General features: G+C 58.7%; 44 protein-coding genes and 1 tRNA gene. 34 read left to right on the top strand and 11 right to left on the bottom strand.

Features of this window, described 5'->3' with window-relative positions; translation table 11 throughout:
- Positions 1–105: 105 nt before the first annotated feature.
- Together JJ869_RS01915 and JJ869_RS01920 are read right to left on the bottom strand one after the other, a co-directional pair.
- A complete protein-coding gene (locus JJ869_RS01915) occupies positions 106–831 on the bottom strand; it encodes an EI24 domain-containing protein (protein WP_292264327.1) in 726 nt (241 codons plus the stop codon).
- A complete protein-coding gene (locus JJ869_RS01920; RefSeq protein WP_292264283.1) occupies positions 828–1,406 on the bottom strand; it encodes a nitroreductase in 579 nt (192 codons plus the stop codon). Before JJ869_RS01920 ends, JJ869_RS01915 begins: the two co-directional genes overlap by 4 nt.
- A gap of 80 nt (positions 1,407–1,486) precedes the next feature.
- Here JJ869_RS01920 and JJ869_RS01925 point away from each other — a divergent pair, with 80 nt between their 5' ends.
- Complete coding sequence (locus tag JJ869_RS01925) at positions 1,487–1,741, top strand: DUF167 domain-containing protein (RefSeq protein ID WP_292264284.1); 255 nt, start codon at positions 1,487–1,489, stop codon at positions 1,739–1,741.
- Here JJ869_RS01925 and JJ869_RS01930 read toward each other — a convergent pair.
- Positions 1,738–1,977, bottom strand: a complete 240-nt coding sequence (locus tag JJ869_RS01930) for a hypothetical protein (protein ID WP_292264285.1) — start codon at positions 1,975–1,977, stop codon at positions 1,738–1,740. The two genes, JJ869_RS01925 and JJ869_RS01930, sit on opposite strands and share 4 nt — an antisense overlap.
- Positions 1,978–2,108: 131 nt before the next feature.
- Here JJ869_RS01930 and JJ869_RS01935 point away from each other — a divergent pair, with 131 nt between their 5' ends.
- The 4 genes from JJ869_RS01935 (at position 2,109) to JJ869_RS01950 (ending at position 3,717) form a co-directional block, all read left to right on the top strand.
- Complete coding sequence (locus JJ869_RS01935; protein ID WP_292264286.1) at positions 2,109–2,828, top strand: M48 family metallopeptidase; 720 nt, start codon at positions 2,109–2,111, stop codon at positions 2,826–2,828.
- Positions 2,829–2,906: 78 nt separating this feature from the next.
- Entirely contained in the window at positions 2,907–3,161 is a 255-nt protein-coding gene (locus JJ869_RS01940) for a DUF6455 family protein (protein ID WP_292264287.1), read from the top strand.
- Entirely contained in the window at positions 3,158–3,445 is a 288-nt protein-coding gene (locus JJ869_RS01945) for a DUF6455 family protein (protein WP_292264288.1), read from the top strand. The genes JJ869_RS01940 and JJ869_RS01945 overlap by 4 nt, the downstream gene beginning before the upstream one ends.
- Before the next feature lie 5 nt (positions 3,446–3,450).
- Positions 3,451–3,717 carry a DUF6455 family protein gene (locus JJ869_RS01950; protein ID WP_292264289.1) on the top strand — a complete coding sequence of 89 codons (267 nt, stop codon included), beginning with the start codon at positions 3,451–3,453 and terminating at the stop codon, positions 3,715–3,717.
- Positions 3,718–3,749: 32 nt separating this feature from the next.
- On the opposite strand, the gene JJ869_RS01955 is transcribed toward JJ869_RS01950, so the two are convergent.
- Positions 3,750–4,730, bottom strand: coding sequence for a complex I NDUFA9 subunit family protein (locus tag JJ869_RS01955; protein ID WP_292264290.1), 981 nt, complete (start codon positions 4,728–4,730; stop codon positions 3,750–3,752).
- Positions 4,731–4,881: 151 nt separating this feature from the next.
- Between JJ869_RS01955 and JJ869_RS01960 the strand changes: the two genes are divergently transcribed.
- From JJ869_RS01960 to JJ869_RS01990, 7 genes are all read left to right on the top strand, one after another.
- Positions 4,882–4,967, top strand: a tRNA-Leu gene (locus JJ869_RS01960).
- 203 nt (positions 4,968–5,170) lie between these two features.
- Complete coding sequence (locus JJ869_RS01965; RefSeq protein ID WP_292264291.1) at positions 5,171–6,751, top strand: ABC transporter substrate-binding protein; 1,581 nt, start codon at positions 5,171–5,173, stop codon at positions 6,749–6,751.
- Between the two features lie 118 nt (positions 6,752–6,869).
- A complete protein-coding gene (locus JJ869_RS01970) occupies positions 6,870–8,435 on the top strand; it encodes an ABC transporter substrate-binding protein (protein ID WP_292264292.1) in 1,566 nt (521 codons plus the stop codon).
- Between the two features lie 50 nt (positions 8,436–8,485).
- Positions 8,486–9,466 carry an ABC transporter permease gene (locus tag JJ869_RS01975; protein ID WP_292264293.1) on the top strand — a complete coding sequence of 327 codons (981 nt, stop codon included), beginning with the start codon at positions 8,486–8,488 and terminating at the stop codon, positions 9,464–9,466.
- On the top strand, positions 9,466–10,410 hold the full coding sequence (locus JJ869_RS01980) for an ABC transporter permease (protein WP_292264294.1): 945 nt from the start codon (positions 9,466–9,468) through the stop codon (positions 10,408–10,410). Before JJ869_RS01975 ends, JJ869_RS01980 begins: the two co-directional genes overlap by 1 nt.
- Positions 10,410–11,384, top strand: coding sequence for an ABC transporter ATP-binding protein (locus JJ869_RS01985; protein WP_292264295.1), 975 nt, complete (start codon positions 10,410–10,412; stop codon positions 11,382–11,384). Before JJ869_RS01980 ends, JJ869_RS01985 begins: the two co-directional genes overlap by 1 nt.
- Entirely contained in the window at positions 11,384–12,346 is a 963-nt protein-coding gene (locus tag JJ869_RS01990) for an oligopeptide/dipeptide ABC transporter ATP-binding protein (protein WP_292264296.1), read from the top strand. Before JJ869_RS01985 ends, JJ869_RS01990 begins: the two co-directional genes overlap by 1 nt.
- Positions 12,347–12,377: 31 nt before the next feature.
- Here the strand turns inward: JJ869_RS01990 and ggpS are convergent, their stop codons facing one another.
- The 3 genes from ggpS to JJ869_RS02005 are packed head-to-tail and all read right to left on the bottom strand — an operon-like array spanning position 12,378 to position 15,789.
- Positions 12,378–13,868 (bottom strand): glucosylglycerol-phosphate synthase, encoded by a 1,491-nt coding sequence (ggpS, locus tag JJ869_RS01995; RefSeq protein WP_292264297.1) that lies wholly within the window; start codon positions 13,866–13,868, stop codon positions 12,378–12,380.
- A complete protein-coding gene (locus tag JJ869_RS02000; RefSeq protein WP_292264298.1) occupies positions 13,868–14,650 on the bottom strand; it encodes an HAD family hydrolase in 783 nt (260 codons plus the stop codon). Before JJ869_RS02000 ends, ggpS begins: the two co-directional genes overlap by 1 nt.
- On the bottom strand, positions 14,647–15,789 hold the full coding sequence (locus JJ869_RS02005; RefSeq protein WP_292264299.1) for an NAD(P)H-dependent glycerol-3-phosphate dehydrogenase: 1,143 nt from the start codon (positions 15,787–15,789) through the stop codon (positions 14,647–14,649). The genes JJ869_RS02000 and JJ869_RS02005 overlap by 4 nt, the downstream gene beginning before the upstream one ends.
- 152 nt (positions 15,790–15,941) lie before the next feature.
- Between JJ869_RS02005 and JJ869_RS02010 the strand changes: the two genes are divergently transcribed.
- Both JJ869_RS02010 and JJ869_RS02015 read left to right on the top strand, forming a co-directional pair.
- A complete protein-coding gene (locus JJ869_RS02010; protein WP_292264300.1) occupies positions 15,942–16,835 on the top strand; it encodes a UTP--glucose-1-phosphate uridylyltransferase in 894 nt (297 codons plus the stop codon).
- A gap of 90 nt (positions 16,836–16,925) precedes the next feature.
- Positions 16,926–17,918 carry an aldo/keto reductase gene (locus tag JJ869_RS02015; RefSeq protein WP_292264301.1) on the top strand — a complete coding sequence of 331 codons (993 nt, stop codon included), beginning with the start codon at positions 16,926–16,928 and terminating at the stop codon, positions 17,916–17,918.
- A gap of 67 nt (positions 17,919–17,985) precedes the next feature.
- Here JJ869_RS02015 and JJ869_RS02020 read toward each other — a convergent pair whose 3' ends face one another.
- The 3 genes from JJ869_RS02020 to JJ869_RS02030 form a co-directional block, all read right to left on the bottom strand.
- A complete protein-coding gene (locus JJ869_RS02020; protein ID WP_292264302.1) occupies positions 17,986–20,271 on the bottom strand; it encodes a TRAP transporter fused permease subunit in 2,286 nt (761 codons plus the stop codon).
- 149 nt (positions 20,272–20,420) lie between these two features.
- The gene (locus JJ869_RS02025) at positions 20,421–21,404 is read right to left on the bottom strand and encodes a TAXI family TRAP transporter solute-binding subunit (RefSeq protein WP_292264303.1); all 984 of its coding nucleotides are present in this window, start codon (positions 21,402–21,404) and stop codon (positions 20,421–20,423) included.
- 181 nt (positions 21,405–21,585) lie between these two features.
- Positions 21,586–22,497 carry a LysR family transcriptional regulator gene (locus JJ869_RS02030; RefSeq protein WP_292264304.1) on the bottom strand — a complete coding sequence of 304 codons (912 nt, stop codon included), beginning with the start codon at positions 22,495–22,497 and terminating at the stop codon, positions 21,586–21,588.
- A gap of 126 nt (positions 22,498–22,623) precedes the next feature.
- Here JJ869_RS02030 and JJ869_RS02035 point away from each other — a divergent pair, with 126 nt between their 5' ends.
- From JJ869_RS02035 to JJ869_RS02075, 9 genes are all read left to right on the top strand, one after another.
- Entirely contained in the window at positions 22,624–23,700 is a 1,077-nt protein-coding gene (locus JJ869_RS02035; protein ID WP_292264305.1) for a tartrate dehydrogenase, read from the top strand.
- 110 nt (positions 23,701–23,810) lie between these two features.
- Positions 23,811–24,890, top strand: coding sequence for a tartrate dehydrogenase (locus tag JJ869_RS02040; protein WP_292264306.1), 1,080 nt, complete (start codon positions 23,811–23,813; stop codon positions 24,888–24,890).
- 2 nt (positions 24,891–24,892) lie between these two features.
- Entirely contained in the window at positions 24,893–25,783 is an 891-nt protein-coding gene (locus tag JJ869_RS02045; protein WP_292264307.1) for an alpha/beta hydrolase, read from the top strand.
- 139 nt (positions 25,784–25,922) lie between these two features.
- Positions 25,923–27,059 carry an efflux RND transporter periplasmic adaptor subunit gene (locus JJ869_RS02050; RefSeq protein ID WP_292264308.1) on the top strand — a complete coding sequence of 379 codons (1,137 nt, stop codon included), beginning with the start codon at positions 25,923–25,925 and terminating at the stop codon, positions 27,057–27,059.
- Between the two features lie 3 nt (positions 27,060–27,062).
- Positions 27,063–30,233, top strand: a complete 3,171-nt coding sequence (locus JJ869_RS02055; RefSeq protein ID WP_292264309.1) for an efflux RND transporter permease subunit — start codon at positions 27,063–27,065, stop codon at positions 30,231–30,233.
- Between the two features lie 52 nt (positions 30,234–30,285).
- Positions 30,286–32,040 (top strand): ATP-binding protein, encoded by a 1,755-nt coding sequence (locus JJ869_RS02060; protein WP_292264310.1) that lies wholly within the window; start codon positions 30,286–30,288, stop codon positions 32,038–32,040.
- Complete coding sequence (locus JJ869_RS02065) at positions 32,033–33,370, top strand: sigma-54 dependent transcriptional regulator (protein ID WP_292264311.1); 1,338 nt, start codon at positions 32,033–32,035, stop codon at positions 33,368–33,370. Before JJ869_RS02060 ends, JJ869_RS02065 begins: the two co-directional genes overlap by 8 nt.
- Positions 33,371–33,491: 121 nt before the next feature.
- Entirely contained in the window at positions 33,492–34,502 is a 1,011-nt protein-coding gene (locus tag JJ869_RS02070) for a TAXI family TRAP transporter solute-binding subunit (protein ID WP_292264312.1), read from the top strand.
- Between the two features lie 63 nt (positions 34,503–34,565).
- A complete protein-coding gene (locus tag JJ869_RS02075) occupies positions 34,566–36,683 on the top strand; it encodes a TRAP transporter fused permease subunit (protein WP_292264313.1) in 2,118 nt (705 codons plus the stop codon).
- 27 nt (positions 36,684–36,710) lie between these two features.
- On the opposite strand, the gene JJ869_RS02080 is transcribed toward JJ869_RS02075, so the two are convergent.
- Positions 36,711–37,484 (bottom strand): hypothetical protein, encoded by a 774-nt coding sequence (locus tag JJ869_RS02080; RefSeq protein ID WP_292264314.1) that lies wholly within the window; start codon positions 37,482–37,484, stop codon positions 36,711–36,713.
- 153 nt (positions 37,485–37,637) lie between these two features.
- Here JJ869_RS02080 and JJ869_RS02085 point away from each other — a divergent pair, with 153 nt between their 5' ends.
- From JJ869_RS02085 to JJ869_RS02135, 11 genes are all read left to right on the top strand, one after another.
- Positions 37,638–38,888, top strand: a complete 1,251-nt coding sequence (locus JJ869_RS02085; RefSeq protein ID WP_366510394.1) for an FAD-binding oxidoreductase — start codon at positions 37,638–37,640, stop codon at positions 38,886–38,888.
- Between the two features lie 93 nt (positions 38,889–38,981).
- Positions 38,982–39,794 carry a flagellar motor protein MotB gene (locus JJ869_RS02090; RefSeq protein ID WP_292264316.1) on the top strand — a complete coding sequence of 271 codons (813 nt, stop codon included), beginning with the start codon at positions 38,982–38,984 and terminating at the stop codon, positions 39,792–39,794.
- Positions 39,795–39,899: 105 nt separating this feature from the next.
- Positions 39,900–41,201, top strand: coding sequence for a flagellar hook protein FlgE (locus JJ869_RS02095; RefSeq protein ID WP_292264317.1), 1,302 nt, complete (start codon positions 39,900–39,902; stop codon positions 41,199–41,201).
- Between the two features lie 26 nt (positions 41,202–41,227).
- Entirely contained in the window at positions 41,228–42,676 is a 1,449-nt protein-coding gene (flgK, locus tag JJ869_RS02100; protein ID WP_292264318.1) for a flagellar hook-associated protein FlgK, read from the top strand.
- A gap of 11 nt (positions 42,677–42,687) precedes the next feature.
- Positions 42,688–43,692 carry a hypothetical protein gene (locus JJ869_RS02105; protein WP_292264319.1) on the top strand — a complete coding sequence of 335 codons (1,005 nt, stop codon included), beginning with the start codon at positions 42,688–42,690 and terminating at the stop codon, positions 43,690–43,692.
- Positions 43,689–44,789, top strand: a complete 1,101-nt coding sequence (locus tag JJ869_RS02110) for a flagellar basal body P-ring protein FlgI (RefSeq protein ID WP_292264320.1) — start codon at positions 43,689–43,691, stop codon at positions 44,787–44,789. The genes JJ869_RS02105 and JJ869_RS02110 overlap by 4 nt, the downstream gene beginning before the upstream one ends.
- Before the next feature lie 34 nt (positions 44,790–44,823).
- On the top strand, positions 44,824–45,687 hold the full coding sequence (gene motA, locus JJ869_RS02115) for a flagellar motor stator protein MotA (protein WP_292264321.1): 864 nt from the start codon (positions 44,824–44,826) through the stop codon (positions 45,685–45,687).
- Positions 45,680–47,395, top strand: a complete 1,716-nt coding sequence (locus JJ869_RS02120) for a hypothetical protein (RefSeq protein WP_292264322.1) — start codon at positions 45,680–45,682, stop codon at positions 47,393–47,395. The genes motA and JJ869_RS02120 overlap by 8 nt, the downstream gene beginning before the upstream one ends.
- Positions 47,396–47,465: 70 nt before the next feature.
- Positions 47,466–49,145, top strand: coding sequence for a hypothetical protein (locus tag JJ869_RS02125; RefSeq protein WP_292264323.1), 1,680 nt, complete (start codon positions 47,466–47,468; stop codon positions 49,143–49,145).
- Positions 49,146–49,237: 92 nt separating this feature from the next.
- A complete protein-coding gene (locus tag JJ869_RS02130; RefSeq protein ID WP_292264324.1) occupies positions 49,238–50,110 on the top strand; it encodes a glycosyltransferase in 873 nt (290 codons plus the stop codon).
- Positions 50,111–50,160: 50 nt separating this feature from the next.
- Complete coding sequence (locus tag JJ869_RS02135; protein WP_292264325.1) at positions 50,161–51,321, top strand: oligosaccharide flippase family protein; 1,161 nt, start codon at positions 50,161–50,163, stop codon at positions 51,319–51,321.
- Positions 51,322–51,392 lie beyond the last annotated feature (71 nt).

Genomic DNA, 51,392 nt, shown 5'->3' on the forward strand with positions numbered 1-51,392 from the left:
CCGGGTCCCCCGAGGTACACAACCTCAAGAAAAAGGCGTGGATCACCACCTTTGTCAGTATCGGCCTCTGGATCGTGATCGCGGGAATCATCCTGTCCGGATGGATCACCGTGCGCGATCTGGACTTCTTTGGCCGGATGGGGCCTGCGCCTGAATTTGGTGGTACAGGTGGGTAAAGGTCGCCGCTCCGAGGATCGGGATCACAAGGTTCACCAGCGGTAGCGATAGCGGCATGGCCATCAGCGTGCCTGCGATCCAAATCTTGCCCACATGGCGTTTGCGCAACGCTTTCGCACCTGCGCGTCCCTCTCGGCGCATTGCGGCCAGAGTGAAGTATTCCCGCCCCAGCAGAAAGCCGTTCAGTCCCCAGAAAATGAACAAAGCGAAGGGCGGGAACATCACGTAAAGGATCAGCGCGAACACGTTCGCCGCGATCAGAACGCCGAGAAAATTCACCGTGTCACGCAGCGCGTCCCCAAAGGGCACCCGGTCGGCTTTCGGCAGATGCGGATAATGCCGGTCCTCGACCGCATCCGCGACATCGTCGAGAAACATCGACGTGATGGCCGAGGCGACCGGGATCATCAGGAAGACCGACAAAACGATCATCGAAATAAAGGCGGTCCAGCTCAGCAGGTCGTCCAGCCAGGTCACTTCGCCGATGAAGGGCAAGGTTGCCTCGGGGCCAAGCCAGGCATTGAGCAACCACATGAGTGCCGCGAAAAACGCGACAAGCAGCGCAAATCCAAGGCCGACGCCCAGAAACAGAACCTTGCGGAACCGGGGATCGCCCAGTTGCCCCAACGTGAGAAAAAAGCTGCGCAGGATCATCTGTCGAGCCATGTCGTGATTGAGTCGAGGTCCGGGCGTGGGCGTTCCGGGGGAATTGCCGAAGCCGTGCCGATATGAATGAACCCAGCAACCCGCTCATTGTCTGTCAAACCCAGTGTTTTCTGACAAAACGCGCAGTCATGGGATGGCCAACCGCTCAGCCAATTCGCACCCCATCCCGATGCAAGAGCCGCATTCAGCAAAGAAAGACACACAGCACCCGCCGAATAGGTCTGTTCGATCGCCGGGATTTTCTCGGACGGTTTCTGCACTTCGATCACGGCGACGCAAAGAGGGCTGTCCAAGAATTGCTGCCGGGCCTTGGCGATATCTTCCTCAGTGCGCCCGGTCTCTGCGCCACATTGCTCAACGGCATCGGCAAGACGGTTCAGAGCCGGTTTCTCAAGGACGATAAAGCGCCATGGTTCCAGTTTCCCATGATCCGGCGTTCGCGCAGCTGCTGTGAGGATCGGCATGAGTGCATCCCGGTCTGGCGCCGGGTCCTGCAGCAGTTTCGCCGGGCGAGAGCGGCGCGTGTGCAAAAATTCCATCACGGCTGTATTCGCTTCGGGCATCGTCTTTCCTTCATCGTCAAGTGAGACCATGCAAGACTGCAGGTCCGGAGGCGTGTCTTCTGGCGTGATAGGACGAAAGCGTGTCGAAGAACAGTCTTGCCGATCTTGCCATTCCCGGAACGACGATCACTGTTCGCGTGACGCCCAATGCGCGTGCCAACAAGGTGGTGATGGACGACGGCGTGATCAAGATCGGGGTGACCGCACCGCCAGAGGATGGCAAGGCCAATGCGGCGGTTACGGTGCTTTTGTCAAAGGCGCTCGGCGTGCCGAAATCCAAGCTGACATTGGTGCAGGGGCACAAATCGCGGCACAAGATATTTCGGCTGGACTAGCCCGTTTTTTCCTCGCGGGAATAGACGCCTTCCGGCAACGAGAGGGACGCTGCCAGGTCGCGCATCTGGGACATCGAAAAGGTGATCTTGTTCATTTGGTCCGTGCGCGGATCGTACTGTTCCACGGGGATGCATTCTTCGAAACCGATGACGATCACATCCTCCTGCAAGGGCCCTTTGCCCTCATCAACAAGGGTCACAACTGTCGAGTCAAATCCGTGTTCGATGCTAAACATGGGTCAACCCTAGCGTGCCGTCCGGGCAAATGCCAATGACGATCTGCGAAAAACCACTCGGGGGAATTCGGGACTGGCAGGTCATCCCTGATGCCCCTATTTTGAAGGTCTCAGATCCTGGGAGTGTCTTGATGCGCTGGCTCGTTCTCTTTGCTTTTGTCGCTCTTGCAGCGTGCGATGTTCCGGCACCGACGTCGCAGGTGCAGCCGCGCCCGCAGGGTGGATCAACGCAAGTCTCGCAACAGGACGCCCGCACCCGAGCAGGGGTGGCTGCACGTCAATTCGTGACCGTCGTTGAATCGGTCGAACCAGTCGCAGAGCGCGAATGCCGGCGTCTTGCGCCGGGGGCGAACTGCGATTTTCAGATCGTCGTCGATGATCGTCCAGGCCAACCTCCGAACGCGTTTCAAACAGTGGATCGCAACGGACGACCAATCCTTGCTTTCAACCTTGCCCTTATCGCATCCGTCGGTAATGCCGATGAACTGGCCTTCGTGATGGGACACGAGGCAGCACACCATGTTCTGGGCCATCTTGGCCGCACGCAGCAGAACGCCGCGGTTGGAGCAGTTATCCTCTCTGGTCTTGCCGCGCTCGGTGGTGCGGATGCAGCGACTGTCCAGTCGGCGGAACAGATTGGTGCGTCCCTCGGGGCACGGACCTATTCCAAGGATTTTGAACTGGAAGCTGATCGATTGGGTACGGTCATCACAGCCCGCGCGGGCTACGATCCCGTACGCGGTGCCCAGTTCTTCAACCGGATTCCGGACCCCGGAAATCGGTTCCTTGGCACCCATCCACCCAATGCCGCGCGAATGGAGATTGTGCGTCGAACGGCAGCGGGCCTCTGACAACGAGGCTTGACCTGCATCAAGGTTTGCGGTGATCGCCTCGCTTACCCTTGGGACAGAACAATGGGGAGCATTGTGATGTCCTACGATTCAAAACGTGATGCGCACACGCAGTTGGTTCTCGGCATGGCCGACCGACAGGGCCTTGATCTGCAGGAGATGATTCTCCGCGCCGAACTCTCGGAAGACCAATTCGATCAGGCCGTCGACCGGTGTCTGGGCTGCACCCAGCCGGACGCATGCAAATGCCTTCTGGACAGCGCCGGGCCACAGTTGAACTTGCCGGATTACTGCCGGAACGGTGATCTGTTCGATCAACTGGGGGCGAAATGACCCGCGACGCCGGATCGGTGGCATGGCGGCCTCTTGGCGACGCGACCGAGCATTACTGGCTGGTTCAACGCATGGCCAAAGCCTGTGACATTGACCCAGCGGCTGCTGCGGCACGTGGTGATCTAAGCGCCGAATGCTGGGCTGACATGGTGAGCACATGCCGGTCTTGCGACTGGGTCGAAGGGTGTCAGCGGTGGCTTGACCGACAAGACAGCGAGGGTGATGCAACCCCTCCTGTCGCGTGCATCAACGCCGAAAGGCTGAGAGCACTTGCAGAAAGGTAGACAGGATGACCGTCCAACATGTCGGTGACGCCGAATTGCACTTCTGGCTGACACGCAGCGTGGGCAAGGTCATGGGCATCAGCTTTTCCGAAGCCATGGCGCAAGGTCGATTAAGCGCGCAGGACTATGCATCCCTGGTGACGGCGTGCCGGGCCTGTGCTCTTGTCGAGAGCTGTCAAAGTTGGCTTGGATCGCAAAAATCCCGGGCCAAATCACCACCGCCGGGATGTGCAAATGCCAAAGCCCTTGGGAGCTTGGCACGCAGTCACTAATCGGCGGATCGCCGTGATCCTGAATGGGAAGATCAGGCCCGAAGGTTCTTAGCGCTTTCCTTGATCCCGGAGTATTGCCCGGACGGGCGGAACCGCCACAGATAGTCGGGCAAAACGGCTTCCAAGGCTGTCGGTTTGATACCAAGATCCGCAAATGTTTTTGCACCGTCGGATACGACGTTGTCGTTCTTCAGGTTCTTGACCTGATCGCTCGTCACCATCGCCGGGATCAGACCGCCGCTGATGGCGCTGGCAAAGTCGAACAAACCGCCCATGATCGACGCAGCGAAGAACGGAATGTTGAGGATCAGACGACGTCGACGGATGACCTTGAGCATCTCCTGCATCAGCTCGCGGAATGTGTTCACATCCGGCCCGCCCAGCTCGTAAATGCCCGGCGCGGCATGACCTGTGACAGCGAGGCACGCTGCCTGGGCCACGTCATCGACATAGACCGGCTGGAACTTGGTATCTGCGCCGACGACCGGAAGAATCGGGCCAAGCCGGGTCATACCAGCAAAGCGATTGAAGAACCCGTCTTCTGGGCCAAACACGATCGACGGGCGCAGGATCACGGCATTGGGCATGTGTTCAAGAACGGCTGCTTCGCCCTCACCTTTGGTGCGTTGGTAATCGCTTTCGCTATTGGCATCGGCACCGATGGCCGAAACATGCACCATCGTTTCGATGCCGGCCTCGGCCGCAAGCCGCGCAACCCGCCCGGCGCCTTCGGCCTGAACCGCGTCAAAGGTATTCTTGCCATTTTTCGCAAGGATACCCACGCAATTGACAACCGCATCCGCGCCCTGCATCGCGGCGCGCACGCTGGCATCGTCGCGGATGTTGCACAGGATCGGTTCAACCTGACCGACCACGCCATAAGGCTTTACGAAAATCGCTTCGTTCGGACGCCGCACGGCAACGCGCACCCGCCATCCCTGCTTGGCCATCCGCCGCGCGATATAGCGCCCGACAAACCCCGAGCCGCCGTAGATCGTGACGAGTTTGGACATGTGAATGCTCCCAATCATAGCTTGACTGACCTCTACCGTTGTCGCCTCTCGCGGGCAAGGTGCAGGATTGCCGCAAAGCAACGCACAAAAGCCGCGAAAAGCCCGTTGACACCCTTTCGGGACCGGATTAAACGCCAGCGTCACGACACCTGCCCAGGTGGCGGAATGGTAGACGCGCTGGCTTCAGGTGCCAGTGGCCGCAAGGCCGTGGAGGTTCGAGTCCTCTCCTGGGCACCACTCTTCCCGAAAACATAAAGAAGTTTACCAATCGCTTGTTTCTGGCGAAACGCGGTTGAATGTCATCGTCCTGACCTGTGCTTCGTCCGAGGCGAAATTGACGTCGCGCCTGTGTTTTGCCTCGGGGCTTGCCAATTGGGCCCGCTTGGCGAACAGTGTCGGCACATCAAATCATCATCTATAACAAAAAACAGGGAAGTCTCATGAAGACGACATTTGCTATTTCCATGGCTGCTGCACTCTTGGCCACGACAGCCCCAGTCAGTGCGGAAACCTTGCGCTGGGCTCGTTCCGGCGACGCTTTGACGCTTGATCCGCATGCGCAGAACGAAGGTCCGACCCACACCATCCGCCACCAGATGTACGAACCGCTCATCATCCGCGACGTGACGGGCGCGTTTGAGCCCGCTCTGGCAACCGATTGGGCACCCAGCGCCGACGATCCCAATGTGTGGGTTTTCAACCTCCGTCAGGGCGTCAAATTCCATGACGGGTCGGATTTCACCGCCGAGGACGTCGTCTTCAGCTTTGAACGAGCCAAGCAGCCCAACTCGGATATGAAAGAACTCATCGGGTCGATCACCGAAGTTCGTGCTGTGGACGATTACACCATCGAAATGGTCACCGACGGTCCGAACCCGATTCTGCCGTCGAACCTCACCAACCTGTTCATCATGGACAAAGGCTGGACCGAGGCGAACAACACGGTCAATGTTCAGGACTTTGAAGGTGGCGAGATCACCTTTGCCACCACCAATGCAAACGGCACCGGGCCTTACGTGCTGCAAAGCCGGGAACCGGACGTGAAGACCGTCATGGTCAAGAATGACAATTACTGGGGCATTGACCAGTTCCCGATGGAAGTGACGGAAATTGTCTACACGCCGATCCAGAACGCGGCGACCCGTGTTGCGGCGCTCCTGTCGGGCGAGGTTGATTTCCTTCAGGATATGCCGGTGCAGGATCTTGAACGCGTGAGCAATGCCGATGGTCTTGTCGTGAAACAGGCTCCGCAGAACCGCGTGATTTTCTTTGGTATGAACATGGGCGCCGATGACATCGAAGCGGATAACATCGACGGCAAGAACCCGTTGGCCGATGTGCGTGTGCGCAAGGCAATGTCGATGGCGATCAACCGCGATGCCATCCAACAGGTCGTCATGCGTGGCCAGAGCCAGCCAGCAGGCATGATCGCACCGCCCTTCGTCAACGGTTGGACCGCTGAGATGGATGCCGAATCGTCAACTGATATCGAAGCCGCCAAAGCGCTTATGGCCGAAGCCGGTTATGGCAACGGTTTTTCGATCCGTCTGGATTGCCCGAACGATCGGTACGTCAACGATGAAGCGATCTGTCAGGCCGCCGTGGGCATGCTGGGTCAGATCGGAATCACAGTGAACCTGGACGCCAAAACCAAGGCGCAGCACTTCCCGCTGATCACAGACGGGAACACCGATTTCTACATGCTGGGCTGGGGTGTTCCGACCTACGATTCCGAATACATCTTCAACTTCCTGGTGCACGGCCGTGAATCCGACATCGGCACATGGAATGGCACCGGCTATGACAATGACGAGCTGGATGCGAAGATCAAATCGCTTGCCTCGAACACCGATCTAGACGCGCGGAACGCAGACATCGCCTCGATCTGGCGGGTTATTCAGGATGAACAGCTGTACATCCCGATCCACCACCAGGTTCTGAACTGGGGTATGTCCGAAAAGGTTGGCATCGAGGTCGATCCCGAGGATCAGCCGAAGATCAAGTACTTCACAATGAACTGATCGCGCGGCTGCGCCCTTGAGGCGGGCCTGTCGATCATGGTCATGTGAGTCACGCCAAAAATGTCGCGGCCTTGTTCTTTGGCCGCGACATCACTGATTTCATCCAAAGGGAAATGCCATGCGACGTTCACTAAGACTGGCGGCCATTCTTGCCGTATTTGCCCCTGCCGTGCAGGCAGAAGAGTTCACTTGGGCGGTGAACACCGATCCACAGACGATGGATCCTCATGCTGTAAACTCTGCACCTGTTCTCGGTTTTCTGAACAACGTATACGAAGGTTTGGTTCGTCGCGGAAAAGACATGACTGTCGAACCCGCGCTCGCCACCGCGTGGGAGCCCATAGGCAACGGCGAAGGCTGGCGCTTTACGCTGCGCCAAGGTGTGACCTTTCATGATGGTGCCGAGTTTACAGCACAGGACGTGCTGTTTTCCTACCAACGGGCTTCGAATGAAGTGTCCGATACACGCAGCTGGTTCGCCCCCGTTTCCGATGTCGTGGTCGTTGATGACTACACGGTCGATTTCATGACCTCCGCGCCGAACCCGATTTTCCCAGGATCCATCGCCAACTGGATGATCATGGACAGTGGTTGGGCCGAAGCGAACAATGCCGCGCTGCCGGATAAGGAAAATGGCAACTATGCCACTCTGAACACCAACGGCACCGGTGCATTCCGCGTCACGGCGCGCGAACCCGGCTTGCGCACGGTTCTTGAACCCTTCGAAGGTTGGTGGGGCGAGACAGAGCATAACATCACGCGCGCGGAACTGACACCGATCCAGAATCCCGCAACTGCGCTGGCGGCCCTCCTGTCGGGGGATGTGGATTTCATCAACCCGGTACCGATTCAGGATGTGGCCCGGCTGAAAGAGAATCCCGATGTCGATGTCATTCAGGGCATCGAAGCCCGGGTCATCATGCTCGGCTTCCCGCATGAGGCCGAAACACTCAAGTTTTCGGCCGAAACAACCGACGCCAACCCGTTCGCCGATGTGCGTGTCCGTCAGGCGGTCGCCCATGCGATCAATGTACCTGCGATCCTGCAAACCATCATGCGCGGCAATGCCGAAGAGGTCAGTCAATTGGTCAGCGAAGCGATGCAGGGATATGTCCCGGAACTTGCCGAACGCCCCGCTTATGACCCAGATCGCGCCCGCGCCTTGCTGGCCGAAGCCGGATATCCGGACGGATTCTCGTTTGGTTTCAAATGCACGAATGACCGCTATCTGAACGACGAGTCGGTCTGTCAGGCGATCACCGGGATGATGGCGCAGGTTGGTTTGAAGGCAACTCTGGATGCGATGCCTGTCCAGAATTACTGGCCGGAACTCCGCGCTGACAACTACGACATGTTCCTCCTGGGCTGGTCTCCGGGAACGTTTGATGCGGAACACCCGATCCGCTTTCTGGCCGCAACCCCGAACGAGGAAAAGCGCGTTGGAAGCTGGAATTTCGGAGGCTATTCCAATGCGCGCGTGGATGAACTTTTGCCGATGATCCAGTCCGAGATCGATCCGGTTGCACGTCAGGCCATGATCGACGAAACCACCAAGATCCTGCAGGACGAGATGGCTTATCTGCCGATGTATGTGCAGCCTTTGGTGTGGGGCATCCGCAGCAACATTGAAGTGACACAGCGTCCCGATGACTTCTTCATCCTACGCTGGGTGACAGTAAACTAAAGCGTTACAGGGGCGCGCCGGCGCCCCTGATACCAACCACCGGGGGCGACATGCTCGCATATATCATTCAGCGTGTTGGGCAATCGGCGCTTGTGCTGCTGATCGTCGGGCTAGTCGCCTTTTCGATGTTCCGCTTTGTCGGAGATCCTATCGACAACATGCTGGGTCAGGAACGCACGGCCGAAGATATCGACCGCTTGCGTGCGCAGCTTGGTCTCGATCAGCCCTTTGTCGTGCAGTACTACAAGTTCCTCGAAGGCGCTGTGCAGGGCAATTTCGGCGTGAGCTATAGGCAGGGACGACCGGTTGCAGAGATCCTGTTGGAACGCGCACCAGCCACGCTGGAACTTGCCATGGTGTCTGGTGTTCTGGCGATCCTGTTCGGTATCGCTTTGGGTGTGTTCACGGCTATTCGACGGGACGGACTGCTGGCGAATGTGATCATGTCGGGGTCGTTGATTGGGGTGTCGTTGCCCACATTCCTGATCGGCATTCTTCTGATTTATCTGTTCTCGGTGGAATTGGGCTGGCTCCCTAGTTTCGGACGAGGCGAGACCGTGGACCTTGGAGGGTGGTCGACGGGGTTCCTGACGGAAAGCGGGCTCAAAGCACTCATCCTGCCGTCGATCACGCTGGGGCTCTATCAGATGACCCTGATCATGCGGCTTGTCCGCTCCGAGATGCTCGAGGTGCTGAGGCAGGATTACATCCGCTTTGCGCGCGCGCGCGGTCTGCGTGATCGGGCGGTGAATTTCCGTCATGCTCTCAAGAACACGATGGTGCCTGTCATCACGGTGATTGGACTTCAGCTTGGCGCGATCATCGCCTTCGCGATCATCACCGAAACCGTGTTCCAATGGCCGGGGGTTGGCCTGCTGTTCATCAACGCGATTCAGTTCGTCGATATTCCCGTGATGGCCGCGTATCTGATGCTGATCTCCGTGATGTTCGTCGGGATCAATCTTCTCGTCGACATCCTCTACTTCTTCATTGACCCGCGCTTGCGGGCAGACCGGTCAGGAGGCCACTGATGTCGGATGTCCCAATTCCGGTGAAGCCGAAGTCGCGCCTGCGGATCGCGCTCGACAGCGACCTATATTACACATTCCGCCGGTCGCCCGTTGCGATGGTCTCTGCGGCGGTTGTTCTGCTGCTTGTGCTGTCGGCTGTCTTTGCCCCGCTCATCGCACCGACCAATCCGTTTAACCCTGCCTCGCTCAACCTGATGAACGGGTTTACCGCGCCAATGACGCCCAATGCATTCACTGGGGAAACGTTCCTCTTGGGGACGGATGACCAGGGGCGCGATGTGTTTTCGACCATCCTTTACGGCATGCGGATTTCGCTGTTCGTCGGCGTGGCAGCCGTATTCTTCGCGATGGTTCTGGGCATCACACTTGGTCTGATCTCGGGGTATGTCGGCGGCTGGACCGGAACCATCATCATGCGGACCGCGGATGTGCAGTTGACCTTCCCGTCGATCCTTGTTGCCATGCTGATCTTCGGGATCGCCAAGGGTGTGACACCGGTCGAATATCGCGACCAGATGGCGATCTGGGTTCTGATCCTTGCCATTGGCCTGTCAGATTGGGTGCAGTTCGCGCGTGTGGTCCGTGGTGCGACGCTGGTGGAAAAGAACAAGGAATACGTACAGGCGGCCCGGCTGATCGGTCGGACACCGGGCGCAATCATGCTGCGGCACATCCTGCCCAACGTGCTGTCACCGGTTCTTGTGATCGCGACGATCTCGCTTGCCTTGGCCATCATCGCCGAAGCGACGCTCAGCTTCCTTGGTGTCGGCGCACCACCCACTCAACCATCCCTCGGAACCCTGATCCGCATCGGGCAGGGGTTCCTTTTCTCGGGCGAATGGTGGATTCTGCTGTTCCCGGCGGTCACACTTCTTGCGCTGGCCCTGTCGGTCAACCTGCTGGGTGACTGGCTGCGCGACGCCCTGAACCCGAGGCTACGCTGATGGCTGATCCAGTTCTGTCGATCCGCGACCTGTCGGTCGAAATTCCCACGCGGCACGGCATCGTGCGCCCGGTGGATGGCGTCAGCTACGACATCGCAGCCGGAGAAATCCTTGGCGTCGTCGGCGAAAGTGGCGCGGGCAAGTCGATGGCGGGCAATGCTGTGATCGGCCTTCTCAATCCCCCAGCGCATATCTCCAAGGGGGAGATTTGGCTGAATGGAAAACGCATCGACCACCTGACAGGCGACGCGATGCGACGGCTGCGAGGCAAGGAAATCGGCATGGTCTTTCAGGATCCGCTGACCTCGCTCAATCCGCTTTTGCGGATCGGGGATCAGCTCACCGAAACCATGCTGACCCACCTGCCGATCAGCCGTTCCGAGGCCGAGAAACGTGCAGTTGCTGCTTTGGAAGAAGTCGGCATCCCCGGCGCGGCAGAGCGCGTGAACAGTTATCCGCACGAATTCAGCGGTGGGATGCGGCAACGCGTGGTCATCGCCTTGGCGCTCTGTGCCGAGCCCTCTCTGATCATCGCGGATGAGCCGACCACCGCGCTCGACGTCTCGGTCCAGGCCCAGATCATCGCGCTGTTGCGTCGCCTGTGCCGGGATCGCGGAACGGCGGTGATGCTGATCACACACGACATGGGGGTGATTGCCGAAGCCACCGACCGTGTCGCGGTGATGTATGCCGGGCGTTTGGCCGAACTGGGTCCGGTCCGCGACGTGCTGACCCATCCACAGCATCCCTACACGCATGGGCTGATGGCCTCGACCCCCCTTGCTTCGCAGGGCAAAAGCCGTTTGCACCAGATCCCCGGCGCGATGCCGCGTCTGGATGCAGTGCCGGATGGCTGTGCTTTCAACCCCCGCTGTCCCCATGCAACAGACAAATGCCGGCAGGCGCCCGTGCCCCGTGTGAGTAACGGTCAAGCGGCCTGCTGGTACCCCCTGGTCGAGGAAAAGGTCATCTGATGGCGCTTGTACGGGTCAAAAACCTCAGTCGCGTGTTTGACGTGTCGAAGCCCTGGCTGAACCGGATGATCGAACGTCGTTCCAAAGCGTTCCTGACCGCGGTGTCCGAGGTGGATTTCGATGTGGAGCCGCGCAGCACCTATGCGCTTGTGGGGGAAAGCGGGTCTGGAAAATCCACCATCGGCAAGATGCTGGTTGGTCTGTTGAAAGCAACCTCTGGCGTTGTGGAAATCCAAGGCGTCGATCTGGCCAGCGAAACTGATGCGGCCAAAATCGACGCGATCCGGTCAGACATCCAGATGATCTTTCAGGATCCTTACGCCTCACTCAATCCGCGCTGGCGGGTGAAGGATATTATCGCGGAGCCTGTTGCCTCGCGTGGAGGGAACACCGAAGGTCTAGCGGAAAAGCTGCTCGAACAGGTGGGTCTTGCGGTGCAGGATGCAGGCAAATTCCCGCATGAGTTCTCCGGAGGTCAGCGACAGCGGATCTGCATCGCCCGTGCATTGGCGTCAGAGCCGAACTTGATTGTCTGCGATGAACCGACTTCGGCACTGGATGTGTCGGTGCAGGCACAAGTTCTGAACCTGATGAGCGATCTGAAGGACGATTTCGGTCTGACCTACGTGCTGATCAGTCATGACCTGACGGTTGTACGGCATATGGCGGATCGGATTGGGGTTCTCTACCTTGGGCGTTTGGTGGAAGAGGCGACGCCAGACGACCTGTTTGAGACACCAAAACATCCCTATACCCAAATGTTACTGGCAGCTGCACCGCAGATGGATGGCTTCGGCCGCGAAGTGCAACCGCCCGAGGGGGAAATCCCCGATCCGATCAATCCGCCGTCCGGCTGTGCGTTTCACCCGCGCTGTCCCATCGCGCAGGATATCTGCAAGCAAAAGCGCCCCGAAATGCGAAACCTGAAGGGGATACGTGTGGCCTGTCATATGACTGAATGACGAACGGGGCCCAAAGGCCCCGTTTTTGATATCACGCTGCCGACTTTTGTCGCGCTGGCAACAGGTCTTCGATAGAGGTTCGCCCCCAACTGGCCAAATCGTATCGGCGTATGGCCTCTTGCATCGAGGCCATGCGGTCACGGCGTTCGGGCTCTGACATGTCGAGTGCCTGCATGATCGCCACATCCATCGACCGATTGGAAAACGGGTTGGTCGCAACCGCAGCACCTAGCTCAACAGCCGCCCCCGCAAATTCGGACAACACCAGAGCACCATCGCCGTCAACGCGCGAGGCGATGAATTCTTTTGCGACAAGGTTCATGCCGTCCGCCAGAGGCGTGATCCATGCAACCGATGCAGCCCGATAGTACGCCACAAGATCATTGAAGGGTATCGCGCGCGATACCAGAGTGATGGGTTGCCAGTCGAGCGACCCGAACCGTCCATTGATTCGACCTGCGGCTTCTTCGATGGCGGATTGAATCTCGCCGTACGCAGCCATCCCGCGGTTCGCGCTGACGGACACATGCATCAGCTGCACCGTCCCTCGCAATTCGGGGCGTTCGTCCAGAATGCGTTCGAAGGACTGAAGCTGTTCGATCCCGCCCTTGGTGTAGTCAGTGCGACCGACCGACAGGATCAACTTGCGATCCCCAAGGTCCTCCAGCAGGTCTTTAGCGCGTGTTTGCGTTGCTCGTTCGTTTGCTCTGCTTTGTATGTAGTCCACATCTACGCCGACCGCCGCGACATTCAGATGCACATCCCGGTCGGGTCCGCGCAGGACAGTCGGCACATGACGCTCTGTCAGTGCCGTGCCTTCGGCAATCAGGTCGTCAGACACTTTTTTGCGCTCGGTGATTTCGACATCCATCAGGCTTTGGACTACGGCGGCGAAGTTGGTGGCATAGCGTGGGATGTGGAACCCGACACTGTCGCATTGCATCAGGCTTTCCACGATCTCTTTGCGCCAAGGCAAGACATTGAACATATCCGGTGCTGGGAACGGAGTGTGGTGGAAGAAGGCGATTTTGACGTCTGGCCGCATCTGGCGCAGATACCCCGGCACAAGCCACAGATTGTAGTCATGCACCCATACCAAAGCGCCTTGCGCGGCTTCCGCCGCTGCCGCTTCGGCAAACCGCCAATTCACTTCGCGGAAATTGGGCCAATCAACCGGGTCGTAATTGTAGCGATCCTTGAAGCTGTGCAGGATCGGCCAGAACGCCTCTTTTGAGGTGACGTGGTAAAACTCGTGCACCTGTTTCTGCGTTAGCGGAAGACGTGAGACCGAGTAGCTACCAAAGCTGTCTTCAACCTCGATCTGCCTGTCCCAGCCGGGATCATTGGCGTCCTCGGCGAGTTTCCAAGCGACCCAAGCCCCGTGATCGACCTTGCCGAAAAAGCTTTTCAGCGTTGGAACGATCCCGTTCGGGCTCTTGTTTTCACGCAGAACGGTTTTGCCGTTCTCTTCGACTTCTTCGTAGGGTTGGCGGTGGTAGACGATCACAAGATCGGAGGACATCAAAAGCTCCCTGAAGTTGGATGAAGATCAAAGGCCGCAATGGCCTCAAGAATGCCCGCAGCGCCTTCGCCGCGCGCGCGGTGGATTTTTGGAGAGGTCGGAAGTTGGTCGTAAAGTGCCTGTTCAGAGCCCCCGACCGCGACCGCATGCAGATCAGCCGTCAGCATCGAAATATCGTTGAGCGTGTCGCCCGCCGTAAGTACGCGTTCTGCTGAGATGCCGAGAACATTGATCAATCGACGAAGGGTCGGGCCCTTTGACACGCCTTTGGGAAGAACGTCGACAAACCGGTTGTCCGAGATAAGAACATCGACATCCAGCTCGCGAACCGGCGCAAGGTCTGTCGCATCAAACCCGTTTGGCGAGATGTCATAGCTCAGACGATGCCGGAACGGCGTATCCTGCAGCGTCAGACCGTCCACGTTTGACATCAGCGCTTGGACCTGATCCGCCTTGCCAGCCCAGGCGTGGGCTATCGGCGCTTCTAGCGCGGGCACAGGCAGCACGATGCCGGGCGACAAAACCTGCGCGATGGTCGTGCCCACATCCGCGATCACGTAATCCGGCAAGGGGATGCCGTAGGTGTCGGTATGATCTTGAATGAATTCGGGATGTCGGCCTGTGACGAAGATCAGACCGATTGTGTCACGGTTCTCTTCGATGAAATTGTAAAGCGCCTCGCGTGCCTCTGCCGATCCTCCAAGGAATGTCCCGTCAAGATCGGTCGCAAGAACGAAGTCTTTGTCAGAAATGGCTTTGTGAATCGCGGAATGAACGGTCATAGAGGCCTCTTGTCAAATGCAGGGGCGGTGGACAGCGAGGTCGGATGCGCAAAGGTAAGCGACATCGCACGTGGTTCGGATTCGATGGGTTCAGACCAGAACCGCGCAAAGGTTTCCGCGATCGGCTGACCGTCTTTCAGGATGCTGCGAACCGTTTCGCAAATCGGCATAGGGACGGACAATTTACGCGCGAGGTCGGTGACGGATGTCGCGTTGGCCTCGCCTTCGACGATGATCGGTTTGCCGTCGAAACACGCTGCGCGGTCCAAGCCTTGTCCCAATTGAACGCCAAGCGACATGTTCCGCGATGTTGTGCTGGAACAGGTCAGGGTCAGATCACCGATACCGGACAAGTCCGTGACGGTTTCGCGGCGTCCGCCCAAAGCCTCGGCTAGCGCCTTCATCTCGTCCAGACCGCGGGTGATCAGGGCCGCACGGGTGTTTTCCGCAAACCCGGCACCCCGCATCATCCCGCAAGCGATGGCGATCACATTCTTGACCGCGCCACCGATTTCCACCCCCACCAGATCGTCGGATAGGTACGTGCGAAACGCCGGTGTCGCCAGCGTAACAGCCATCCGGGCCGCCGCGCTGTTTTCAGGGTCGAGCCGATCCGCCTGATCGAATGAAAACGCCAATGTCGCGGCAGAGGGATGCCCGGCGGCCAACTCGGTGGCAAAGGTAGGACCTGATAATGCTCCAACACTGTGGCCGGGCAGTTCATCCTCCACGATCTGGGACATCAGAAGCCCGGTCTCTGCCTCGATCCCCTTGGCACAGACCACAATCGGAATTCCTGCCGGGGTGACGGGCCGCATCGCACGTGCCGTGGACCTGATCGCGTGGGAAGGGACGACCAGCAATACCGCGTCCGCATCGCGCAGAACGGTCATCAGATCGTCCGACGCGGTTATCGACGGAGCGATATCAATCTCTCCGAGATAGCCGGGATTCTGCGCAGTCCGGTTGATGGTCTCGGCAATTTCCGCCCGGCGGCTCCACAGCGAAACCTGCGTGCTGTCCTGCGCAGCCACATGCGCAAGCGCGGTGCCGTACGCGCCTGCTCCCATGACGGCGAGGCGACGATAGGGATAGGCCGACCGCAGGAGGGGGTCGCCCGACAACCGGTCAATTTTCATTCGAATGCACCGTTCAAACAGGATTTCATACAAGGACAACACCAACAAACGCCGATGGGTTCCTTGCAAACGCAGAAAAATGCTGCATCTGCGAAACGATTTCGGCCGCAGCGCGTTCACCTGAATATTGCAACCATTCAAGGAGTCTGCCAATGACCCGTCATGTGCGTACTGCGATCTTTCCCGTTGCAGGTCTTGGAACACGCTTCCTGCCCGCGACAAAAGCGACCCCAAAAGAACTGCTGCCGGTGCTGGATACGCCGCTGATTCAATACGCAGTCGATGAAGCGCGCGAAGCGGGGATCGAACGCATGATCTTCGTCAGCCATCCGTCGAAAAAAGCCATCGAGCGTCACGTGATGGAAGACGCCCGTCTCACCCGAGAACTTAAAGCACGCGGGAAAGCGGACATTGCAGAAGCGCTTTCGGATGCCGCGCTTTGTCCGGTGGAGGATGATGCGCGATTTGTCATGCAGCCCGAACCCAAAGGTCTTGGGCACGCAGTGCTTTGCGCCAGGGATCATGTCCTTGATGGCCCGGTTGCGGTGATCCTGCCGGACGATCTGATCCTTGGGCAGGTCGGATGCCTCAGCGAAATGGCGGCGGCCTATGCTTCGGGTGAAATTGGCCACTTGGTTGCGACCATGGAAGTGCCGGAAGATCGCGTTCACAAATACGGCGTTCTCTCGGTGACAGGTAAGAACGGAGCGATCATCAAGGCTGATGGAATGGTCGAGAAGCCCAAAGCACAAAACGCGCCGTCCCGGCAAGCCGTGGTCGGGCGCTACATCCTCGATGCGTCCATTTTTGACGCGCTGGAAACGCAGAAACCCGGTGCCGGTGGCGAAATACAATTGACCGACGCGATTGCGTGCGGCGCAGCGGATTTGGGGCTGGGTGGCTTCCAGTTCTCGGGGACACGGTTTGATTGCGGCTCCAAGGCCGGTATGCTCGAGGCGACCTTGGAACTGGCGGCACAGGATCCGGAATGTCTGGAAGTGCTCAGGGCGCGTGGCCTTCTACAAACACGCCCCGTCGCAGCCTGAACCACGCCACCGGGGGTTCCCCTTTCTGCACAGCCGTGATGTTATCCGCGCAATTCGCACTGCGGCGGGCATCACGGTGGAGAGAGAACCTTGAAGAAAAGACGTTTGCTTCAGTCCGGCAAGATGGTTTCCGAAATCGGGCTCGGTTGCATGAGCTTTGGTGGTTTTTACGGTGCCACCGACGAAACCGAGTCGCACGCGACGCTGGCCGCCGCGCTTGACCTTGGAATTGACCTTCTGGACACCGCGAATGTCTACGGGCTTGGCATCTCGGAAACGGTGATCGGGACGTTCCTCAAGGGCGACACGTCGAAGTTCACCATCGCGACCAAGGCCGGCATCTGGCGCGACAAAGAACACGGCAATCGCGGCTTCAACAACAAGCCGGATTACTTGCGGTCCGAGCTTGAAGGGTCTCTCAGGCGGATGGGTATTGATCACGTCGATCTGTTCTACGTGCACCGGCGTGACCGCGAACTGCAGATCGAAAATGTCATGGAAACTCTCTTGGCGCTGAAGGCCGAGGGAAAGATCGGCGGTATCGGGTTCTCCGAAATCTCACCCGCGTCGCTGCGCCGGGCCTCTGCGGTTGGCCCCGTTGATGTCGTCCAAAGCGAGTACTCTCTGTGGTCACGTCAGCCTGATCTTGGCATGCTGCAGACCTGTCGCGACCTTGGAGTTGCGCTGGTGGCCTATTCCCCTTTGGCGCGCGGGATGGTGTCCAGCGTAACACCAAACCCGGCCACATTCCTCGAAAAGGATTTTCGCAAGAACAATCCCCGTTTCCTCGAACCGAATTTCAGCTTCAACCTCCCATACGCCAAGGCGTTTCAGGCTTATGCACAAGATCACGGAACAACGGCGACAGCGCTTGCGTTGGCGTGGTGCCTTGCCCGCGGGGAAAACATCATCCCGATCCCGGGCACACGCACGCCAGATCATCTGGCTGAATGTGCGGCCGCGTCTGCATTAACCGTCACACCCGACATGATGGCCGAAATCGAGCACATCCTTCCCGTTGGTTGGGCGCATGGCGACCGGTATTCGCAGGCGCAGTGGAACGGTCCTGAAGGCTATTGCTGATCCGTTTTCGGATCAAAGACAAAAGGCCGGGCGCATGCCCGGCCTTTTTTGTTGATAAGCGATGCAATCAGTCCGCGCCACGCACCGGGATCGTCGCATCGGGGCGCGGGTGCAGGACTTTTTGCACAAAGTAGGTTGCTGCCGCGATACCCACCCCGATCAGGTCGGTGATCAGCCCGCCTTCAATCATGAAGAGCGCGGCAAGGATCAGCGCGATCCGCAGGAACCAGACCGACCGTCCGCCAAGGAACCAACCTTGCACACCCGAGCTAAGAAGGAACACCCCGATCGTCGCGGTCACTCCGGCGCGGATGACTTCGAACCAGGTTCCATCCATCAGGATCGCGCTGTTGTAGAAGAACATGTAGGGCACGATGAAAGCCGCGATGCCGATCTTGAACGACGCGACCGATGTTTCCATCGGGTTCGCACCCGAGATCCCCGCTGCCGCATAGCTTGCCAGTGCGACCGGAGGTGTGATCGCTGACAGAACCGCGAAGTAGAAGACGAAGAAGTGTGCCGTCAGCGTCGGGATGCCCAACTGCACGAGGCCGGGCGCAACGACCGACGCGGCAACCGCGTAGGCGGCGGTGGTCGGCATGCCCATCCCAAGCAGGATCGCGATACACATCGCAAAGAACAGCGCCAGAAGCTGGCTCACGCCTGCAAGGTCCAGAAGCACAGCCGAGAAGCGTGCCCCGACTCCGGTCAGGCTGATCACACCCACGATGATGCCCGCGCAGGCACAGACCGCGATGATCTGGATCGACATGATCCCGGCCAGCTCAAATGCTTTGAGGATCGACCGCAGGCCCATTCGATGCGGCGTAAACCACGACACGACCGCTGCTGCGACGGTCGCCAAGGTGCCCGCGCGGATCACGGAATAGCCCATGAACAGGGCAACGATCAGGATGATGATCGGGATGAACAGGTAGACCTGACGCACAAGCTTGTTGAACTTGGGAAGTTCGTCTTCCCGCATCCCGCGCATGCCAAGCTTGGCGGCCTCGAAATCGACCATGAAGTAGACCGACACGAAATAGAGGATCGCGGGGAGGATCGCGGCAATCGCGATGTCGGTATAGGGAATACCGGTGATCTCGGCCATGATGAAAGCGCCGGCACCCATGATCGGCGGCATGATTTGCCCACCGGTCGAGGCCGCTGCTTCAACCGCGCCAGCGGTTTTCTTGTGGTAGCCCACGCGTTTCATTAACGGGATGGTCAGCGATCCGGTCGCCACCACGTTGCCTGCCGACGTACCGTTGATCATGCCCATCAGACCTGATGCAAAGATGGCCACTTTGGCGGGGCCACCCCGCGCACGACCCGCAGTCGCAAACGCAAAGTTGACAAAGTAGTCGCCCACTTTTGACGCCTGAAGAAAGGCCGCGAAGATGATGAACAGGATGATGTAGGTCGACGACACCGCCGTAGTCGGTCCCAGAATGCCCGCGTCGGAATAGACATGGCCGAAGAAGCGTTGCCAAGAATAGGCGCTTTGCACCGCGAGGATGCCGGGCAGCAAGTGCGCCACAAAGGTATATAGCAGGAACACACCGGTGATGATCACCAGTGCCAGACCCGCGACGCGGCGTGTGAGTTCGAGGATCATTGCAGAGCCTGCGGTCGCCGCAAAGGCGACCCCGATGGGCACAAACGGCGTACCGACGGCGTTGCGCGCGGCGGTGCCGTAGATGGCAATGAGATATATTGCGATGACGATCCCGCACAGGGCCAGAACCACGTCTGAGGCGGCGAAAAGCTCTCGCCCCCGTCTTTCGAACCAGCCAGTGACGATGGCTCCAAACGTGGCGATCAGAAGTGGCGTTCCGAACCACCAGACCTCACTGGCATAGATTTCGGTTCCTGGAAAAGCGGCCCATGTGGTCAGACCGCCCATCTGCGGCAGCGTGCCCGAATTGATGAGTGTATGATAGCCTGATGCGGTGATCCCGGCGACCAGTGCAGGAATGACCAAGATCAAAGCAAGAATCGAGATCAGCTTCGTTTCCTTGTGGGGTGCGTCATCTTCCGAAAAGGTGTGCGCTGAAAACAGCAGGAACCCCAGGGCCAGAGCGCCCGAAATGTGCACGATCCGGAAGTTCCAGGTTTCCAGAGGGAATTGCGGCAAAAACGGTATTTCGATCCCGGTCCAATCGGAAATGGACACCCCGTTCAATGCGATCATGTGGAACGCGGCATAGATGGTCGAAAGTGCGGCCATCACGAAATAGGCGCGCCCTGAAAACAGACGGCGGTTGCTCTCGATCGGTTCCTCGTCAACGCCTTCGGCGAGAATGGGTTCGTCCAGCGGCTCGTCGGCATGCAGGTTTTTGGAATCGGTCATCGTGTCCTCCCGGGTGATGGCCTGTGTAGCCTGAACGCTATCTTGAACCGGCCATCATTGAAACAAAACCGCGCCCGCATGTGGGGCGCGGTTCCGATTCTTCAGCACTTGCAAACAATAGAAACGCATTGTTCGCAAATCATGCATAATCATCCGCCGTGGATCATATCCGCCGCAATGCTTGCACTTGCGTTTTCTGTGAACCAGCGCGCTGCGCCGGGGTGCCACTTCATGACGGTGTTGCGATCCCAGAATTCCGGCAGTGTGGAGCGCGCTGCGCGGTGCGTGTTCACCATCCGCTCATTGTCTGACATGACCGCGTTGACGACTTCGTACACGAAGGTCTCGGGCAGGTCGCAGTTTGCGATGGCGAAGTTCCACATCGAGACCGACCGTGCCGGCGCTTCGAGTGTGGTGTAGGCATCGGCAGAGATGTCGAAATTCGCCACAGGGAAGGCTGCCGTGATCTTGGCCTGTTCTTCTTCGGTGAATTCGATGATGTTGATCGCGGTCTGAACCTCAAGCTGCGACACCGCAGGAACCGGAACACCCGCTGCGAAGGCGATCACGTCCAGCAGACCATCCTGAAGCTGACCGCCAAGGTCGGACCAGCCGCCATTGCGACGTTCGAAATTGACGCCCAGTTCTTCCATCATGCGCGGGAAATAGGTGTCGGATGTCGAGCCTGCCGGGCCAAAGCCGATACGCGCACCTGCCGGGATATCAGAGATGGACGCGATCCCCGACGATGCGAGAGCGGTGACCGAGAACGGTGTCTGGTACATCGGGAACATCGCACAGGCGTTGGTCATCGGCAGACCCGGTGCAATCGGGTTCGAACCGGCGATCGATTCCGCCGCAGGGCCCATGGTTGTCATGCCAAAGGGCAGATCGCCGGTGTGGACCAGCGCCATGTTCTGCATCGGGCCGCCGGTGACTTCGGCGCCGCCAGAGACACCCAGAACCTCGGACACGATCCCGGCCCAGCCAGAGCCATAGCCGAAATACGTCCCACCCTGCGATCCGGTGCCGACGGTAAAGCTCTCTGGCCAGCCTGTCCGATCCTGAGCGACGGACATGGTTGCCGAAAAGGCAGCGACCACAACGGCCCCTGTCAAAGCAGTAAATTTCATTGTTTTCCTCCACTGTGTGCGTTCCTCGGGCGCAGGTTTGCTTTTTGCTGCCCTAGCGGATTGATCCGCGACGCATGAAGTAAAGCTACAGGCAAGGAAATCACGAGTTCAAGGCAAAAGACTGTAACTTCAGTCTCATTGATTATTCAATTATTTTGAATAATTCCGATCCCGACATGCGTCATGCCGTTGCCGCGAGTGCGGAAAGACGGTCTTCGAGCACCTCCAGAAACGCATCCCGCGCTGGATGCCGTGCGTCCCGAACCCAAACCGCTGATACCGCAAGGCGGTTGCGGGCGCTGTCCGGCAGGTCAAGCGACACAAAGGAAACGCCACCCACCGCTAGCCGTGATGCCCACCGTGGCACGATCGCTAATCCCACGCCTGTGCTGACAAGACTGACAATCGTCTGCTTCTCCTCGGCGATCTGTGCAACACGTGCAGTGAGCCCTGCCTCGAGAAACAGTTTCATCGTCAGGTCGTGGCTGTGAGGCCGGGAATTTCGTTCCGGCACGATCAGCGGGGCGTCTGCCATGTCTTCGACCGAAACCTTAGTTCGTTTGGCAAGCGGATGGCTTTCCGGAACCGCGACGACCGCAGTTTCATAAAACAGATGCTGGTAGACAAGCCGCGCGTCGCGCACCTCTGGAGGCCTGACAATGGCGATGTCCAGACGCCCAGACACCAATCTTGGCAAAAGCCGGATTGTTTTCTGCTCAAGCAGTTCGACGTCAATCTCGGCATGCCTTTCACGAAAATGGGGCAAGAGCTGCGGAATAAGACCCGCAGCCGCGCTGTCGATGGCACCGATCCGAAGGATCGACGCCTGATCCTGTCGGCTGTCCCGGAATGTCGCCTCAAGCCGGTCCGCCTGCTCGATCAGGTCGCGCGCTGCTTCGACAAAATTGCGTCCCGGCTCCGTCAGAGAGACACTGCGCGTTGTTCTGACAAGCAGACGCGCACCCAGGCTTTCTTCCAGAAGCTTGATATGCCGTCCCAACGATGCAGGCAGCATATTCAGGCTTTGCGCCGCTTTTCCAAAATGCAGCGTGTCCGCGACGGCGACGAGGCACCTGAGTTGACGGAGTTCCATGCGACCAATATTATTTCATTTTTTTATATGATCTCTGATGCGTTGTGTTGGCTTGGTCAAGTTGCGATTGTCACGCGTAACGGTCGGAGCGCGCATGTCCCGCGCCCGGAAAGCCATCAGGAGACCATGATGCGGACCTATAAAATTGCTGCCATTCCCGCGGATGGCATCGGGCCAGAAGTGATCGACGCTGGAACGGAAGTACTGTCCGTTCTCGCTCAACGCGCAGGAGACGTGCGCTTTGACGTGACGACTTTCGATTGGGGTTCGGACTATTACAAGAAGACGGGCGTCATGATGCCTGAAGACGGTCTTGAACAGCTCAAACCCTTCGACGCGATCTATTTTGGCGCCGTGGGTGCGCCCGATGTGCCGGACCATGTCACGCTCTGGGGTCTGCGGCTGCCCATCTGCCAGGGCTTCGACCAATATGCCAACGTACGCCCGACCAAGATCATTCCCGGTGTAACCTCGCCCCTGCGCGGCGTGGGTGTCGGCGATCTGGATTGGGTGATCGTCCGCGAGAATTCCGAGGGGGAATACTCCGGACATGGGGGCCGTGCGCACCGCGGCATGCCCGAAGAGGTGGGCACAGAAGTGTCCATCTTCACCCGTGTCGGTGTGACCCGCATTATGCGCTATGCCTTCCAACTGGCCCAATCGCGTCCGCGCAAGTTTCTCACCGTTGTCACCAAGTCCAACGCGCAGCGCTTCGGTATGGTCATGTGGGACGAGATCGCAGCAGAGGTCGCGCAGGAATTCCCGGATGTCACGTGGGACAAGATGCTGGTCGATGCGATGACGGTGCGAATGGTGAAGAACCCGCAATCGCTCGACACCATCGTCGCAACCAACCTGCATGCCGACATCCTGTCTGATCTGGCTGGCGCTTTGGCAGGATCGCTTGGGGTTGCGCCGACCGCGAATATCGACCCTGAACGCCGATTCCCGTCGATGTTCGAACCGATCCACGGCTCGGCCTTTGACATCACCGGCAAGGGCATCGCGAACCCCGTGGCGACGTTCTGGACCGCCAGCCAGATGCTCGACCATCTGGGTGAGGCCGAGGCGTCTGCCCGTCTGATGCGCGCCGTGGAAAAGGTGTGCGCCGAAGGTATCATCACGCCCGATGTTGGCGGAACGGCCACCACGAAAGAAGTGACCGAAGCGGTGTGCGAAGCGATCCGCGGAGAGAACATCTGATTTTTGATCTTCGAAGGCGATGGCCTTGAAGAGGCCCTTGCCCCGATTGTAGTCTTTGATGAAGCGGTGTCTTCGGCGCCGCTTCTTTATTTGGAAAGGCCGCTTCTCGCATGTCCCAGAACAGCTACAAGATCGCAGTCATTCCGGGCGACGGGATCGGCAAGGAAACCACCCCGGAAGGCGTCCGCGTGTTGCAGGCCGCACAAAAGCGGTTCGATCTTGGCTTCGATTTCGAAGACCACGATTTTTCCAGCGCGGATTACTACGTCAAGACCGGCGAAATGCTCCCTCCCGACTGGAAGGACAGGCTGTCGGGCAGCGATGCGATTTTCTTTGGAGCGGTTGGCTGGCCCGAAATCGTACCGGATCATGTGTCGCTTTGGGGGTCCTTGATCCAGTTCCGGCGCGAGTTCGATCAATATGTCAGCCTGCGTCCCGCCCGCGCAATGCCGGGCGTTCCGCTGCCATTGGCCGGTCGCAAACCCGGTGATATCGACATGATGATCGTGCGAGAAAACACCGAAGGCGAGTATTCGTCCATCGGTGGGCGCATGTTCCCGGGCACGGACCGCGAGATTGTCATGCAGGAAACGGTGATGAGCCGGATCGGTGTGGACCGTATCCTGAAATACGCGTTCGATCTGGCCCGTTCGCGCGGTGGCCATCTGACCTCTGCGACCAAGTCGAACGGCATCTCGATCACCATGCCCTATTGGGATGAGCGGGTGCAGGAGATGTCGGCGCAATATCCCGATGTGAAGGTCGACAAGTACCATATCGACATCCTGACCGCGCAGTTCGTCCTTCACCCCGACTGGTTCGACGTGGTTGTCGCATCGAACCTCTTTGGCGACATCCTGTCCGACCTCGGCCCCGCCTGTACGGGCACCATCGGGATCGCGCCTTCGGGCAACATCAACCCCGAAGGTCGGTTCCCGTCGCTCTTTGAACCGGTCCACGGTTCTGCCCCTGACATCGCCGGCAAAGGCATCGCGAACCCGGTCGGTCAGATTTGGGCGGCGTCGATGATGCTCGACCATCTGGGTCAGCCAGAGGCGGCAGCGGCCATCGTGCGCGCCATTGAGACCGTGCTGACTGAAGATGCGCTGCGCACTGCCGACTTGGGCGGCATGGCCGATACGGTGACCTGCGGAAGCGCAATTGCCGACGCCCTTCTGGACGGTGTCTGAGTGTGACCGCCTCGCGTTTTCTGGATGGCTTCACACTGCGGGACGAGACCGTCAACGGCGTGCGCATCCACTTCGCAAGCGCGGGAGAAGGCCCACCCGTCCTGTTACTCCATGGGCATCCGCAGTCGCATGTCGTCTGGCGCAAGGTCGCGCCTGCTTTGGTCAAAGCGGGTTACTCTGTCGTGGCATCGGATTTGCGCGGCTATGGCGACAGCGAAAAGGTCGAGAGCCACGCACCACATCTGCTCTATTCCAAGCGCGAGATGGCCAAGGATCAGGTGGCTTTGATGCAGGCGCTGGGTCATAAGCGGTTCGCCGTTGTCGGACATGATCGCGGCGGTCGCGTGGCCCATCGCATGGCGCTTGATCATCCGGAGGCGGTGGACCGTCTGGTGGTTCTCGACATCGCGCCGACCCTGACGATGTACGAACAAACCAACCAAGAGTTTGCCACGCGCTATTTCTGGTGGTTTTTCCTGATCCAGCCCGAGGATTTACCCGAACGTATGATCGGGCAGGACCCGGAATATTTCCTGCGCCGCCACATCGGTGGCCAGGTCAAGACACCCGGCGCGGTCACCGAAGAGGTCATGGCCGAATATCTGCGCACCTACCGCGATCCGGCGACGATCCACGCGATCTGCGAAGATTACCGCGCGGCATCCAAGATCGACCTCGAGCACGACCGCGCCGATCAAGATCGCCGTATCGAAGCGCCTGTCCTCGCAATCTGGGGGGACACGGGCGTGGTCGGCGATCTCTATGATGTGCCGCAGACTTGGCGGGACAAGGCCCGAACGGTGCGGGGTGTTGCGCTTGCATGCGGGCATGCCATTCCCGAAGAAGCGCCCGATGCGTTGCTGGCGGAAGTCATTCCCTTTCTTGCAACCTGACAAAACGCCCGTTTTTGCGCCAAACCGTTTGGATTCTTGCAGCAGTTGTGTCCTTTGGGTCCTGAGAGCCTGTTTTTGCAGGATTATGCGCTACCTACTGCGTTGCGGCATGCCGCCGATTCAAAAAAGGAGAGGTTCGATGCAACTTCTTGCCCGTTGTGCCCTGGTAGGTCTGATGCTTGGACTTCCTGCCCTTGCGACGGCTCAAGGCCGTCCGGCGGGTGTGACCACCGCGATCGTGACGACCAGCAATATGGCGGAAACCGTGTCTGTGTTCGGCGAAGTCGTTGCCGGACGGGAAAGTGCGGTTGCCGCAAGGGTTGGCGGTGTTGCTCAGGATGTCCCGATCCGGATCGGCGATCTTGTCGAAGAAGGCGACGTGCTGGCACGGTTGGATACCGAACTTCTCGAAATCGAACTGGCGCAAGCCGAGGCGCAGATTGCGATTGCTCAGGCGGGGATATCAGTCTCGGAGGCGCGGCTGGATCGCGCTGAAAAGGCGTTCCGTCGTGCCGAAACACTAAGACAGAACTCGACCATTGCCGAAGCGCAATTGGAAGAACGCGCCAGCGACTTTGCCGAGGCGCGCGGTGCGCAGCAGGAAGCCTTGGCACGGATTCAGGCATCAAGGAACGCGCTGGAACAGGCACGCTATCGTCTCGACAACGCCGTGGTCCGGGCGCCCTTTGACGCAGTCGTCCTCGATGTTGCGACCGAGGTTGGTCAGTTCATCACGGCAGGCAGCCAAGTGGCGACGCTGATCGACACAAGCGCGCTTGAAATCGAAGCGAATGTCCCCGCGCGCTACGTGTCCGCGCTAAGGAAAGATCAACCGGTTACGGCCACGACCGATATCGGCGATACCGTGACGCTTACTCTCCGGGCCATCCTGCCAACGGAATTTGCTGCAACGCGCACCCGCCCCGTGCGTTTCGAATTGCAGGACACGGCGGCGACGATTGCGGTTGGGCAGACCGTCACACTTGATGTTCCGGTGAGTGCCCCGCGCGAGGTTCTCGTGGTTCCGAAAGACGCGTTGGTGCAGGCTCAAGGCGGGTGGAGTGTGTTCGTCCATGAAGACGGGAAGGCGATGCCGCGTACCATCGAAATCGGCGCTGCCCTCAACAGCTCATTCGAGGTTCTGTCGGGTTTGAACGAGGGCGACGAAGTTGTCGTACGCGGCAATGAAAGATTGCGTCCGGGACAGGACATTGCGCCATCCGGTCCGCCTCAAGGGGCACCAACCGGTGCGCCGTCCACCGGAAGCAACGGGTAGGCCATGGACCTGATCCGTTCATCCATCGAACGTCCTATTGCCGTGATGGCTGTGGTCATCATGGCCGTCCTGTTTGGCGCATTGGCGCTCAGCCGCATTCCGGTGCAATTGGCCCCAGATGTTCGCAAGCCTGTGGTTGTCGTTGAAACCTCATGGCCCGGCGCGGCCCCTGCCGAGATTGAACGTGAGATCATCAATCCGCAGGAAGACGCGTTCCGGGGTCTTGAGGGGCTCGAGATCATGACCAGCCGTGCCCGCACGGGGCAGGCGTCGGTCACGCTGGAATTTGCCATCGGGTCGGATATGGGTGACATCCTTCTGCTCGTGTCGAACCGTCTGGACCGTGTCGGGGGCTATCCAAGCGAAGCCGGAGAGCCGACGCTGAACACCTCCGGGTCCGACGACAGCCCAATCGCGTGGGTGATGGTCAAGGCGAGGGAGGGCAACACGCGACCTCTGCCCACCTATGGCGACTTCGTCGAAGACGTGGTGAAGGAAAGGCTTGAGCGTGTGAACGGTGTTTCGACCGTCAACGTGTTTGGTGGCGTGTCCCGCGAATTGCAGATCGTGATCCGCCCGGAAGAACTGGCGCGATTGGGTCTGACGATCCCTGCTGTGGTTCAGCGGCTGCGCGCCGAGAACATCAGCATTTCTGCCGGTGATGTGGAAGAAGGCAAACGCCGCTACACGGTGCGTGCCGATGGCAACCTGAACACGATTGAGGCGATCAACAGCGTTGTGCTGCGCAGCCAAAGCCTTGGCACCAATGGCGCGCTGGGTCGTGTCCGCATTGGCGATGTGGCGGATGTGAGCTTTGCCTACAAGGAAAACACCGCACGTCTTCGGTTCCGGGGCGAACCTGCTTTGGCCTTCAACATCGTGCGCGAACAGGGGGCCAACGTCATCTCGACCATGGAAGAGGTGAAGGCCGTCATCGCCGAACTTGAGGCCGGGCCGGTCGCCACAAACGGTCTGACGCTTGAACAGGTTTATGACGAGACGATCTATATCGAAGGCGCGATTGATCTGGTCACTCAGAATATCTGGATCGGTGGTCTGCTTGCCGCCGCGGTCCTGCTGATCTTCCTGCGCAGTCCGCGTGCCACGCTGGTCATCAGCATGGCGATCCCGGTGTCCATCGTGGCCACATTCGTGGCGATGGCGGTCACTGGGCGGACGCTGAACGTGATTTCTCTGGCTGGTATCGCCTTTGCGGTCGGCATGATCGTGGATGCGGCCATCGTGGTTCTGGAGAACATTTTCCGATTGCGGGAAGAGGGCAAATCCCGGCGCGACGCGGCCTATATCGGCGCGAAACAGGTCTGGGGCGCGATCCTTGTGTCGGCCCTGACAACAGTCATGGTGTTTATCCCGATCCTCGTGATGCAGCTTGAAGCGGGGCAGTTGTTCCGGGACATCGCCGTTGCGATTTCCGTGTCAGTCCTGCTTTCGCTGGTAGTTGCCGTGACGGTCATCCCGGCCTTGTCGAGCCGATTGCTCAAAGGTGGGGAGACCAAGAAGCTGGGGCTTCCCGGCATCGACCACTTCGGGCGCGGCTTTACCTGGCTCATCATGAAATACGTACGGTTCACGGTGCGCTTCCGTACGGTTGGTCTTGTCATGGTCGCTGCCATCGCGACGGGCGCGGGCGTTGCCGCTTGGGCGTTCCTGCCCAAACTGGAATACCTGCCCGAAGGAAACCGTAATCTGGTGTTCGGCTTGATCATCCCGCCGCCCGGATACAATCTTGAAACCACTGAGACCATCGCCCAGCGCATTGAGGCTGTAGCACAACCGATGTGGGACGCGGCTCCTGCGACTGAAACTGAAACCGGGCAGCCGGCACTGGAATCGTTCTTTTTTGTCGCCACGCCGGGCAACAGTTTCGTTGGTGCGGCCGCAGTCGATGGAAGTCGTGTGGCCGAGGTGATCCCGATCCTGTCGCAGCCGATCTTTGCAGAGCCGGGAACCTTCGGTTTCATGACCCAGCCGTCGCTTTTCGGGCGCGGGGTCGGCGGTGGCCGGACCATCGAGCTGAACATTTCGGGAGACGAGCTTGAAGACATCCTCCGCGTTGCCGGTCAGGCGGCTGGCACCATCGGGCAGCTCTTGCCGCGCTCCGAAGGGCACCAGTTCCGCCCTATTCCCGGTCTTGAACTGGGTGCGCCGGAGGTTCGGCTGATCCCGGACCGCGTGCGGCTTGCCGATGCGGGGCTAACGACGCAAGACCTTGCCGCGACGGTGGATGCGTTCAACGACGGCTTGAGGGTGGCGGAAATCAACGTTGGCAACCGGTGTCTTGATCTGACCCTGAAGGGGGACAGCACCGTTCTAAGCGGCCTGCGCACGCAGGACGTGGGCAGTTTCCCGGTGGTCACGCCGACCGGGCGGATCGTTCCGGTGTCTGAGTTGGCAGAGGTTCGCGTCACCGCCGGACCAACCGAGATCCGCCATCTCGAGCGCCTTCGGACGATCACTCTCGAAGTGCGCCCGTCGGATGCTTTGCCCTTGGAGGCAGCAGTGGAGCTGCTTGAGACACAAGTGATCGCCGCGCTGGAGGAACAGGGTCTGCCACCAGGTGTGCGCATGTCGGTATCGGGCACGGCAGATCAGCTTTCTCAGACGTGGAACGCCATTCAGATCAACCTTGCCGTAGCGATGGTCATTGTGTTCCTCGTCATGGCGGTTTTGTTCGAGTCCTTCGTGCTACCGCTTGTCGTGATGATCTCCGTACCCGTGGCCGCGGCCGGCGGTGTCGGAGGATTGGCCGTGTTGAACATGGTGGGCACGCAGCCTTTGGACATGTTGACCCTTCTTGGTTTCGTGATCCTTGTCGGGATTGTTGTGAACAACGCCATCCTGATCGTGCATCAATCGCTCTATCATCTGCGCGAGGAAGGCATGTCGCCCATTGATGCAATCGAAGAGGCAACGCGCAACCGTATCCGACCGATCTTCATGTCGACGCTGACGTCGGTCTGCGGAATGCTGCCGCTTGTGCTGTTCCCCGGTGCCGGGTCTGAGCTTTATCGCGGATTGGGGGCCGTGGTTGTGGGTGGTTTGGCGATGTCTGCCTTCCTGACCCTCCTGACCGTGCCACCGCTTCTGCGATTGGTTCTGTCGGCACGACCTGCCGAGGCCGATGCCGGACCGGAGCCTGTTGCTGCGGAATAGGCGGGGATTTAATCGCTGACTTTGTCAAGCATCCTTGGCTATAGATCCGGGGATGACAGATACTTTGACCAAATCGCCGACATATACAGGGGACCCGTCACCGCAGCGGGCGTTCTATATCTTCGCGGCTGTGCTGGGTCTGTGTGCAGTTGCAATTGCCTGTTATTTTGCTCTGGCATCCTATTTTTTGCGCACCGAGGCGGCGCAGACACCCGAGCGTGCGCAGTTCTTTGCTTCGTCCATCGACGACGCGCTGACCCGGCTTGAGCATCTGCCCTACGTTTTGTCGATCGACGAAAGCACTTTGAACGCACTCACGACAGGAGACACCGACGAGTTGAATCCGATATTGGCGGATATCGCATCGCGGGCCGGGGCAGAGTTTATCTACGTTCTGGACCTGAATGGCAAAACGGTGGCGTCGTCGAATTATCGCGATACGGACAGCCTTGTTGGCAACTACTACACCTTCCGACCGTATTTCCGCGATGCCGTCGCAGGGGGCGCGGGACGGTTCTATGCGGTTGGCGTCACGACGGGACGTCCCGGATATTTCATTGCGGAACCGGTGCGGGATGCGCAGGGAATGATCCAAGGTGTGGTCACCGTCAAGATCGGGTTCAACGACCTGAGCCGCGCAATGTCAGGCAATGGCGAACTGGTGCTTGTGGCGGATGAGCAGGGTGTCGTGTTGGCCAGTTCCGACCCCAAACTGATTTATGGCTACATGTCGCCTTTGTCGGAAGGCAATCGACGCATTCTGGAAGAGCAGCAGCAATTCGGTAGTGAGACTCTGTTCCCACTGGATTGGACGCCGGAAAGCGAACGTCGTGCCCGGCTGGATGGGACGGCCTATGTCTGGACCAAAGCCTATCTGGAGGAAGAGAACTGGTCGCTGCACCTCTTGTCTGAAGTGCGCGAGTCGCGGCGGCAGGCATTGCTCTACGTCGCGGGCGGATTGATGACACTGCTGCTCTTGACGGTTGCCGCGTCGGTCTACCGCGCAGCGCAATTGCGCAATGCCCTCGCGATTTCCAATGCCGACCGTCAGCGATTGACCCGCGAAATCGAAGAGCGGCGCATTGCCGAAAAAAACCTTGAATCCGCGCGCAGCGAGTTGGCGCAGAAGGAACAGCTTGCCGCGCTGGGGCAATTGTCGGCGTCGATCACACATGAACTGGGACAGCCGATTTCCGCGATGCGCAACTACCTCGTGGCCGAGGAAATCGCCGCCAATTCTGAACCGAACGCGCTCTGGCCGCAGCTTTCGGGTCTTGTCGACCGGATGCAGCGGATCGTGGACCAGTTGCGGCTGTTCGGTCGGACCTCGGCGTCTGTGCCAACAACGTTCCCGGTTCAGGACACTGTACAGGCCGCTGTCCAACTGGTGCGGCATACAGCACGGGAGGCAGGTATCCGGCTAGATGTCACGCTGCCCGACCATCCGATCCGCGTACGGGGACGACCTGAACGCTTTGAGCAGGTGATCGTCAATCTTTTGCGCAACGGCATCGACGCAACCGAAGGCAAAGCGGACGGGCGTGTCACCCTTTCCATGGACGAGCGCGACAGCTGCGTTGTTCTGACCGTCGCCGACAATGGGCACGGGTTGGGCGATCTGAACATCGCGGACCTGAGCAAGCCCTTTTTCAGCACCAAACCCTCTGGCAAGGGAATGGGGCTTGGTCTTGCCATTTCGGGCCAGATCATCAACGAAATGGGTGGAACGCTGCATGCGGAGAACAACCTGGATCAAGGAGCCGTCTTTGTGATCATCCTTCCCAAGCCTGACAACGCTGATGCCTGATCCGTTTCGTGCCTTGATCGTCGATGACGACGCCGAGATGCGCCAGTCGCTCGCAGTTCTGTTGGAGAGATCGGATTGGGCCGTTGAATCCGTGGGCAGCGCAGAAGTCGCGCTGTCGCGGCTTCAGGCGACTGCGCCTGACGTGGTCCTGTCGGATGTGCGGATGCCTGGAATGTCAGGGCTCGACCTTCTGGAGGCAATGTCGAAGCGCCCGTCGCCGCCGTTGGTTCTGATTTCGGCACATGGCGATATCCCGATGGCGGTGGATGCCATCCAGAACGGGGCTTACTCCTTTCTGGAAAAGCCGTTCGAACCGCGCCGGCTTTTGACGGTTCTCAAGCATGCGGCAGAACAGCATCGCTTGTCGGACATGACCAAACGGATGCGGGAACAGTTGGTTTCCCTGTCGGGATTGGACCGCGTGCTGCTGGGTGGTGATGTGCGTGTGACCAAGCTCAAGGAAGAGGCGATTGACCTCGCCCTGTCCGATGCCCCTGTCCTGATCACCGGCGAAACGGGAACGGGCAAGGAACTGGTCGCCCGCGCACTGCATCGTCTTGGGCCACGCCGCGACAAGGAATTTGTTGCGCTGAATTGCGCCTCGCTTGCACCCGACCGTGTCGAAGAACAGATGTTCGGCACGGCGCAGACGCTTTTGGGAAGTTTCCGCAAAGCGCATGGCGGCACGTTGTTTCTGGATGAAGTTGCAGCCTGTCCCTTGGAGATGCAGATAAAGCTGCTGCGCGCGCTGGAAACCGGGGTGATCCAACCCGTCGGAACCGATGAAGAGATTCAGACAGATGTGCGTATCGTAGCCGCCACGAATGAAGATCTGGCACCGCTGGTCGAAGCCGGCAAATTTCGCGCGGATTTCCTGTTCCGCCTCAACACGTTCGAAATGCGCCTGCCCCGGCTGATCGAGCGTGGTGACGACATTGTTCTTCTCTACGAACATTTCGTCGAGCAGTTTTGTGAGACCTACGAGATCAGCCCCATCGAGATGACGGCGGAAGACGCCGCGGCCCTCTTGGCCCATAGCTGGCCCGGCAATGTCCGTGAACTGCGCCATGTGGCCGAGCGGCGGGTTCTGGCTGCCCGGCGGGGAGGCGGGTCGGTAGCAGAAGCCCTGCGCACCGACGATCTGATCGACGACGTCCCGGCAACCCTGAGAGAGGCAGTGGCACGGTTCGAAAAAACGCTGATTTCGCAGGCGATCACGAACCATGGCGGGCGCATGGATGCGGTGGCTGAGGCGCTGGGCATTGGGCGGCGCACGCTTAACGAGAAGATCGTGAAGCTGGGATTGGAGAAATCCAAGCTTCTGGACTGAGCCCTGCGGATTTCCGCAAGGGCTGTTGTCGCTAACCTGCGGAATGATTCCTATCCGTTTTGAAATCTCGCGCGTATGCTCCGGCTCAGCACTGCTAAGGTGCACATAAGGGGAGGCCTACATGAAATACTTCAAGACCGCCGCACTTGCGGCGACCATCGCGTTTTCGGGCATTGCCGCACATGCGCAGAGCGAGGCCGGAAGCTATGTTTTGACCACGGCATCGACCGGTGGCACCTACTATCCGGTGGGCGTTGCGCTTTCGACGCTGGTAAAGGTCAAGCTTGAGCCGAGCCAGAAGATCGGCATGTCCGCGATCAGCTCGGCCGGGTCCGGTGAGAACATCCGCTTGCTGCGCGAAAATGAGGCGCAGTTCGGCATTCTGCAGGGTCTGTTCGGCTATTATGCGGCTACGGGCACAGGTCCGATCGCAGAGGTTGGACCGCAGGAAAACCTGCGCTCTGTTTCGATGCTGTGGCAGAACGTGGAGCACTTTGTTGTCTCGTCTGATGTGGCAGCAACCGGCACACTGTCCGACATGGTCGCGCTGAAAGGCGAGGCGATGGCAATGGGTGCGCAGAACTCGGGTACCATCGGGTCAAACCGCACCATCCTGTCCGGCTTTGGCATCGACATCGACACCGATTATGAACTGGTCTACGGCGGCTACGGCCCGTCCGCAGAAGCGCTCCAAAACGGTCAGGTCAAGGGCATCGGTGCCCCTGGCGGCGTACCGGTTGGTGCGATCAGCCAGTTGATGGCATCTGCAGGTGACAGCGTCACGCTGCTGAGCCTGACCGAAGAAGAAATGAAGATGGCGGATTCGGATCGTGGTCTCTGGACGCCCTACACCATTCCGGCTGGGTCCTATCCGGGTCAAGACACGGATGTGCAGACCGTTGCACAGCCAAACTTCCTGGCCACCAATGCGGATATCCCGGAAGAGCACGTCTATCAGATCACGAAGGCAATCTACGAGAACCTGCCCTTCCTGCAGGCCATCCACCCGGCAACAAAGGTGATGAGCATCGAAAGCGCGATTGCTGGTCTGCCGCTGCCGCTGCACCCCGGTGCGCTGCGTTATTATCAGGAAGTTGGCTTGGATATTCCCGAACGCCTGATCGCCAAGTGAACCACACCAATTCGGCCAGCCCGTGCAAAGCGCGGGCTGGTTCTCTGGCGTTTGGGTGGGACCATGTCAAAAACTGAAGAAGACGAGGACGGAGGTCGACTCCGTTCATTCAACGGGCTTGCGGACAGGACGATTTCGATCATCTGTTTCTTGATCGCGGTTGGCCATATCTATGTAGCGTTTGATCCGGTACTGTCCGAACTGCAACGCAATGCGTTTCACTTTGCCGGGTTCGCGTTATTGGCGGCGCTGCTCTATCCAATGTGGCGCGGATCGTCCGGCAAAGCGGCCCCCGTGGGACTGGATTTCGCGCTGGGGATTGCCGTCGCGGTCTCTGCGGTCTGGCTCGCGCAGGCGGAAACCGCGATCTATGACCGGGGCGTCAAGTTCTCGACCATGGATTGGGTTGCCGCAACCGTCGCAATCGTCGGGGCAATTGAACTGACGCGCCGCGTTGCCGGAATCATCATTCCGATTCTCATCATTCTGTCGCTCACCTACGTGGCCTATTGGGGTCGCTTCGTCGGTGGAGTGTTCTCCTTCCCCGGGCTAAGTCCCGAAACCGTTGCCTTCAGGTCGATTTACGGCGATGATGCAATGTTCGGCACCATCGCGCGGATCTCATCGACCTATGTTTTCCTGTTTATCATCTTTGGTGCATTCCTGCTGCGCTCGGGTGCGGGCGAATTCGTGATCAATATGGCCCGCGCCGTGGCGGGCAAACTGGTGGGTGGACCGGGCATCGTGGCTGTGATCGCGTCTGGCCTGACAGGCACGATTTCCGGGTCAGCGGTGGCCAATACGGCCTCAACAGGTGTGATCACCATTCCGCTGATGAAACGCGCAGGGTTTCAGCCGAAATTCGCAGGCGGTGTCGAAGCGGCAGCCTCAACGGGTGGTCAGCTGATGCCCCCGATCATGGGTGCCGGAGCCTTCGTGATGGCCAGCTTTACCCAGATTCCCTACGAGAAGATCGTTGCAGTCGCAGCCTTGCCAGCGCTGCTTTACTTTCTGTCGGTCGGGTTCTTTGTCCGGATCGAAGCCCGCCGCAACAACCTTCAACCGTTGCCCGATGAAGGCCAGACCCTTGGGTCCGCTTTCAAGGAAGGGGGCGCGAGTTTTATCATTCCGATTTGTACTCTGATTGGTCTGCTGGTTGCTGGCTTCACCCCCACCTATGCTGCGGTCTTTGGTATCCTCGCCGTGATCGCATCAAGCTGGCTCACGAAGAACCGGATGGGCCCGAAGGCTGTCTTTGAAGCTTTCGTGATGGGGTCGAAAGGCATGGTTCTGACGGCGGTTCTGCTGTGTTCGGTCGGCCTTGTCGTTAACGTCATCGCAACCGCGGGGATCGGCAACACGTTCAGCCTGATGATCACCAGCTGGGCGGGTGGCAACATCATGGTCGCCTTGATCCTGATTGCGCTGGCCAGCCTGGTACTTGGCATGGGTCTGCCAGTGACCGCCGCGTATATCGTCCTTGCGACATTGTCGGCCCCGGCTCTGTCGGGAATGATCAGCGACCAGTTCGTGATCACGCAGCTTGCTGCTGGAACCCTGCCTGAGGCTGCGAAGGCCGTGCTGATGTTCGGTGTGCCGGATCAGATCGAACTGTTGAGTCGGGAGCTGACGCATGCCGAAGCTGCCGGATTGATCCGATCGCTGCCGCTGGAAATCGCGGCACCTGTGCGGGATCTTGTGGTGCCTCCTGCCGTTGCGACCAGCGCGCTCTTGTCGGCCCATATGATCATCTTCTGGCTCTCGCAGGATAGCAATGTCACGCCCCCCGTGGCCCTGGCGGCGTTCACCGCTGCGGCGATTGCCAAAGCGCCCGCAATGGCCACGGGTGTCGCCAGCTGGAAACTGGCCAAGGGCCTGTACATCATCCCGGTGCTTTTTGCCTACACGCCGTTCCTGTCGGGCAACTGGCCTGAGATGATCCAGGTGTTCTGTTTCGGTGCGATCGGAGTGTATGCACTTGCCGGGGCATTGCAGGGATGTATGGAAAAGCCGCTTGGCTGGATCATGCGGGCGCTTTGCTTGGCGGCAGGTCTTGCTGCCCTGTGGCCAGACGCGTTGATCCTCAACATTGCAGGTGCAATCGCAACTGTCGGTCTCTTGGTGGCCAATATCCGCTTCGGAAAAACCCCACCGATGACAGCCGTGCCTGAATCGGCCTAAGCCACTAAAGCCGCGTTTCGGGTCCGATTACGAATAGGCGCAATCGGGCCCGCGATCCAAAGGTGTGTCGATGGTGATTTCTGTGGGAATCCAGTCGAAAATTGCCAGCGCCTGTCCGCTGTCGAACCCGACATAAAGCGTTCCGGTCTCTGGTTGGAGCGCAACTCCCTCCGCATCGAACCCGTATTGCGACAAGGGCGTGACGGACAGAACGCGCCCATCGGGAGCCAGTTCGAAAAGGCTGTTCAATCCCTCGTTGTCGTCGACGACCAGAATGTTGCCCGAATAGGGATCGCGCGTGACGCCCTGAGGTTCGGTCATCGGCGGGTCAAATCTATCTCCGAACAGTTCCATCAGAACGGTGCCGTCGGGTGCAATCCGCAACAGCCGTGATGGATCGTCTTCCACTACGAGAAAACTTCCGTCGGCGTCGCGGTGCAGACCTTCGGTATCGTACAGAGTATCACTCAGGCGAAACGGCGCATCTATTGCGCGACCGTCACAGTCGATGCGGCGAAACTCGCCCCAGCCGTTGGCGATAAGAAGCCCCTCCTCTTCAACCGTCAGGCTACGCACCGAGCGCATGCCCGTGTCAAACCGACGAAGCTCTTTGCCGAAGGTCGACAGAAGAACAACCTCGTTGCTTTCATTGGCGACCCATATCCCGCAGACGAGGGCGTCATAGGCGATGCTGACGGCTCTGAAATCAGAAATGGTTTCCCGGTGGTAGATCTCCGCCTCCGCCATGGTTGCCGATACCACCGCAACCGCCAGTCCGACACCGCTCAGTCTCTTTCGCATCGCAACGCCCTCCATACGCCTCAAGCTGTCTCGCGGAGGCGTGAATTCAAGGCGTTTTTGTGGTGCGACCTGCCACGGTGCATCCTCTGGAATACACCGTTCTTCCGTGCCATCCTGCCATAACGCCGTTTGACTCCCGCCGGCGCAAACAGGATGTCCTCTATGGCCAAACATGTCATTGTGATCGGTGCCGGTATTGTCGGTGTGTCGACCGCCATCTGGCTGCGACGGTTTGGACAGGACGTGACGATTGTCGACCGTGATGGACCGGGGCAGGGCACATCGTTCGGCAATGCGGGCTTGTTGGCAGCGGGTTCGATGGTGCCGGTGACGACACCGGGCCTGATCACGAAGGCACCGAAAATGGTGCTGGATCCCGGGTCGCCCCTGTTTCTGCGCTGGTCGTACCTGCCACGCCTCGCGCCTTGGCTGGTCCGCTATCTCAAACACGCGAATGACCGGGATGCGCGGCGTATCGCATCTGACCTTGCCGACCTGACCACCGATACAGTGGACCAGCATTTCGCCCTGACCGAAGGTCTGGCGGCCCGTGCGTTTCTTTGCAAGAGCGACTACGTCTATGCCTATGGTACGCGCGCGGACTTCGAGAAAGACCAATACGCTTGGGCCTTGCGCCGGGAACATGGGTTCATTCCCACCCTGATCGAAGGCGCAGCCGTTCAGGAGTTCGAGCCAAGTTTCGGACCCTCGATCAAATGCCTTGCCGTTGTCAAGGATCATGGGTTCGTCACAAATCCCGGTGGATATGTTGCAGCACTTGCACGGGAATTCGAACAGATGGGTGGTCGCGTCGTCAAAGCCACTGTCGAAGACATCGAAACCCAAGAGAATGCGGCCCCGCGCCTGATCACATCCCTAGGATCGATGGAGGCCGACGGCATCGTGATCGCCTCTGGCGCGTGGTCCAAATCCTTGACGGCGCGGCTTGGTCTCAAGATCCCGCTGGAAAGTGAACGAGGCTACCACATTGTCATGACCAACCCGTCCGGCGCACCGCGCCAGCCCTGCATGATCACGTCCGGAAAATTTGTTGCAACACCGATGCATATGGGATTGCGCTGTGCTGGGATCGTTGAACTGGGTGGGCTGGAAGCGGGCCCGTCTGAGGCACCATTCGCCTTGCTTCGGCGCAAGATTGCAGAGGCCTTTCCGAACCTCGTATTCGACCGTGAAGAGACGTGGATGGGTCATAGGCCTGCGACGACGGACAGTCTGCCGCTGATTGGCGAGGTCAGGAACACCGGAGTCTTTACCGCCTTCGGACACCAGCATATCGGCCTGACCGCCGGTCCAAAAACCGGGCGGCTTGTGGCAGGTCTGATCGCGGACCAGCCCAGCAACCGGAATCTTACACCCTTTTCCCCGCATCGCTTCGGTCATTGACTACGGAACTTGGAAACACCTCGATTTTTAGGCGTTAAGCAGAGGTTTACACCCACCTGTTACACCCCGTCTTGGGTGTAAGGAGAGTAGGGTATGGCGACCGACAGAAATGTCGCGCCAGTCATCATCAAACGTAAGAAAATAATCGTCGCTGGCGGGCATCATGGGGGTGCCTGGAAAGTCGCTTATGCCGACTTTGTCACCGCGATGATGGCCTTTTTCATGTTGATGTGGCTGTTGAATGCGACAACAGAAAAACAGCGCAAGGGGATCGCGGACTATTTCAGTCCGACCGCCCCCATCAGCCGATTGTCCAGTGGATCGGACGGTCTGTTCATGGGAGACAGCGTGTTTGCAGCGGATGTCTTGCCCCGCATGGGTGTGGGCGCGAATGCCTTGCAGCAAACGGACAGTAACGGCTCGGATTCCGCAGAAAAGACAGCTCAGGAAACGTCCTTCAAGGAGGTTCAGGACGTTCTTTTGGGTCTCGGTGGCGAAAGCATGCTGGAAGACAAATGGTTGCGCCATGTCGTCACGCGCATCACCGACGAAGGACTTGTCCTCGAATTTTTCGATGCTGAAGACGACCCGCTGTTCGTCAATGGCACGGAACCGACGGTGCTGACACAGTCAATTGCCTATGCTGTGCGCGAGGCCAGCAAGATGCTGAGCAACGAGATCGCCATCGAAGGTCACGTTGCGAAGGTGCCGGTTGTTCGCATCGAAGACCCGACATGGGATTTGTCCTCGGACCGCGCCTTTGCTTTTTCTGAACTACTGACCGGTTTCGGGCTTGACCCTGAAAGGGTGCGCAGACTGACGGCCTATGGGGATCGCGAACCAGTGGTCAAGAACCTGATGTCCGCACGCAATAACAGGATCGAGCTGATCTTCCTGAGATACTGAGAGCGGCGCTGGAAATTAGGTCAACTTTTATCCGTTAGGTCCCCGTTAAACCCCACGCCTTACTGCTGTGATGAACCCAAGTCATCGCACCAGAAAGGCGTTTCCATGTCGATTTCCTCCTCACTCAGCGCAGGCGTTGTCGGCCTCGCGTCGCACGCAACCCGTCTGGCCACCATTTCTGACAACATCGCCAATTCTCAGACCCCCGGTTACAAACGGGTGGAGGCGAATTTTCACTCAATGGTCGTGACATCGGGTGGCGGAACCTACACGGCAGGTGGGGTGCGCACAACGACCCAGCGCTATATCGATCAGGACAGCGCGATCACCACGACCTCGAATTCGACCGATCTTGCGGTCAGCGGGCGCGGTTTCCTGCCGGTCGCCCAAGCGACTGAGGTGCTGTCGGGCTCGGAAACGCCGCAGATGTTCCTGACCACGACCGGGTCTTTCCGGACCGATGCAAATGGGTATCTGCGCACCGCCTCTGGGCAGATCCTGTTGGGGTGGCCCGCCAACCTTGACGGAACCATTCCAAACTATCCCCGCGCCACCAGCGAAGCGCTTGAACCCGTGCGCATCAACGTCAACCAGTTCAGTGGCGAACCGACCACGCGTATCGAATTGGGGATCAACCTGCCCGCAACCGAAACCGAAGCTGGGGCGCTGGGTGACCCGCTGACCCAGTCGATCGAATACTACGACAATCTTGGTCGCGCCGAGACTTTGGAATTCACCTTCACACCGGTTGTTCCCACCGCGGGCACATCGAACCAGTGGAGTCTTGAAATCGTTGACGGCGCAGATCCGGCAACCGTCATCGGCCAATACGATCTGGAATTCGATGATGCCCGCACCCTTGGGGGGACGCTGCTGAGCGTCGGGGACGTGACTGGGGGTCCCTACGATGCCGCGACAGGTATTCTGACGATCACAGCGCCAAGCGGCCCGATCGACATCAATATTGGCCGCCTCGGACTGAACGAAGGGCTTTCCCAACTCTCCGATATCTTTGCGCCGTTCAATATCAGCCGCGATGGCGCTCCTGTCGGCAAGGTGACGTCGGTCGAAGTGGATGAAACCGGGCTTGTGAACGCCTTCTACGACACGGGCACCACCCGGACACTCTATCAGGTGCCTTTGGTCGATATCCCGAACCCCAACGGAATGGCCGCCGCAGGCAGCCAGCTTTACATGCCGACACCAGAAAGCGGCAGTTTCTTCCTTTGGGACGCGGGTAACGGATCAACCGGCGATATCCTGTCCTTCGCTCTCGAGGAATCCGCGACCGATATCGCCAATGAACTGACTGAATTGATCAGAACCCAGCGGGCCTATTCCTCGAACGCCAAGGTGATTCAGACCGTGGACGAGATGCTGCAGGAAGCGACCAACATCAAACGCTGATTCCATGAAGCCGTAAGGATATTTCCATGAGCCTTTCCGGAGCCCTGTCCAACGCCATGAGTGGTCTTGTCGCCAACGCGCGCGGCACAACCGTCATTTCTTCGAACATCGCCAATGCCTTGAACGAAAACTATGGCAGGCGGGACATATCACTGTCCACCAATGCGACGCAAACGTCCGGCGGAGTGATCGTGGCCAATGTGACCCGCCATGCCGATCCGATATTGGCCTATCAGAAACGGCTTGCGTTGGCAGACCATTCCGCCGCGAGCGCACAGTCTGATTTCCAAGCCACTCTCGAACAACTGATCGGCAGCGTCGACACAATCGGGTCTGTCGCAGAAAAACTGACGCGATTTGAAACGGCGCTTTTGTCTTCTGCGTCGGACCCGTCCTCGGAAACGCGTTTGCGCAACATTTCGGTCGCCTCGGAGGCATTTGCAGGTGGGTTGCGGGACACCAGCGCCGGGATTGACGCGTTACGCAGCCGCGCCGACGCGGAACTCGCGAACACCGTCGATCGTCTCAACAGTGGACTGCTCCAACTAGAGCAACTGAACGCACAGATCATGACTGCGAGGCATCTCGGCCAGAACGCACATGGTCTGATGGATCGCCGCGATGCCACGCTCGACGTGCTTGCGGAATTTGTCCCGCTTCATGTCGTCGAACGCGATAGCGGGAAAATTGCGGTGTTCACGGCGCAGGGGCGAACGCTACTGGACGAGCGGGCCGTCACAATCGGCTTTGCGCCAACGTCCACCATCCTTCCACACATGACCGTCGAAAATGGCCTTCTGTCAGGGATGACCATCAACGGTAAGCCTGTCGGTATTCCCGGAAATGGGATGATGAACGGCGGATCGCTTGAGGCGCAATTCAACCTCCGGGATGTCAGCGCGCCGCAGATGCAGAAACGCCTCGACGCGATAGCAAGGGATGCCATTGAACGGTTCGGCCCGGGTGGGCCGGACACGACCCTCGGCGTCACTGACCCCGGAATCTTCACCGATAACGGTCTCAATTTCGACGTGGCGAACGAGACCGGACTGGCCGGGCGCATCACATTGAACGCCGCTCTTTGGGTGGGTTCTTCCGAACCCTGGCGATGGCGCGATGGCTTGAATGCTACCGCTCAAGGCGATGTCGGTCAAAGTGACCTGCTGTTAAGAATGAAGGCACAACTGAACCTCGCCGCTGTCCCCGGCTCCACCGTGCTGGGCTCTGCGCCGCGCAGTCTTGTCGATCATCTGCAGGAGCTTTCGAATACGGTAGCCGCTCAGCGCGTCGGATCGGAAGAGGCACGTGTGGCAACGTTCTCCCGACTGACCGAACTCCGCGACGCCGCCGCATCGGACGGGGTCAATACGGATCAGGAACTGCAAAAGCTGATCGAGCTTGAAAAATCCTATGCCGCCAATGCGCGTGTCGTCCAGGTCGTGGACGACATGCTTTCAGAACTTCTCCGAATTTGAAGGAACACATCATGCGCGCCATTGGTGATCTTGCATCATTTATGCTCTCCAGTCAGTTTCAGACCCGCCTGCGAAATACCGCGGATATTTCGGCACAGGAGGCGACAACCGGCCTCGCCAGCGACAAAGCGCGCCATCTGGGCGGCTCTCCGATGGCTGTTTCTCTGCTTGATCGGAAAACTCAGCTGCTTGAACAACATCAACGCGGCATCGCCGAGGCATCGGTACTTGCGAACGCAACGCAAAGCGTGCTTGGCCGGATTCAGGACCAGACCAGCGAACTTGGGATCAGCCTTTCGCTGGTCGGACAGTTGGACCGGGCGTCAGAGGTCAAGAGACTGTCTGACACGGCCGCAAAAACTCTGGTCGATGTGGTCAATGCATTGAATACCGAAGCCGCCGGCCGGTTTCTGTTCTCGGGCGCTGCAAGCCGCTCTGCACCTTTGCCGGACGGTGCGTCATTCCTCCACATGCTGCAGTCTGCCGTCGCGGGCTCTGCCACCACGTCGGACGTGACGACTGCCCTTGATGCCTGGTTCGACCCGCCCGGTGGATCGTTCGAGTCGCTTGCCTATTCCGGGTCAGACACCGGGTTTGCACAATTGCCGATCGGTCCCGACGACATGGTGACATTCGGCCTGCGCGCAGACGGTGAAACGGTTCGAGACTTGCTCAAGGCTCTTTCCTTTGCGGCCCTTGCGTCGGACTCGTCTCTTGGATTTGACGTCCAAGATCAAAAAACGTTGGTGGAGCAAGGACGCTTAGCCTTGCTCGACGTGGATCGGACCCTGACGGAAGAGCGCGCCGGATTGGGCTTGACCGAAGCCATGATCGAGACCGCGCGCCTGTCGACCGCGGCCGAGTTGGATCGCATTGCCTTGGACCGGCTGTCATTGATCGGAATTGACCAGTTCGAAGCAGCGTCCAACTTCGAGGCGGCCCAGCAGCAGCTTGAAGTCTTCTATCGCATCGCAGCCCGACAAGGGCGAGTGTCCCTGGCGGAGTATCTGCGATGAAAGGTTTGCTCGCAGCAATCGCAATCTTCCTTCTTCCGGGGTTGGCAATGGCGCAGGGCGTGCGCCTGAAAGACCTGGCCAGTTTTGAGGGTGTCCGTGGCAACGATCTTGTCGGCTACGGCCTCGTCGTCGGGTTGGACGGCACCGGCGACGGCCTGCGGAATTCACCCTTCACCGAAGACATGATGTCCAACATTCTGGAACGGCTTGGCGTCAATGTCACCGGAGAACAATTCCGCGCCAAGAACGTGGCTGCGGTGATCGTGACAGGTCAGTTACAGCCTTTCGCGCGCGCCGGGGGACGGATCGACGTCACCGTATCCGCCATTGGCGACGCGTCGAGCCTCCGTGGCGGAACACTTGTCATGACCCCGCTGAACGCTGCAGACGGACAGATTTATGCGGTCGCGCAGGGTTCGATCATCGCCGGAGGGGTTGCCGCCGAAGGTGACGCCGCACGCACCGTTCAAGGGGTCCCGACAGCTGGAAGCATTCCGTCGGGTGCCATTGTCGAACGGGAAGTCGCGTTCGAATTCAATCAGATGCAATCTTTAACTGTGGCGTTGAAAAGCCCTGATTTTTCAACAGCATACCGGATCGAGCGCGCGATCAATGTCGCTTCTGGAACCCCCATAGCTACGATGACAGATTCGGGCACGGTCTCTGTCGACCTTGGCGGCTCCGGACAGAGATCCCCCTCCCACCTTCTGGCCCAGATCGAGAACCTGCGCATCGAACCCGACACCTTGGCACGAGTTGTCGTCGATCAACGATCAGGAACCATCGTGATCAGTGAAAACGTACGCGTGTCACGCGTGGCGGTGTCGAAGGGCAATCTGACCCTCACGGTTCAGGAAGAACCGATTGTTGTACAGCCAAATCCTTTCGCAGAGGGCGAAACGGTCGTGGTCCCTCGGTCGACTGCACAGATCGAAAACGCGCCAGCCGTGTCCCTGGCCGAGGTTCCGGGCAGCACGACACTCTCCGATGTGATCACCGGACTGAACGCACTTGGCATCACGCCGAACGATCTGATCGACATCCTGAAAACGATAAAGGCGGCCGGTGCGCTGCACGCAGAATTTGTCGTGATGTAAACAGCGGTCTTTGCGCGCAAAAGGAATACACCAAATGATTGCAGTTGCAGGCATCGCCTTCACCTTTTGCATGGTGTTTGGGGGCTATCTTCTGGCAGGCGGAAAGCTGGGCATCATTCTCAAGGCGCTTCCTTTCGAGATGATGATCGGCGGCGCGGCCATTGGCGCGTTTGCCGTTGCGAACACCTTTGCGTCGCTCAAACAGACGGGCAAGGACACGTTGAAGGTTTTCAAAGGCAGCCAGTGGAAGGCTGAAGATTACAATCAGCTTTTGCAGGTTCTCTATCAATTGATCAACCTGGCTCGAAAAAACCCCGTCGGTTTGGAAGCCCATATCGACAACCCAGAAGAGTCCGAAATCTTTAGACAATTCCCGAAACTTCTAAAAGATCATGCCGCTCTCGACATCATCTGCGATACGTTGCGCTCGGCCTCGATGAACTATGACGATCCGATGCAGGTCGAAGAGCTTTTGGACAAGAAGATAGAGGAAACCAAACATCACCTCGAACAATCTGTGCACGGGCTTCAATCCGTTGCGGACGGGCTTCCTGCGCTTGGCATCGTGGCCGCCGTTCTGGGTGTGATCAAGACAATGGGGTCCATCGATCAACCGCCCGAGGTTCTGGGCAAACTGATCGGGGGCGCATTGGTTGGCACATTTCTTGGGGTTTTCCTCGCGTATTGTCTGGTCGCACCATTTGCTCTCAAGGTGAAAGCTGCTGCTGATGACGACATCAACTTTTACAGGACCATCAAGGAAGTCTTTGTCTCGCACCTTCACCAACATCCTCCGAAGATGTGTCTTGAGGTTGCCCGACAGAACATTCCCCATCATTACCGTCCCGGGTTCGCTGCACTGGATGAAGCCATTCGGTCTCTGAAAACCAATGCGTAGATTGTGTGGCTCCCTCCTGATTGGTATCTGCCTCGCCGGGCCGCAGGCCGTTTCCGCCGCCACGGGAGTCGTGCGCGGTGGAGAACATCCCGGCTTCACCCGTCTGACCGTTTCGACCGACGAAATCTTGTCAAATGTGCAGACACAAACGACGGGACAAGGGCGATTCCACCTTGCCTTTACACCCGGTCTTTCGACGGTGGACAGCAGCAGGGTGTTTGACCGCCTCAACGCAAATCGCGTGACCGCAGTGATCCCAAAGGACAACGGTCTTGAGATTGTTCTGAACTGCAATTGCGAAGCAATTGTCACGCTTGGGTCTCCGGGGCTGGTCATCATCGATATCTCGGAGCGACCCGATTTTCAGGCGGCAGAACTCCCGCTACTCCCCAATCTGACCGCCGTTCTTCCCAACCAGACGTGGCGTCCGGTCGACGATAGCGGCCTTTTTGCGCTCGACTTTTCTGTCTTGGATCGCCTGAACAAGACAATCTCCGCGCAGATCGGACAAACTGCGCATATCAGTGGGTTCACGGAACTTGCGGTTCCGGCACATCGGAACGCGCCGGTCGTCGATCGCGAACAGACCGAAGCTATTTCATCGGCGCCGCAGCACGACAGGTGCGCATGGTCCGACGCGATCTGGGCCACATTTGGTGGACCTCCGAATGCGGCACATGACGAAGCACCCGATGATACGGTTCTCGTCGATCAGGATGCGATTGCGCTTCAAGACGCCTTGGTTGTTCAATTCCTTTCGGAAGGGCGGCTTGAAGAAGCGCGTATCGCTTTTCTGGCTTGGGATCCGGTTGAAGAGGAGCGCCAGAATTGGACGCAATTTGAAGAGATGTTTGATGCAACTGCGGATCAGGGCGCGCTTAGGTTGGGTGACTGCAATCCGTTCGATGACCTGCTGATCGCGGCAATGAAACATGAGGCGGACGTGCCCAACAGCGTCAAGATCGACCTTTTGAATGCCTTTTCGGTTTTGCCCGTTGGACTGCAGCTCCGACTGTATCAAAGGTTGACCTGGCTTGTCGGGGAGTCGGGGGACACCCTCTTTCCCGGACTTTCGCAGCATTTTGCTGCCGAATTGGCCATGGCGGAACGTGTGCCTGTCGACCAAGACAAGAGTGGTCCCGATATTGACCCGGACAGACTTGCTGCCATTTCGATCGAATTGCGGGGAACAGATCACGAAAAACAAAGCTGGCAAGCGTCCTTTGCATCTTATCTGGCGCATCAGCGGTATTTCGATGCCCTTCATGACCTTGCCGACGACCCGCCTTCGACTGCACCAGAGCGCAGTCTTGCCGTCTCGGAACTCGTCGATCATCTGGTGACGCATGCCGACAGCATCACTTTTGTTCAGATCGCGCTTGCGGTCTTGCCCGACCTCGACCCAGCGCCGTCCGAAGCATCACTCACCAGAGTTGCAGATCGTCTTGCGCTGGAAGGGTTCACGTCAGTAGCGCAGACCGCGACAGAGGCATTTCCAGACGCGGTTTTTGGTTCTGCGCCCAGACGTGATGATGCGCGGCAGCTTTTGCCAAGCGCCGAGCCCGACACATCCCCAAGCACTGGACGGGACACGCCAGTTGCGTCGTTGGAGGGAGTCACCGAGAACTTGACCGTTGCCCTTGCGCGTCAAAGGGCCGAGGCCGCACAAGCGTTGCGGCAGTCGCTTGTCGAAACGCTATCGAGGTAAATTTGTCGAAAAACAGAAGAGATATCGCATCAGCTCTGATATTCGGATGTGAACAAGGATCGAGGCGCGCATGTTCAAAAAATCTCTAGCGATGTTCCTGCTTTTGGCCTGCCTTTCCCTGTTCGGAGGGATCGTTAACGCTCAGGCCGCAACCGGGAAGACTGGAATTGCGTTTGGTTTGAACGGTATTGCCGACTGGTCCACACAACATCCATTTCTTGACGTTATGAAAACCGGGCGACCCTGGATCGGGCATCTCCCGAACCAGTGGGGTGGTGTGGAATTCGAAGACATGATGGCTGACGGTGTTTTTGATGACGCCGGCTGGCCGCAACGCATTCCCGAAGGCGTGACCCGCTTGGAAAGCCTTGTTCTTACCGATCAACCGCCAGAGGCGCATCACCTGTCCGGACGGTATGTCCTGACCTATGACGGTCAGGGGGATCTGACTGTGACCGGACGGGCGCGTGTGATCAAACGCGAACCTGGGCTTCGCATTTTCAGTTACACACCCGGCCCTGGCGCGGTTGGCGTCGCGATTGATGCGACAGACCCCACGGATCCCATCCGGAACATTCGCATTGTCCCCGAAATACACATGGATGCGTTCAAGGCGGGTGCGGTCTTCAATCCAGATTGGCTGGACCGGCTCGAAGGGGTTGCGCAACTGCGTTTCATGGACTGGATGTTCACCAACGGCTCACCGATCAAGACGTGGGAGGAGATGCCGAAAGAGACCGATTTTTCATATGTCTGGCGCGGTGTCCCACTCCCGGTGATGATTGACCTTGCCAATTTGATTGGGGCCGATCCCTGGTTCAATATACCACATCTCGCCGAGGATGATCTGGTCCGGCGTTTTGCGGAATTGGTCAGGGCAAATCTGGATCCCGGCCGTATCGCCTATGTCGAATATTCCAACGAAGTGTGGAACTTCCTTTTTGAACAGGCGCGTTGGTCTGGCGAACAGGCCGAAGCACTGTGGGGCGCCAGCGATGATGGATGGATGCAGTATTACGGGCTTCGCGCCGCGTCCGTTATGAAGATCTGGACCGATGTGTTCGGCACGGATGCACCACGTCGTTTAAGGCGCGTGGTGACCGTTCAGACGGGCTGGCCAGAGTTGGAACAAGCCATTCTGGTTGGTGCGCGTGCGCAGGAGGAACTGGGTTTCAAACCCGTGGACATGTTTGATGCCTATGCTGTCACCGGGTATTTCGGATATGAACTGGGGGAGCCTGAAACGCTGGAAGACGCCCTTGAAAACGCGGCCGCCCAGGCTGAGGCCGATGGAAAGGCGCGTGGTTTGGCGCGCGTGGCTTTGCGCGAATACATTTCCCAAAACCGCTTCAATGGGATGGACGATCTTGCTGCGGAACGGGTTCGCAACGGGTCACTCAAGGAAATGACGGACACGCTATGGCCCTATCACGCCGGTGTTGCCGCACGTTATGGGTTGCAACTCGTGATGTACGAGGGCGGCACTCACGCCGCTGTGCAGTGGGAGGCGGTCGATAACGAACGGCTTGTCGATTTCCTGATCGCCTTCAACTACTCGGAACAGATGGCAGACCTGTATCGGGATGCGTTGGATACCTGGGCAAGCCTGACGGACAGCCCGTTCAACGCCTTTGTCGACGTTGCAGCGCCAAGCAAATGGGGAAGCTGGGGTGCATTGCGACACCTGAATGATGACAATCCGCGGTGGCGCGTGTTGCGGTCAATGGATGCGGTGACAAGCGAGAATTAGGGCACGCTTTTCCCGCTATCCTTAAATTTGACAATATCCTATGCAACGTCGCGCCATCCGCAGGTTCTTGAAAGTATAGGAAGTTTCTCGTTATGCCGCCAAACTCACGCGGTCACACAGCCGAGTCCTTGCCGGTTCTCAGTGTCCTGATCCCGGCCTCGAATGAAGAGGCTTTGATCGGTCAGTGCCTTGAAAAGGTCTTGCAGAGCGCTTGGCCCCATGCCGTGCCGTTCGAGACAATTGTGATCTCGAATGGCAGCCGCGACCGGACCTCCGAGACCGCGCTTGAGATGCGACCGCGCTTTGCGGAAAAGGGGCTTGTTCTGCAAGTGCTCGATCGCAAGGATGGTGGCAAGCTGGGTGCGTTAAATGCTGGTGACCATGTGGCGCGTGCGCCGATCCGTATTTATCTCGATGCGGATGTAGAAGTTTCCGAAGGATTGATCAGCCAGATTTACACAGCGCTTGATACGCCGCAGGCTCGCTATGCCAGCGGCACTCTGATCCTTGCGACGCCAAAAACCTGGGCCACCCGCGCCTATGCCCGAATCTATGCACAGGTGCCATTCATGAAACATGGGGTTCCTGGGGCAGGTGTCTTTGCTGTCAACGCGGCGGGCCGGATGCGGTGGGGCACGTTTCCCAACATCATCTCTGACGACACATTCGTCCGGCTGAGTTTCCTGCCAGAAGAGCGTATTGCCGTCCCGGCGACCTATACTTGGCCACTGGTCGAAGGGTGGAGCAATCTGGTTCGGGTCCGGCGTCGTCAGAACGCAGGAGTGGATGAAATCCGGGAGTATTATCCCGAATTGCTGCGCAATGACGATAAGCCAGACTTCCCGATCCGCGAAAAGATGAAGCTGGCACTACAAGACCCACTGGGATTTGCCGTTTATTCCGGTGTCGCGCTGGTCGTTCGGTTGACCGGCGACAATTCAAACGGTTGGACCCGGGGACGGTAATGCAAGCGCTGGTATCAAAATTTCGTGGCAGCTCGCTTGATGCGCGCTTTATGCGCAGCTCTGTTTTCACGCTTGGCGGATACGCCATGGCGCAGGTCTTGCGTCTTGCCTCGAACCTGATCCTGACGCGCCTCCTTTTCCCCGAGGCATTCGGCATGATGGCGCTTGTGTCAGTAATCATGCAGGGCCTTGCGATGTTCTCTGATGTCGGGGTCAGCCCGTCGATCATGCAGTCAAAGCGAGGAGACGATCAAAAATTCCTCGACACCGCATGGACGATTCAGGTCATTCGGGGGGTCCTTTTGTGGCTCACGGCCTGTCTCCTCGCGATACCTGTCGCAACTCTCTATGGCGAACCGCTGCTGGCCTGGATCCTGCCTTGTGCGGGGATCACCCTGTTCATCACGGGATTTAACCCGACCCGGCTTGATAGCGCGAACCGGCATCTGCTGATGGGGCGCTTGACGGGTCTCGACCTGTCGGTCCAGGCTGTGACCGTCGTGATCACCATCGCTCTCGCCTGGTATCTCGCATCCGTCTGGGCGCTTGTGATCAGCGGTATCATCTCGTCTATTCTGGTGCTTACCGCGTACAACGTTTTTCTGCCCGGGCAGCGCAATCGCTTTCAGTGGGAACGTGAAGCGGCGGATGAGCTGATCAGCTTTGGTAAATGGATTTTTCTTAGCACGATCTGCGGTTTTCTCTACATGCAGGGTGACAAACTGCTGATCGGCAAGTTCCTGACGCTTGAGCAATTCGGCATCTACAATATCGGCTTTTTCCTTGCGAGTTTTCCACTGCTGATGGGAAGCATGATGACCCGGAAACTGCTGATCCCGCTCTATCGGGAACGTCCGCCGTCCGAGAGCATGGAAAATTTCCGGAGCCTACAAAGAATGCGGTTTTCACTGACCGCCGGAATGATGGCGCTGACGGGGGGCCTTTCGGTTGCTGGGGTCGTTTTGATCGATATCATGTATGATCCGCGATACCTGATGGCCGGTGCGGTGGTGGTTCTGATCGCGGCAATGCAAATGCCGCAGATCCTCGTGATGACGTATGAGCAAGCCGCGCTTGCGTCCGGCGATTCGCGCCGCTTTTTCGTTCTCTCGGCTGCACGCGCCGTCCTGACACTTGGATGTAGGCGGTGTCAGCAAATTGTGTTGGCGCGAGGGCCTGAAGCGAGCAGCAGCCTGAGCGCATCAAGGTAGGAGCGGTCCGCGTTGTTCCGGGCGGCATGCCATCGGCCGTAGGCGGCAAGGTTCTTCGATGCGGGTCCGCA

This window comes from Marivita sp. (genome assembly GCF_017643905.1).
In the GTDB taxonomy this organism is placed as follows: Bacteria; Pseudomonadota; Alphaproteobacteria; order Rhodobacterales; family Rhodobacteraceae; genus Marivita.

What these genes read in the sequence shown, in the direction of transcription:
- JJ869_RS02060 (WP_292264310.1), top strand. Translation starts at nt 30,286, where the DNA reads ATGACAGATACTTTGACCAAATCGCCGACATATACAGGGGACCCGTCA.
- JJ869_RS02035 (WP_292264305.1), top strand. Translation starts at nt 22,624, where the DNA reads ATGATGCGGACCTATAAAATTGCTGCCATTCCCGCGGATGGCATCGGG.
- JJ869_RS01980 (WP_292264294.1), top strand. Translation starts at nt 9,466, where the DNA reads ATGTCGGATGTCCCAATTCCGGTGAAGCCGAAGTCGCGCCTGCGGATC.
- JJ869_RS02095 (WP_292264317.1), top strand. Translation starts at nt 39,900, where the DNA reads ATGTCGATTTCCTCCTCACTCAGCGCAGGCGTTGTCGGCCTCGCGTCG.
- JJ869_RS01975 (WP_292264293.1), top strand. Translation starts at nt 8,486, where the DNA reads ATGCTCGCATATATCATTCAGCGTGTTGGGCAATCGGCGCTTGTGCTG.
- JJ869_RS01920 (WP_292264283.1), bottom strand. Translation starts at nt 1,406, where the DNA reads ATGCCCGAAGCGAATACAGCCGTGATGGAATTTTTGCACACGCGCCGC.
- JJ869_RS02055 (WP_292264309.1), top strand. Translation starts at nt 27,063, where the DNA reads ATGGACCTGATCCGTTCATCCATCGAACGTCCTATTGCCGTGATGGCT.
- JJ869_RS01950 (WP_292264289.1), top strand. Translation starts at nt 3,451, where the DNA reads ATGACCGTCCAACATGTCGGTGACGCCGAATTGCACTTCTGGCTGACA.
- JJ869_RS02070 (WP_292264312.1), top strand. Translation starts at nt 33,492, where the DNA reads ATGAAATACTTCAAGACCGCCGCACTTGCGGCGACCATCGCGTTTTCG.
- JJ869_RS01985 (WP_292264295.1), top strand. Translation starts at nt 10,410, where the DNA reads ATGGCTGATCCAGTTCTGTCGATCCGCGACCTGTCGGTCGAAATTCCC.
- JJ869_RS02010 (WP_292264300.1), top strand. Translation starts at nt 15,942, where the DNA reads ATGACCCGTCATGTGCGTACTGCGATCTTTCCCGTTGCAGGTCTTGGA.
- JJ869_RS02135 (WP_292264325.1), top strand. Translation starts at nt 50,161, where the DNA reads ATGCGCAGCTCTGTTTTCACGCTTGGCGGATACGCCATGGCGCAGGTC.
- JJ869_RS02110 (WP_292264320.1), top strand. Translation starts at nt 43,689, where the DNA reads ATGAAAGGTTTGCTCGCAGCAATCGCAATCTTCCTTCTTCCGGGGTTG.
- JJ869_RS01930 (WP_292264285.1), bottom strand. Translation starts at nt 1,977, where the DNA reads ATGTTTAGCATCGAACACGGATTTGACTCGACAGTTGTGACCCTTGTT.
- JJ869_RS02085 (WP_366510394.1), top strand. Translation starts at nt 37,638, where the DNA reads ATGTCCTCTATGGCCAAACATGTCATTGTGATCGGTGCCGGTATTGTC.
- JJ869_RS01935 (WP_292264286.1), top strand. Translation starts at nt 2,109, where the DNA reads ATGCGCTGGCTCGTTCTCTTTGCTTTTGTCGCTCTTGCAGCGTGCGAT.
- JJ869_RS02050 (WP_292264308.1), top strand. Translation starts at nt 25,923, where the DNA reads ATGCAACTTCTTGCCCGTTGTGCCCTGGTAGGTCTGATGCTTGGACTT.
- JJ869_RS02120 (WP_292264322.1), top strand. Translation starts at nt 45,680, where the DNA reads ATGCGTAGATTGTGTGGCTCCCTCCTGATTGGTATCTGCCTCGCCGGG.
- JJ869_RS02000 (WP_292264298.1), bottom strand. Translation starts at nt 14,650, where the DNA reads ATGACCGTTCATTCCGCGATTCACAAAGCCATTTCTGACAAAGACTTC.
- JJ869_RS01970 (WP_292264292.1), top strand. Translation starts at nt 6,870, where the DNA reads ATGCGACGTTCACTAAGACTGGCGGCCATTCTTGCCGTATTTGCCCCT.
- JJ869_RS02005 (WP_292264299.1), bottom strand. Translation starts at nt 15,789, where the DNA reads ATGAAAATTGACCGGTTGTCGGGCGACCCCCTCCTGCGGTCGGCCTAT.
- JJ869_RS01940 (WP_292264287.1), top strand. Translation starts at nt 2,907, where the DNA reads ATGTCCTACGATTCAAAACGTGATGCGCACACGCAGTTGGTTCTCGGC.
- JJ869_RS02090 (WP_292264316.1), top strand. Translation starts at nt 38,982, where the DNA reads ATGGCGACCGACAGAAATGTCGCGCCAGTCATCATCAAACGTAAGAAA.
- JJ869_RS01915 (WP_292264327.1), bottom strand. Translation starts at nt 831, where the DNA reads ATGATCCTGCGCAGCTTTTTTCTCACGTTGGGGCAACTGGGCGATCCC.
- JJ869_RS01955 (WP_292264290.1), bottom strand. Translation starts at nt 4,730, where the DNA reads ATGTCCAAACTCGTCACGATCTACGGCGGCTCGGGGTTTGTCGGGCGC.
- JJ869_RS02080 (WP_292264314.1), bottom strand. Translation starts at nt 37,484, where the DNA reads ATGCGAAAGAGACTGAGCGGTGTCGGACTGGCGGTTGCGGTGGTATCG.
- flgK (WP_292264318.1), top strand. Translation starts at nt 41,228, where the DNA reads ATGAGCCTTTCCGGAGCCCTGTCCAACGCCATGAGTGGTCTTGTCGCC.
- motA (WP_292264321.1), top strand. Translation starts at nt 44,824, where the DNA reads ATGATTGCAGTTGCAGGCATCGCCTTCACCTTTTGCATGGTGTTTGGG.
- JJ869_RS02105 (WP_292264319.1), top strand. Translation starts at nt 42,688, where the DNA reads ATGCGCGCCATTGGTGATCTTGCATCATTTATGCTCTCCAGTCAGTTT.
- JJ869_RS02030 (WP_292264304.1), bottom strand. Translation starts at nt 22,497, where the DNA reads ATGGAACTCCGTCAACTCAGGTGCCTCGTCGCCGTCGCGGACACGCTG.
- JJ869_RS02065 (WP_292264311.1), top strand. Translation starts at nt 32,033, where the DNA reads ATGCCTGATCCGTTTCGTGCCTTGATCGTCGATGACGACGCCGAGATG.
- JJ869_RS01945 (WP_292264288.1), top strand. Translation starts at nt 3,158, where the DNA reads ATGACCCGCGACGCCGGATCGGTGGCATGGCGGCCTCTTGGCGACGCG.
- JJ869_RS01965 (WP_292264291.1), top strand. Translation starts at nt 5,171, where the DNA reads ATGAAGACGACATTTGCTATTTCCATGGCTGCTGCACTCTTGGCCACG.
- JJ869_RS02125 (WP_292264323.1), top strand. Translation starts at nt 47,466, where the DNA reads ATGTTCAAAAAATCTCTAGCGATGTTCCTGCTTTTGGCCTGCCTTTCC.
- JJ869_RS01990 (WP_292264296.1), top strand. Translation starts at nt 11,384, where the DNA reads ATGGCGCTTGTACGGGTCAAAAACCTCAGTCGCGTGTTTGACGTGTCG.
- JJ869_RS02130 (WP_292264324.1), top strand. Translation starts at nt 49,238, where the DNA reads ATGCCGCCAAACTCACGCGGTCACACAGCCGAGTCCTTGCCGGTTCTC.
- JJ869_RS02025 (WP_292264303.1), bottom strand. Translation starts at nt 21,404, where the DNA reads ATGAAATTTACTGCTTTGACAGGGGCCGTTGTGGTCGCTGCCTTTTCG.
- JJ869_RS02040 (WP_292264306.1), top strand. Translation starts at nt 23,811, where the DNA reads ATGTCCCAGAACAGCTACAAGATCGCAGTCATTCCGGGCGACGGGATC.
- ggpS (WP_292264297.1), bottom strand. Translation starts at nt 13,868, where the DNA reads ATGTCCTCCGATCTTGTGATCGTCTACCACCGCCAACCCTACGAAGAA.
- JJ869_RS02075 (WP_292264313.1), top strand. Translation starts at nt 34,566, where the DNA reads ATGTCAAAAACTGAAGAAGACGAGGACGGAGGTCGACTCCGTTCATTC.
- JJ869_RS02020 (WP_292264302.1), bottom strand. Translation starts at nt 20,271, where the DNA reads ATGACCGATTCCAAAAACCTGCATGCCGACGAGCCGCTGGACGAACCC.